At 59.2% G+C, this 57,671-nt stretch carries 53 protein-coding genes and 2 pseudogenes (1 of these 55 only partly in view); 25 read left to right on the top strand and 30 right to left on the bottom strand.

All coding sequences use genetic code 11. From position 1 onward, the window contains the following. The 11 genes and pseudogenes from C816_RS15525 to C816_RS15475 form a co-directional block, all read left to right on the top strand. Positions 1-567, top strand: partial view of an iron-containing alcohol dehydrogenase gene (locus C816_RS15525; RefSeq protein ID WP_016323350.1) — the 3' portion only. 591 nt of this gene lie to the left of the window's left edge; 567 of the gene's 1,158 nt are visible here — the last part of the coding sequence; its start codon lies off the left edge, out of view; the stop codon is at positions 565-567. Between the two features lie 20 nt (positions 568-587). Then, positions 588-764 carry a hypothetical protein gene (locus tag C816_RS23860; RefSeq protein WP_016323349.1) on the top strand — a complete coding sequence of 59 codons (177 nt, stop codon included), beginning with the start codon at positions 588-590 and terminating at the stop codon, positions 762-764. Between the two features lie 175 nt (positions 765-939). Next, positions 940-1,999: pseudogene (locus tag C816_RS15520) on the top strand (aldo/keto reductase). Between the two features lie 20 nt (positions 2,000-2,019). Continuing rightward, positions 2,020-3,171: an alpha/beta hydrolase gene (locus C816_RS15515; RefSeq protein ID WP_016323347.1), complete on the top strand. Its 1,152-nt coding sequence runs from the start codon at positions 2,020-2,022 to the stop codon at positions 3,169-3,171. Positions 3,172-3,199: 28 nt separating this feature from the next. Continuing rightward, entirely contained in the window at positions 3,200-4,414 is a 1,215-nt protein-coding gene (locus tag C816_RS25080) for a flavodoxin (protein ID WP_016323346.1), read from the top strand. 17 nt (positions 4,415-4,431) lie between these two features. Next, a complete protein-coding gene (locus tag C816_RS15505) occupies positions 4,432-5,253 on the top strand; it encodes a prolyl oligopeptidase family serine peptidase (protein ID WP_016323345.1) in 822 nt (273 codons plus the stop codon). A 17-nt stretch (positions 5,254-5,270) separates the two neighbouring features. Continuing rightward, positions 5,271-6,974 (top strand): flavodoxin, encoded by a 1,704-nt coding sequence (locus tag C816_RS25715; RefSeq protein ID WP_016323344.1) that lies wholly within the window; start codon positions 5,271-5,273, stop codon positions 6,972-6,974. Between the two features lie 91 nt (positions 6,975-7,065). Next, positions 7,066-7,701: a flavodoxin family protein gene (locus C816_RS15490; protein WP_016323343.1), complete on the top strand. Its 636-nt coding sequence runs from the start codon at positions 7,066-7,068 to the stop codon at positions 7,699-7,701. 229 nt (positions 7,702-7,930) lie between these two features. Then, a pseudogene (locus tag C816_RS15485) lies at positions 7,931-8,798 on the top strand (radical SAM protein). 15 nt (positions 8,799-8,813) lie between these two features. After that, positions 8,814-9,164 (top strand): arsenate reductase family protein, encoded by a 351-nt coding sequence (locus C816_RS15480; protein ID WP_016323341.1) that lies wholly within the window; start codon positions 8,814-8,816, stop codon positions 9,162-9,164. Further along, complete coding sequence (locus C816_RS15475) at positions 9,161-10,120, top strand: tRNA dihydrouridine synthase (RefSeq protein WP_016323340.1); 960 nt, start codon at positions 9,161-9,163, stop codon at positions 10,118-10,120. The genes C816_RS15480 and C816_RS15475 overlap by 4 nt, the downstream gene beginning before the upstream one ends. 44 nt (positions 10,121-10,164) lie before the next feature. Here C816_RS15475 and C816_RS15470 read toward each other — a convergent pair whose 3' ends face one another. The 7 genes from C816_RS15470 to C816_RS15440 all read right to left on the bottom strand — a co-directional run bounded on the left by C816_RS15470 (position 10,165) and on the right by C816_RS15440 (position 15,504). Beyond that, the gene (locus C816_RS15470) at positions 10,165-10,950 is read right to left on the bottom strand and encodes a suppressor of fused domain protein (RefSeq protein WP_016323339.1); all 786 of its coding nucleotides are present in this window, start codon (positions 10,948-10,950) and stop codon (positions 10,165-10,167) included. A gap of 66 nt (positions 10,951-11,016) precedes the next feature. Then, a complete protein-coding gene (proC, locus tag C816_RS15465; protein ID WP_016323338.1) occupies positions 11,017-11,841 on the bottom strand; it encodes a pyrroline-5-carboxylate reductase in 825 nt (274 codons plus the stop codon). A 158-nt stretch (positions 11,842-11,999) separates the two neighbouring features. Further along, positions 12,000-13,247 (bottom strand): glutamate-5-semialdehyde dehydrogenase, encoded by a 1,248-nt coding sequence (locus C816_RS15460; protein WP_016323337.1) that lies wholly within the window; start codon positions 13,245-13,247, stop codon positions 12,000-12,002. 13 nt (positions 13,248-13,260) lie between these two features. Next, positions 13,261-13,599, bottom strand: coding sequence for a hypothetical protein (locus C816_RS15455; RefSeq protein ID WP_040655721.1), 339 nt, complete (start codon positions 13,597-13,599; stop codon positions 13,261-13,263). A gap of 20 nt (positions 13,600-13,619) precedes the next feature. Beyond that, on the bottom strand, positions 13,620-14,471 hold the full coding sequence (gene proB / locus C816_RS15450; RefSeq protein ID WP_051147106.1) for a glutamate 5-kinase: 852 nt from the start codon (positions 14,469-14,471) through the stop codon (positions 13,620-13,622). A gap of 53 nt (positions 14,472-14,524) precedes the next feature. Then, positions 14,525-15,187, bottom strand: coding sequence for a hypothetical protein (locus C816_RS22000; RefSeq protein WP_016323334.1), 663 nt, complete (start codon positions 15,185-15,187; stop codon positions 14,525-14,527). A gap of 125 nt (positions 15,188-15,312) precedes the next feature. After that, a complete protein-coding gene (locus C816_RS15440) occupies positions 15,313-15,504 on the bottom strand; it encodes a hypothetical protein (protein WP_016323333.1) in 192 nt (63 codons plus the stop codon). Between the two features lie 186 nt (positions 15,505-15,690). Here C816_RS15440 and C816_RS15435 point away from each other — a divergent pair, with 186 nt between their 5' ends. Next, positions 15,691-16,398, top strand: a complete 708-nt coding sequence (locus C816_RS15435; RefSeq protein WP_016323332.1) for a ClpP family protease — start codon at positions 15,691-15,693, stop codon at positions 16,396-16,398. Between the two features lie 28 nt (positions 16,399-16,426). Here the strand turns inward: C816_RS15435 and C816_RS15430 are convergent, their stop codons facing one another. Further along, positions 16,427-17,764, bottom strand: a complete 1,338-nt coding sequence (locus tag C816_RS15430; RefSeq protein ID WP_016323331.1) for a hypothetical protein — start codon at positions 17,762-17,764, stop codon at positions 16,427-16,429. Between the two features lie 253 nt (positions 17,765-18,017). Here C816_RS15430 and C816_RS15425 point away from each other — a divergent pair, with 253 nt between their 5' ends. The 3 genes from C816_RS15425 to C816_RS15415 are packed head-to-tail and all read left to right on the top strand — an operon-like array spanning position 18,018 to position 18,957. Further along, entirely contained in the window at positions 18,018-18,182 is a 165-nt protein-coding gene (locus C816_RS15425) for a DUF6440 family protein (protein WP_016323330.1), read from the top strand. Positions 18,183-18,238: 56 nt separating this feature from the next. After that, entirely contained in the window at positions 18,239-18,766 is a 528-nt protein-coding gene (locus tag C816_RS15420; RefSeq protein ID WP_016323329.1) for a hypothetical protein, read from the top strand. After that, positions 18,763-18,957, top strand: coding sequence for a helix-turn-helix transcriptional regulator (locus C816_RS15415; RefSeq protein WP_016323328.1), 195 nt, complete (start codon positions 18,763-18,765; stop codon positions 18,955-18,957). The genes C816_RS15420 and C816_RS15415 overlap by 4 nt, the downstream gene beginning before the upstream one ends. 128 nt (positions 18,958-19,085) lie before the next feature. On the opposite strand, the gene C816_RS15410 is transcribed toward C816_RS15415, so the two are convergent. The 10 genes from C816_RS15410 to C816_RS15365 form a co-directional block, all read right to left on the bottom strand. Continuing rightward, on the bottom strand, positions 19,086-19,292 hold the full coding sequence (locus tag C816_RS15410) for a sulfurtransferase TusA family protein (protein ID WP_016323327.1): 207 nt from the start codon (positions 19,290-19,292) through the stop codon (positions 19,086-19,088). Continuing rightward, positions 19,289-20,395: a YedE family putative selenium transporter gene (gene yedE, locus C816_RS15405; RefSeq protein ID WP_016323326.1), complete on the bottom strand. Its 1,107-nt coding sequence runs from the start codon at positions 20,393-20,395 to the stop codon at positions 19,289-19,291. The genes C816_RS15410 and yedE overlap by 4 nt, the downstream gene beginning before the upstream one ends. 79 nt (positions 20,396-20,474) lie before the next feature. Further along, entirely contained in the window at positions 20,475-20,705 is a 231-nt protein-coding gene (locus C816_RS15400) for a putative Se/S carrier protein (protein ID WP_016323325.1), read from the bottom strand. A gap of 170 nt (positions 20,706-20,875) precedes the next feature. Further along, positions 20,876-22,546, bottom strand: a complete 1,671-nt coding sequence (locus C816_RS15395; protein WP_016323324.1) for a nucleoside kinase — start codon at positions 22,544-22,546, stop codon at positions 20,876-20,878. A 397-nt stretch (positions 22,547-22,943) separates the two neighbouring features. Beyond that, a complete protein-coding gene (locus C816_RS15390; RefSeq protein ID WP_016323323.1) occupies positions 22,944-24,338 on the bottom strand; it encodes an MATE family efflux transporter in 1,395 nt (464 codons plus the stop codon). 251 nt (positions 24,339-24,589) lie between these two features. Beyond that, complete coding sequence (locus tag C816_RS15385) at positions 24,590-25,864, bottom strand: aminotransferase class III-fold pyridoxal phosphate-dependent enzyme (RefSeq protein WP_242832214.1); 1,275 nt, start codon at positions 25,862-25,864, stop codon at positions 24,590-24,592. 54 nt (positions 25,865-25,918) lie between these two features. Then, positions 25,919-26,674, bottom strand: a complete 756-nt coding sequence (locus C816_RS21995; protein WP_155979037.1) for a hypothetical protein — start codon at positions 26,672-26,674, stop codon at positions 25,919-25,921. A 447-nt stretch (positions 26,675-27,121) separates the two neighbouring features. After that, positions 27,122-28,258 carry a DUF4317 domain-containing protein gene (locus tag C816_RS15375; protein WP_016323320.1) on the bottom strand — a complete coding sequence of 379 codons (1,137 nt, stop codon included), beginning with the start codon at positions 28,256-28,258 and terminating at the stop codon, positions 27,122-27,124. A gap of 405 nt (positions 28,259-28,663) precedes the next feature. Then, positions 28,664-29,596: a glycyl-radical enzyme activating protein gene (locus C816_RS15370; protein ID WP_016323319.1), complete on the bottom strand. Its 933-nt coding sequence runs from the start codon at positions 29,594-29,596 to the stop codon at positions 28,664-28,666. Between the two features lie 9 nt (positions 29,597-29,605). Further along, the gene (locus tag C816_RS15365) at positions 29,606-31,975 is read right to left on the bottom strand and encodes a glycyl radical protein (RefSeq protein ID WP_016323318.1); all 2,370 of its coding nucleotides are present in this window, start codon (positions 31,973-31,975) and stop codon (positions 29,606-29,608) included. 266 nt (positions 31,976-32,241) lie between these two features. Here C816_RS15365 and C816_RS15360 point away from each other — a divergent pair, with 266 nt between their 5' ends. Beyond that, the gene (locus C816_RS15360) at positions 32,242-34,113 is read left to right on the top strand and encodes a helix-turn-helix domain-containing protein (RefSeq protein WP_016323317.1); all 1,872 of its coding nucleotides are present in this window, start codon (positions 32,242-32,244) and stop codon (positions 34,111-34,113) included. Positions 34,114-34,181: 68 nt separating this feature from the next. On the opposite strand, the gene C816_RS15355 is transcribed toward C816_RS15360, so the two are convergent. Further along, complete coding sequence (locus tag C816_RS15355; RefSeq protein ID WP_016323316.1) at positions 34,182-35,882, bottom strand: FAD-dependent oxidoreductase; 1,701 nt, start codon at positions 35,880-35,882, stop codon at positions 34,182-34,184. Positions 35,883-36,089: 207 nt separating this feature from the next. On the opposite strand from C816_RS15355, the gene C816_RS15350 reads away from it, so the two are divergent. Together C816_RS15350 and C816_RS15345 are read left to right on the top strand one after the other, a co-directional pair. Then, positions 36,090-36,617, top strand: coding sequence for a C-GCAxxG-C-C family protein (locus C816_RS15350; protein WP_016323315.1), 528 nt, complete (start codon positions 36,090-36,092; stop codon positions 36,615-36,617). Between the two features lie 45 nt (positions 36,618-36,662). Next, the gene (locus C816_RS15345; RefSeq protein ID WP_016323314.1) at positions 36,663-37,430 is read left to right on the top strand and encodes an SDR family NAD(P)-dependent oxidoreductase; all 768 of its coding nucleotides are present in this window, start codon (positions 36,663-36,665) and stop codon (positions 37,428-37,430) included. A 913-nt stretch (positions 37,431-38,343) separates the two neighbouring features. Here C816_RS15345 and C816_RS15335 read toward each other — a convergent pair. Then, a complete protein-coding gene (locus C816_RS15335) occupies positions 38,344-39,225 on the bottom strand; it encodes a LysR family transcriptional regulator (RefSeq protein WP_016323313.1) in 882 nt (293 codons plus the stop codon). 138 nt (positions 39,226-39,363) lie between these two features. On the opposite strand from C816_RS15335, the gene C816_RS15330 reads away from it, so the two are divergent. The 7 genes from C816_RS15330 (at position 39,364) to C816_RS24580 (ending at position 45,407) form a co-directional block, all read left to right on the top strand. Next, entirely contained in the window at positions 39,364-39,594 is a 231-nt protein-coding gene (locus C816_RS15330; protein ID WP_016323312.1) for a hypothetical protein, read from the top strand. 13 nt (positions 39,595-39,607) lie between these two features. Beyond that, the gene (locus C816_RS15325; protein WP_016323311.1) at positions 39,608-40,606 is read left to right on the top strand and encodes an alpha/beta hydrolase; all 999 of its coding nucleotides are present in this window, start codon (positions 39,608-39,610) and stop codon (positions 40,604-40,606) included. A gap of 26 nt (positions 40,607-40,632) precedes the next feature. Further along, on the top strand, positions 40,633-41,574 hold the full coding sequence (locus C816_RS15320; RefSeq protein ID WP_016323310.1) for an aldo/keto reductase: 942 nt from the start codon (positions 40,633-40,635) through the stop codon (positions 41,572-41,574). 2 nt (positions 41,575-41,576) lie between these two features. Further along, positions 41,577-42,200, top strand: a complete 624-nt coding sequence (locus C816_RS15315) for a flavodoxin family protein (protein WP_016323309.1) — start codon at positions 41,577-41,579, stop codon at positions 42,198-42,200. Positions 42,201-42,714: 514 nt separating this feature from the next. After that, a complete protein-coding gene (locus tag C816_RS22935) occupies positions 42,715-42,957 on the top strand; it encodes an acyltransferase (protein WP_196803647.1) in 243 nt (80 codons plus the stop codon). A 15-nt stretch (positions 42,958-42,972) separates the two neighbouring features. Continuing rightward, the gene (locus tag C816_RS22930; protein WP_016323307.1) at positions 42,973-45,018 is read left to right on the top strand and encodes a flavodoxin; all 2,046 of its coding nucleotides are present in this window, start codon (positions 42,973-42,975) and stop codon (positions 45,016-45,018) included. Positions 45,019-45,125: 107 nt separating this feature from the next. Further along, positions 45,126-45,407 carry a hypothetical protein gene (locus C816_RS24580; protein WP_207636942.1) on the top strand — a complete coding sequence of 94 codons (282 nt, stop codon included), beginning with the start codon at positions 45,126-45,128 and terminating at the stop codon, positions 45,405-45,407. Between the two features lie 272 nt (positions 45,408-45,679). Here C816_RS24580 and C816_RS21990 read toward each other — a convergent pair whose 3' ends face one another. From C816_RS21990 to C816_RS15255, 10 genes are all read right to left on the bottom strand, one after another. Next, a complete protein-coding gene (locus tag C816_RS21990; protein ID WP_016323306.1) occupies positions 45,680-47,236 on the bottom strand; it encodes a glycosyltransferase family 2 protein in 1,557 nt (518 codons plus the stop codon). Positions 47,237-47,304: 68 nt separating this feature from the next. Continuing rightward, positions 47,305-49,464 (bottom strand): HAD-IA family hydrolase, encoded by a 2,160-nt coding sequence (locus C816_RS15295; RefSeq protein ID WP_016323305.1) that lies wholly within the window; start codon positions 49,462-49,464, stop codon positions 47,305-47,307. Between the two features lie 2 nt (positions 49,465-49,466). Continuing rightward, the gene (locus tag C816_RS15290; RefSeq protein WP_016323304.1) at positions 49,467-50,636 is read right to left on the bottom strand and encodes a radical SAM protein; all 1,170 of its coding nucleotides are present in this window, start codon (positions 50,634-50,636) and stop codon (positions 49,467-49,469) included. Further along, a complete protein-coding gene (locus C816_RS15285) occupies positions 50,633-51,823 on the bottom strand; it encodes a radical SAM family protein (protein WP_016323303.1) in 1,191 nt (396 codons plus the stop codon). Before C816_RS15285 ends, C816_RS15290 begins: the two co-directional genes overlap by 4 nt. Before the next feature lie 17 nt (positions 51,824-51,840). Beyond that, a complete protein-coding gene (locus C816_RS15280) occupies positions 51,841-52,704 on the bottom strand; it encodes a radical SAM protein (protein WP_016323302.1) in 864 nt (287 codons plus the stop codon). 24 nt (positions 52,705-52,728) lie between these two features. Next, a complete protein-coding gene (locus tag C816_RS15275) occupies positions 52,729-54,231 on the bottom strand; it encodes an aldo/keto reductase (protein ID WP_016323301.1) in 1,503 nt (500 codons plus the stop codon). Beyond that, positions 54,228-55,043: a radical SAM family protein gene (locus tag C816_RS15270; RefSeq protein WP_016323300.1), complete on the bottom strand. Its 816-nt coding sequence runs from the start codon at positions 55,041-55,043 to the stop codon at positions 54,228-54,230. The genes C816_RS15275 and C816_RS15270 overlap by 4 nt, the downstream gene beginning before the upstream one ends. Before the next feature lie 176 nt (positions 55,044-55,219). Next, on the bottom strand, positions 55,220-56,146 hold the full coding sequence (locus C816_RS15265; RefSeq protein ID WP_016323299.1) for a glycosyltransferase family 2 protein: 927 nt from the start codon (positions 56,144-56,146) through the stop codon (positions 55,220-55,222). Next, entirely contained in the window at positions 56,143-56,934 is a 792-nt protein-coding gene (gene rfbF, locus C816_RS15260; RefSeq protein WP_016323298.1) for a glucose-1-phosphate cytidylyltransferase, read from the bottom strand. The genes C816_RS15265 and rfbF overlap by 4 nt, the downstream gene beginning before the upstream one ends. Then, a partial coding sequence (locus C816_RS15255; RefSeq protein WP_016323297.1) for a calponin homology domain-containing protein occupies positions 56,931-57,671 on the bottom strand: 741 nt, incomplete at its 5' end. The genes rfbF and C816_RS15255, both read right to left, overlap by 4 nt.

The raw sequence follows: 57,671 nt of genomic DNA, 5'->3' as shown, positions 1-57,671 counted from the left end.
GCCATGGAGACCTACTTCGGCCAGCCCCACGGCCACAACAACCTCTCCGACGACATCAGTGAGGCGGTTATGCGGAGCGTAATCGCCAACATTCGGGTCTTGCTGCGGGATCACGGCAATTATGAGGCCCGCAGTGAGCTGATGTGGGCCTCCGCCATGGCGGAGAACGGCATCCTGAAAATCGGCAAGGTGACGGACTTCCAGTGCCACCAGCTGGAGCACCAGCTGGGAGCCTATACGGACTGCAACCACGGCCAGGGCCTGGCGGTGATCCACCCGGTGCTCTACCGCCACATCTGCGGGGCCGGAGCCGAGAAGTTTGCCCGCTTCGCCCGGAACGTCTGGGGCATTGCGGACAGGGCCACGGCGGAGGAGACCGCCCAGGCGGGCGTGGAAGCCCTGGCGGACTTCATCAGGGAAGCCGGTCTGCCCGCCAGCTTCACGGAGATGGGGATTGACCCCAGCAAAGATCTCAAGGCCATCGCGGATTCCACCAATCTCACCGCCGGGTGCTGTAAGAAGCTGAGCCGGGAGGAACTGCTGGAAATCCTGCAAGAATGCGTGTGAGGCGGGGAGGCGCATACCAGATGAATGTGATTCCGGCGCTGGCGCTGTCCCTCTGCCTCCTGCTCTCCGCCTGCGGAGACGCCCCGGACTTCCGCCCCACCCTGACCTTCTTCCCCGTTCCGGAGGGAACCGACGGAAAGGGCGCTGTGCTGATCTGCCCGGGTAGGGCGTTCCAGGATGGCGGAAAGCTGAAATGAGACGTAAGATCTGCGGACATGCCGGAGCGATCCCGATCACAGAAAAACGGTGAAATGAAAGAGCTGGAGAGCCGCTCCAGCTCTTTCATTTTACCGCAGCCTGGAGGCGATCACGCAAGTATAAACCCTGCGCTTTATACCCATCAACCAATCGAGACTTCCGTTTTCACGCTTTATGGGTAAAATAAGGCTTGTAAACAGCAAGACGGCGGCGAGCCGTTTGAAAGGAGCAATCTCTATGGAACAGCGAATCCTGGGAAAAGACCTGGCCGTCTCCGCCGTGGGCCTGAGGTGCATGGGCTTCTCCCACGCCTACGGTGCGCCCACAAACCGTATCGAGGCCATGCGGACCATTCTGCGGGCGGCGGACCTGGGCTACACGTTTTTTGACACCGCCGAGGTCTACGGCACGCCGGAGGACCCCCACCACAACGAAGAGCTGGTGGGCGCGGCGCTGAAGGGCCGCCATGACGTATGCATTGCCACCAAGTTCGGCATCCGCTTCGATCAGACCTCCCCGGCGGTAAACAAGCCCCTGGTTCCGGACTCCCGGCCCGAGACCATCCGGGCCTCTCTGGAGGCCTCCCTGCGGCGGCTGGGACGGGACCACGTGGACCTCTACTACCAGCACCGCCCGGACCCAAAGGTCCCCGTTGAGGAGACAGCCGGGGTCATGGCGGATTTGATGAAAGAGGGCAAGATCACCCACTGGGGCCTCTCCGAGGCGACGGAGGATGTCATCCGCCGGGCCCATGCCGTCTGTCCCGTGACAGCGGTCCAGAACCGCTACTCCATGATGGCCCGGTGGCACGAGAAGCTGTTTCCTGTGCTGGAGGAGCTGAACATTGGGTTTGTGGCCTTCTCGCCCCTGGCCAACGGACTGCTCTCCGGCCGGTACGGCAAACACTCCCGCTTTGACGCAGGAACGGACTACCGCAGCGTCATGCCGCAGTTTTCCGACTCCGCCATGGACCAGAACCAGGCCCTGCTGGACCTGGTTCTGGTCCATGGCGGAGGAGAAGCGGGCCTCGCCCGCCCAGATTTCCCTGGCCTGGATGCTCCGCAAAAAGCCCTATCTCGTCCCCATTCCCGGCAGCCGGAAGCCCGAGCGCCTGGAGGAGAACGCCGGGGCGGCGGACGTGGCGCTGACCGCCGCCGAGGTCCAGGAGCTGGACGGCGCGCTGGACGCCATGGAGATGTCCCCGGTGTTCGGCGGCACAAAAGTGATTGCGTAAGAAACAGGAGGTCTTAAACTATGAAAAGCAAAAACCGTCTCACCGCACTGCTGCTGGGCGGCGCAATGGTCCTCTCCCTGCTGGCGGGCTGCGCCGGAACCCCCGTCAATGACGGTGCGCCCGCCGCCGCACCCAATGGACCGCAGGGCGAGGCCCGGCAGGAGGCCGAAGCCCAGATTCCCGAAGGTGCGCTGGTGATTGCCAAACAGGGCATTTTCTCCGCCGGAGGCATCACTGTCACCTCTGAGGGCACCTTTGATCCGGAAAACCACTTTGAGGAAACCGGCGCGGGCCAGACCGCCCACGTGGACCACGCCAACGTCCTCTATCAGATTCCCGCTGAGGAAACCGGCCTGCCCATGGTGTTCCTCCACGGCTACGGCCAGTCCCGTATGGGCTGGATGACCACTCCCGACGGCCGCCCCGGCTGGTCGGACCTGTTCCTGAGAATGGGACACAGCGTTTTTCTGATTGACGGGCCCCGCCGGGGCGAGGCGGGCGCCACCTCCGTCAGCGGAGAGATCAGCACCAAGACTTTGGACCAGCGGTGGTATACCCAATTCCGCATTGGCCGCTGGGAGAACGGAAAATCTATCCCCAATGAGGGCTCCCAGTTTCCCAACGACGACGAAAGCGTCAACCAGTTTTTCCGCCAGATGACCCCGGACACCGGGATGCGGAGCGACATGGGCGGCGACTTTGACAACGAGACGGTGGCCCGGGCAGCAGCGGCCGCCATTGACGAGGTATATGCCCGCACCGGCAGGGATTCCATTCTGGTCACCCACTCTCAGGGCGGCGGCCCCGGCTGGACGGCGGCACAGTACACAGACCACATTGCCGCCATCGTGGCCGTGGAACCCGGCGCCGCGCCCGCGGCGAATTCCCCCGATTTTCAGGCGGTGCTGGAGAAGAAGATCCCCGTCACCATGTACTTCGGCGATTACATCGACAACGGCGATCCGGCCATTATGGCGACCATGATGTGGCAGGGGATGCGGAGCGCGTGCTACGCCTTCCGGGACGCCTATAACGAGGCGGGCGGAAACTGCATGGTGGTGGATTTGCCGCAGGAGGGCATCACGGGCAACGACCACTTTATCTTCCAGGATTTGAACAACGACGTGGTTGCAGACCATGTGGAGGCCTGGATTCAGGCCGATGTCCAATAGACGATCAAATGCAAAGGAGTGCACTTTTATGAAACGAGCGTTTTCAATTTTCCTGGCCGCGGTTATGGCTTTGACTCTGGCCGCCTGCGGCAGCTCCGGCGGACGGACTTCCAGTGCGCCTCCGGCCCAGACACCAGAAGCGCCCCCGGCGGTTCAGCCCCCGGAGAAGGCGGAAGCGCCCGCCCCGGCGGGGGAGGGAAAAATTCTGGTGGCCTATTTCTCCGCCACCGGCAGCACGGAGCAGGTGGCCCAGACCATCGCGGACACCCTGGGGGCGGACCTCTTTGCAATCACCCCGGCGGAGGCCTATACCTCCGATGACCTGAACTGGAGGGATTCCTCCAGCCGGGTCAGCCTGGAGCACGAGGACCCGGCTTTGCAGGATGTGGCGCTGACGGTTTCCACGCCGGAGAACTGGGCGGAGTACGACACGGTATTTGTGGGCTATCCCATCTGGTGGCACATTGCCGCCTGGCCCGCCGGCAGCTTTGTGAAGGCCAACGATTTCACCGGCAAGACCGTGATCCCCTTCTGCACCTCTTCCTCCTCCGGCCTGGAGGACAGCGGCACGCTTCTGGCGGAGGCCGCAGGAACCGGCGAGTGGCTGGAAGGACGCCGCTTCCCCAGCCGGGCGGACGCGGCGGATGTGACGGAGTGGGCGAACAGTTTGAATCTCTCCGGCGGCGGAGGCCCCGCCGCCTCCGGAAATGTCCTGATCGCCTATTTTACCGCCGATGAAAACAGGGCGGCGGACGCCGTGACCTCCGCCAGCGTCACCACTGTGGACGGCACGGAGAAAGGACTGGTGCGGGCTGTGGCGGACATGATCCAGGCGGAGACCGGCGGGACGCTGTTCTCCATCCAGACCGCCGTCCGCTACTCCGGCGACCGAGACGAGGTGATCGAGTACGCCTCGGAGGAGCAGCGCCGGAACGACCGCCCGGAGCTGACCAGTCATATCGAAGACCTGGACGGCTATGAAACGGTGTTCATCGGCTATCCCACATGGTGGTACGATATGCCCCAGGCGCTGTACAGCTTCTTTGATGAATATGATCTCTCCGGGAAAACCATCATCCCCTTCAACGTCCACAACGGCAGCCGCTTCTCCGGAACCATTCAGACCATCCAGGAGCTGGAGCCCGGCGCCGTGGTGATCGAGGACGGCTTTACCGTCAGCGAGCAGAACGCCGCCGGGGCGGCGGCGGACGTGTCCGCCTGGCTGGACGGCCTGGGCTTTTGATGGGAGGCGGGCACTTAATGCATTTGCTTTCGTGGCTCCTGGCGGCAAATCTGCTTCTGTCCGCCTGCGGCGGCCCCGTCCAGCCATCGGAAATTCCCTCAGAGCCGCCCGCCGCTCCGGCGGAAACGCCGCAAACCGGCTGGACCCGGGGGCAGATTCTAAACGGCGAGACCGGCGAAATTCATTTCAGCTATTATCTGCCCGAGAGCTACGACGCCGGCAAGTCCTATCCCATGATGGTGGTTATGCCGGGCTATGACCGGATGTGGTTCGGGGAGGACTCCTCGGGCAGCAATCTGGACTGGAACGGCGTCCAGGTCTGGACGGAGCTGGAGGAGGAGCTGATTGTCGTCTCCGCTCAGCTTACCGACTGGCATGAGACCTCCGCCCGGCAGTCCATCGAACTGACGGAGTACATGCTGGAGCACTTTTCGGCAGACCCTGACCGGGTCTATGCCGCCGGGTACTCGGCGGGTGGGGAGACCATTTCCCGGGCGGTGGCACTGCGGCCCGGCCTCTACGCCGCCTATCTCCACGGGGCGTCCCAATGGGACGGGACGTATGCGCCCTTAGCGGAAAACCGGGTCGCCGTCTACATCTTCATGGCGGAAAACGATGAATACTACGGCTCCCAAAAGGCACGGGACGCTTACAACCGCCTCCGCGCCGCCTACCGGGAGGCGGGCATCTCCGATGAGGAAATTGACGATCTACTGAGGCTGGACATTCCGGACAACGCCTGGTTCAACCGTCAGGGCATTTACAATTATCACGGCGGCGGAAGCGTTGTATTCAGCGAAAAAAATGTGCAGGACTGGATTCTCCAGAAGAAAAAATAGAAGAAAGGGACATCACCATGAAAAAGATTCTATCCGCGATGCTCACCATCGCCATGCTGCTGGCGCTGTGCGTCGAAACGGCCTCCGCGGCGGAGTTTCCCGACGTGCCCGCCGGAAGCGCTTACGCCCAGGCGGTCCAGTGGGTCTCCCAGCAGGGCTATATCAACGGCTATAACGACGGACGCTTCGGCGCGAATGACAACGTGACCCGTGCCCAGCTTGCCGCCATCCTCTATCGGGCGGCGGGCAACCCCGCCGCCTCCGGAACTACCCGCTTCCCCGATGTGGCGTCCACGGCCTACTACGTGAACGCCGCCAGCTGGGCGGCGGCAGGCGGCCTGATTAACGGCTATCAGGACGGACGTTTCGGTGTGAACGACCCCATTACCCGCCAGCAGGTCACGGCCATCTTCTGGCGCTGGGCCGGTTCTCCCGCCGCCTCTGCCGACGATTACGCCGACGAAGCCGGTATCTCCGACTACGCAAAGACGGCAGTGGATTGGGCCAGAGCCAACAACATCGTTCCGGCGAAAGACGCAAACCGCTTTGCTCCCGCCGACAACGCCACCCGGGGCGAGATTGCCCTCATCCTCTACAACTACATGAACCGGGACAGCCAGTCCGTAACCCCCTCCGCCGGAAACAGCGCGAAGGTTCTGGTGGCCTATTTCTCCGCCACCGGCAGCACGGAGGCCGTCGCCAATACCATCGCCGGCGCCCTGAACGCCGATACCTTTGAGATCACCCCGGCGAACCCCTACAGCTCCGCCGACCTGGACTGGACCGATTCCTCCAGCCGGGTGAACGCCGAGCATGACGATGTCTCCAAGCGGAATATCGCGCTGGTCGAGGATACCGTGGACAACTGGGCGGACTACGATGTGGTATTCATCGGCTATCCCATCTGGTGGGGCATTGCCGCCTGGCCGGTGGATACCTTTGTGAAGGCCAACGACTTCACCGGCAAGACCGTGATCCCCTTCTGCACCTCCTCTTCCTCCGGCCTGGGCCAGAGCGGCCGGCTGCTGGAGGAGATGGCCCGCGGCGGCGACTGGCAGGAGGGTCAGCGGTTCTCCAGCGGCGCTTCCGCCGGCACGGTTGCCGCCTGGGTCAACGGCCTAAACCTCCCCGCCGCTCCCACCGTCACAGAAACGGCCCGGCCCTCTCAGCAGAAGGGCCGGACTCTGGTGGCGTACTTCTCCCAGCCGGAGACCACAAATCCCAACAACATGACCACTGAGGAGGCCAACAGCACTGTGGTCATCAACGGGGAAGTCCTGGGCAATACCCAGTATATGGCCCAGGTCATTCAGGAGACCGCGAACGCCGACATCTTCCGCATTGAGCCCGCCGTGCCTTATCCCACGGACCACACCACCCTGGTGGCCCAGGCACGGGAGGAGCAGGACCGGGACTTCCGCCCCGCGCTGGCAAAAAATATTGACAGTCTGAGCAGCTATGATACCATTTATATCGGCTATCCCAACTGGTGGGGCGACATGCCCATGGTGATGTACACATTCTTTGAAACCCATGATTTCGCGGGCAAGACCATCGTTCCCTTCAACACCCACGGCGGCAGCGGCTTCTCCGGAACGATTTCCGCCATCCGCTCTCTGGAGCCCCAGGCGGAGGTGCTGGACGGCCTGTCCATTTCCCGGGACCGCATCCAGGATGCCCGGCAGCAGATCGTAGACTGGGTCAATGAACTGGACCTGTAAAATGAATGATGGGATTTGACCGTTTATCGTCCTTTGCTTTGCTGCAATAATTGGGGCAGAAAGCGGAACCACTAAAAATGAGGTGCACATGATGAAAGTTTTATTGGTCAACGGCAGTCCCCACAAGGAGGGCTGCACCTACACGGCGCTGCTGGAGGCAGCCTCCGCACTGAACGAGAACGGCATAGACACGGACGTCTTCTGGATCGGCAGCAAGCCCCTCTCCGGCTGTATCGCCTGCAAAACCTGCGTCAAAAAGCATGTCTGCGTATTTGACGACAAGGTGAATGAATTCCTGGAACTGGCCGGGGATTACGACGGCTTCATCTTCGGCACCCCCGTCCACTGGGGCGGGGCCACGGGTGCCATTACCTCCTTTTTAGACCGGGCCTTTTACGCCGACTTCTGCGGCGGCGGAAACCGCTTTTTGCTGAAACCCGCAGGACTGGCCATCTCCGCCCGGCGGGCCGGGACCACGGCCACCTGGGACCAGATGAACAAATATTTCGGTCTGATGCAGATGCCGATCATCACCTCCCGGTACTGGAATATGGTCCACGGCGCCTCGCCGGATGAAGTGCGGAAGGACGCCGAGGGGATGCAGGTCATGCGGATTCTGGGAAAAAACATGGCCTGGTTCCTCAAGTGCAAGGAGGCCGGTGCCAAGGCCGGAATTCCTCTGCCGGAGCAGGAGACGATTTCGTTTACAAATTTTATCCGGGAATAACGGGGACAAACGGTTCCGCAGGTGCAAAACCCGCGCCTGCGGAACCGCCTCGTCTCCGTATGGGGACAATCAGAAGCTGTACCAATAGGCGGCGGCGCGCGTTTTGGTACAGCTTCTAACACGTCAGGGAGGCACGGACCGCCGCGCGGATCTGTGTGTCCCCATTTTTGCCTCTTGCTCCCATCTCCTTTTTTTGCTATACTTTCCCTGTTCAAGAGGAGGCGCCGCCATGCATGAGATCAGAGCAAAGTCCATCCTCTCCCCCCGCGGCGGCATCAACGTCTACCGGGGCTGCACCCACGGGTGCGTCTACTGCGACTCCCGCAGCGCCTGTTACCAGATGGACCACGCCTTCGAGGATGTGGCCGTGAAGGTCAACGCCCCGGAACTGCTGGAGGACGCCCTCCGCCGCAGACGCCGCCGCTGCATGGTCGGCACCGGTTCCATGTGCGACCCCTACCTGCCCCTGGAGCGGGAGACCCGCCTGACCCGGCGCTGCCTGGAGGTCATTGAGCGCCAAGGCTTCGGCGTGTCGGTGCTGACCAAATCCGACCTGGTCCTGCGGGACCTGGACCTCTTGAAGCGGATCAATCAAACCGCCAAGGCTGTTGTCTGCACCACCTTCACCTTCGACGAGGACCTCTGCCGCGTTCTGGAACCGGGTGTCTGCACCACCCGCCGCCGGTTCGAGATGCTGAAAGCCTGCCGCGAGGCGGGTATCGCTGCCTGCGTGTGGCTTTGCCCCATCCTCCCCTTTCTCAACGACACGGAGGAGAACCTGCGGGGAGTGCTGGGGTACTGCTTCGACGCCGGGGCAGAGGCCATGTCAACTTCGGCATGGGCGTCACGCTGCGGGAGGGGGACCGGGAGTACTTTTACGCCCAGCTGGACCGGCACTTCCCCGGCGTGAAGGAGCGTATATCCGCGCCTTCGGAAACCGCTACGAGTGCCGCAGCCCCAACGCCTCCCGCCTGACGGAGATTTTCCGGGAGGAGTGCCGGGCCCGCGGCGTCCTCTGGGAGCCGGAGGCGGCCATGGGCTGGCTCATGGAATTTGAGGACAAGCAGACCGGGCAGCAGCTGGATCTATTTTCATGACAAAGGAGAACCGCCATGTTATTTCTGCACTATCCCAAATGCACCACCTGCCAAAAGGCAAAAGCCTGGCTGGACGCCAAAGGGGTCTCTTATACGGCCCGGGACATCAAGCTGGAAAATCCCTCTGCGGAGGAGCTGCGGACCTGGTGGAAGAGGAGCGGAAGCCCTCTGAAAAAGTTCTTCAACACCAGCGGCCTCCAGTACAAAGCGCTGGGGCTGAAAGACAGGCTTCCCGCTATGGATGAGGAACAGCAGCTGGCACTGCTGGCCACCGACGGAATGCTGGTGAAACGGCCTATTCTGGTGGGAGAGGACTTTGTTCTCACGGGCTTTCGTCCGGCGGAGTGGGAGGAAATGCTGCCGTGATCGCCCGCTGTGACCTGGCTCCTCTGGACGGCATCACCAAGGCGGTGTTCCGCCGGGTGTGGGCCCAGTGGTTCGGCGGCGCGGACCGGTATTTCATTCCCTTCTTCTCCCCCACGCCTCAGCACATCCTCACCCCCCGGGACCGCCGGGAGCTGGAGATGCTCCCCGGCCTCCATCAGGTGCCCCAGGTGATGACCTGCCGGGCGGAGGACTTCCTCTGGGCGGCGGAGACGGTACGGGACCTGGGCTATACCGAGGTAAACCTGAACCTGGGCTGTCCCTCCGGCACCGTCACCGCCAAGGGCAAGGGGGCGGGCTTTCTGGCAAGACCGGAGGAGCTGGACCGCTTCTTTGACACGGTGTTCGCCCGGGCGCCCCTCCCCGTCTCCGTAAAGACCCGGCTGGGCATCCAGTCCCCGGAGGAGTTCGGGCGGCTGCTGGAGATCTACAACCGTTACCCCATCGCCTGCCTGACCATCCACCCCCGGGTGCAGAAGGAGAAATACCGGGGCCCGGTTCACCGGGACGTATTCGCCATGGCCTTGGCGGAGAGCCGGAACCCGGTGTGCTACAACGGCGACCTGCGGACCACGGCGGAGTGCCGGGAGTTTGCGTCGGCTTTTCCCCAGGCAGAGCACGTGATGATCGGCCGGGGAGCCGCAGCGGACCCGGCCCTGCTCCGAAAGCTCCGGGGCGGCCCCGCCGCCAGCCGGGAGGAACTGCGAAGCTTCACCGCCGCTCTGTATCGGGAGTATCAGTCCTTTTACGGCCAGACGGGCCCCGCCTCCCAACGGATGAAGGAGGTCTGGTTCTACCTCATTCATCTCTTCGAGGGCGGGGAGCGGTACGGCGGCAGGATGCGCCGCTCCCGGGGCCCGGCGGAGTACGAGCGGATCGAGGCCGAGATTTTCCGGGACCTGCCCCTGCGGGATCACTCCGAGGGGGATCTGATCTAAAAAAGGGCGGCTGCGGTCACTCCGCAGCCGTCCTCCTTTTCGTCTCAGTCAAAGGTCTCCGTAAACCCCTCGCAGAGATTGGGGCGATGGATGTCCAGCACCATGGGCAATTCCCCCTCCCGGAACCGCTGGTCCAAACCCTCCATGCCGTATTTCAGCTTGTACTCAATCTCCTCCTTGTAGGCGGGGACCAAGCCGTAGAGCATCACGTCATGGCCGTCCTCTGTCTCCACATGACCCAGATCGCCGCCGCTCCAGGTCAGCACCGCGCCGCCGAAGCCCACGCCATCGCAGATGGGAGTGTAGTCCGGCCCGTTGGGAATGGTGTGGCCCCAGCCCAGCCAGGTGTGGTACTCGTGGGGAAACCGGGCCAGGAATTTCAGCATCTGGATGGGCCAGTAGCTCCCGTAAGGCAGTTCGCTGTCCAATGAGCTCCGCTCCCCCAGTTGCCAGTCCCCCGGCAAAAACAGGTACAGCTCGGCGTATTTCAGGCTCTCCCGGTCTGAGAGCTCCTCCGGCAGCGTCATAGGCCGGTCGCTCATACCGGTGGTGTAGAGGACGTAGTAATCGGCCTCCGCCGTGGGCTCCAGGATGTAGACGTCGATGTGGACCAGGTCGGAGAGAATCTCGTGGAACACAAAGCTCTTTCGCCCGGGGAAGAGCTTTTCAAAGTGCGCCGTCACCGCCTCCGCGTAGACCCCCTGCCGCTCCGGCGGGTGGTAAACAGGTGCCGGCTCCTGATAGCGGTAGATGGCGGAGCCGCCGGGAGAGACCTCCTCCTTTGGCGGTTCTGCCGGTTTCTTCTTCCGGAATTTATCTAAAATACCCATAAAAACCTCCCGTTTTCCCATCACTGGACCGAAAATCTCCGGCCGCGCCTGGCCAAGCGGAAAATATCACTTCAACTCCAGCGTCTTTTCATAGGCGGCGATGACCGCCTCCATCACGGCGCTCCGAAAACCCGCGGCCTCCAGAGCGCGGACACCCTGGATCGTGGAGCCGCCGGGGGAGCAGACGGCGTCCTTCAGCGCGCCGGGGTGCTGTTTGGACTTCAAGGCCAGTCTGGCGGAGCCCAGCAGCATCTGCGCGGCCAGCTCCATCGCCTGCGTACGGGAGAGACCGCAGGCCACGCCGCCGTCCGCCAGGGCCTCCAGAAACAGGTCCGCGAAGGCGGGGCCGCAGCCGGACACGGCGGACCCGGCGTCTATCAGCCGCTCCGGCAGGGCTGAAAACCGCCCCGCCCCGGCCATGGCCTCCAGAAAGATCCGCTCCTCCTCCCCGGTGACGCCCTCGCCGCAGGTGTAGAGGATCATCCCCTCGCCCACGGAGGCGGGCGTGTTTGGCATAATGCGGATGACGGGATAAGCTCCGCCGGCCAGCTCCTGAATCCGGTCCATGGTGAGTCCCGCCGCCATGGTCACCAGGACAAACCGGTCCTGCCGCTCCGACAGCTCCGGCTTCAACTCCTCCAGCAGCTTTGGCATCATCTGCGGCTTTACGCCCAAAAAGATATAGTCCGCCCATTTGGCGACGCCTATGCCGCCGGAGGCCCGGCAGTCCAGCTCCTCCGCCAGGGCCTTTACCCTCTCCGGCGTGCGGCCGGCGAGGCCGATACACTTCCCGGGCACGCTCCTCCGGGCCGCCCGTGCCAGAGCGCCGCCCATGTTTCCCACGCCGATAAAACCCAGCTTCACGCCGCTGTATGTGGCATCGTTCGTCATATAAACACCCCGTTGAATTAGGAATTGGGAATTGAGAAGCTGTATTCCCAGGCGGGGAATGCCGGACGGGCGCGAAAAGCCCCGTCCGGACGGCCTTCAGCGCCTGTGAATACAGCTCTCTGTCCGGCTTTGCCGGACGCGGAGACGCCGAATTTCTCTTACCTCACCTGACCTGTGCCGTAGATCACGTACTTGCAGGAGGTCAGCTCCTCCAGCCCCATGGGGCCCCGGGCGTGCATCTTCTGGGTGGAGATGCCGATCTCCGCCCCCAGGCCGAACTCTCCGCCGTCGGTGAAGCGGGTGGAGGCGTTGACGTACACCGCCGCCGCGTCTACCTCGTCCAGGAACCGCTGGGCCTTGAAGTAGTTCGCAGTGATAATGCTCTCGGAGTGATGGGTGCCGTGGGCGTTGATGAAGGCAACGGCCTCCTCCATGTCCTTCACGGCGCGGACCGCCAGAATATAGTCGTCGTACTCCGCGTCCCAGTCGCTCTCCGCCGCCGGGACGCCCCGGCCGCCCAGAACCGCCAGGGCCTTTTCATCGCACCGCAGCTCCACCCTGTTTCGGTCCAGCAGGGGCACGGCCTTTTGGAGAAACGGCTCCAGCACGTCCTCCTGAACCAGCACGCACTCCGCGGCGTTGCACACCGAGGGCCGGGAGCACTTGGCGTTGTACAGGATCTCCGCCCCCATGTCCAGGTCCGCCTCGCTGTCGATGTAGATGTGGCACACACCCTCGCCGGTGCGGATGACGGGAACGCTGGCCTCCCGCGCCACGGTACGGATCAATCCCGCCCCGCCCCGGGGGATCAGCACGTCTACATAGCCGTCCAAGTGCATCAGTTCATTGGCGGTCTCCCGGCTGGTGTCCTGCACCAGGGAGACGCAGTCCTCCGGCAGTCCCGCGGAGGCCAAGGCCTCCCGCATGAGGGCGGCGACGCAGCGGTTGGACCGGATGGCCTCCTTTCCGCCCCGGAGGATGCAGACGTTGCCGGATTTCAGGCACAGCGCCGCCGCATCCACGGTGACGTTGGGCCGGGCCTCAAAGATGATGGCGATGACCCCCAGGGGCACCCGCCGCCGGCTGATGATGAGGCCGTTGGGCCGGGTCTCCGTCTTGTCCGCCGTGCCGATGGGGTCCGGCAGGGCTATCACCTGCCGCACGCCGTCCACGATTCCGGCGATCCGCTCCGGAGTCAGGGTCAGCCGGTCCAGCATGGCATCGCGCATCCCCGCCTCCCGGGCAGCGGCCACGTCCCCGGCGTTGGCGGAGAGCCACTCTGCCTGCCGCTCCGTCAAAATATTGGCGATGGCCTCCAGGGCGGCGTTTTTCCTCGCCGTCCCGGCAGTAGCCAGGGTGTAGGACGCGGCTTTTGCCGCCGCGCCCTGCTGCTGTAAAATTGTCATAACCGCACCTCCGCTATTCAGCCGATTCATTGTCTATATCCCGGTCAGCCTGGCGGGAAATCTCCCCGTACCGGTGGAGGAAATTGTAGAGGTATTCCCGGGACAGCGGCGCAGCCTTTCTCGCGCCGTCTCCGCCGGTCCACTCCTCATAGCGCTCAACCCGGATATTTGCCTGCGCAAGCTCCCTTTCCATCTTTGGTTTTCTGCCGTCAATTCCTCCGTCGCAGGAATATACATCTTCATGGCCGGCAATTCTGCTTTTCATCTCCGAGAGGGGTATGTTGGGAAACCGCCGCCGCAGAATCCGCAGCGCCGCCGCGTCCGCCTTGGTATCCCCCAGTTTCATTCCCATTCGTCTGTCCATTTCCGCCGTCACGCGCCTCTGCTGACAGCGACAAACCGGGTTCCGATGTCCTGCCCCTCCACGATGCCGTACAGGTCCTCCGTCCGTGCGCCGTTGGTGATGACCATATCGAACCCGGCTGCCATGGCCACCCGGGCGGCGGAGAGCTTGGTCGCCATGCCGCCGGTGCCCCGCCAGGTACCCGCTCCGCCGGCCATCTCCAGTATCTCCGGCGTCAACTCCACCACCCGGTGGAGGAGCCTTGCGTCCGGGTGGGTCTTGGGGTCGGCGTCGTAGAGGCCGTCAATGTCGCTGAGGAGGACCAGCAGATCCGCCTCGCACAGCCCCGCCACAATGGCGGAGAGGGTATCGTTGTCGCCTAGAACCTTGTGGCGCCCCGTCTCGATCTCGGCGGAGGAGACGGAGTCGTTCTCATTCACCACCGGGATGACCCCCATCTCCAGCAGGGCGGAGAAAGTGCCCCGCAGGTGCTCCGCCCGGACGGGGTCCTCCACATCGTCCCCGGTCAGCAGGATCTGCGCCACGGACTGGTTGTACTCGCTGAAGAGCTTGTCGTAAATGTGCATCATCCGGCACTGACCCACCGCCGCCGCAGCCTGCTTCATCCGCAGCTCTCTGGGCCGCTCGGGAAGCCCCAGCTTCTCCGTCCCCACGGCGATGGCGCCGGAGGACACCAGGATGACCTCATGGCCCAGGCCGTGGAGGTCCGCCAGCGTACGGGCCAGCCGCTCCATACTCCGAAGGTCCAGGCCGCCGGAGTCGTGGGTGAGGGTGGAGGTGCCCACCTTCACCACTATGCGTTTCTTCTCTTTCAAAACAGCTTCCTCCCAATAAAAGCAGTCAAACGTCCCGCCGTCCATTTCAAAAGCGGCGTCTTCGGAGGCGTCCCCCGGGAAAGGCATCGGGGAGACAATCACATCTCCCACTCTGCCGCCAGCTTCTTCATACCGGCCTTTCCGCGCCAGAACTCCCTCCGGGCGGAGACCTTCTCAACAATGTACTCATAAAATCCATCCCGGTCCCGTACCAGCGGCGCAATCTCCTCCACCCACTCCCGGTAATCCTCCGTTTCATACCTCAGAGAGGAGTGTTTCACATCCTCCTCCAGCCTCCGCCCGTAGTCTGCCGCTGCGGGGCTGCGGGCCAGCCCGCAGATCATCATCCGGTCGTAAAGCTCCTGGGATTCCCGCCGGGCACACCGCGCCTCAATCCGCCGCACAGCCTGAGAGATGTCCCGAAACCCCCGGTAATCCAGCACAGTCTCCGCCGCCTGCTCCGCCAGAGAGACCACGGCCTGCTCAAATTCCCGTTCTCCTTCGCAAAAGGAGACAAATTCATGGACCCGGTACCCGTAGTCAAAGCTCAGATAGTCCTTCCCGTGCCAGAGATAGTGGATTCCGACATTTAAGTATGTTCCCCGGTCCCAGCCGCTGGGCTGAAACTCCACCAGAATCAAGAACCATCCGTTGTCGTCCACCCAGAGCCGGGATTGGCCCTTGCGAAAGAGCCCCATGGGCCTCAGCACGGACTGCGCCGCCCGGCTGATGATCTTATTATGGTTCTCTTCCACCGGCACCTCCCCCTCCTTTGATACGGTCAGTATAGCACGGGCCGGAAAAAAAGGAAAGCCCAAGTATGAACAAAAAAGAGAAACCGGCCCGCGGACTTCCGTCCCCGCGCCGGTCTGCCGTAAGAATCTGCTCAGCACGCCGCCTTCCGACTCTTCCTCCACAGCATGAAAATGGAATAGTAGAACAGCGCGCTGACAGCGGTTCTGGAAAAGACCTCTCCCACATGGAAGGTGAAAACACAGGACAAAACCATCTGCACCGCGATGATTGCCGCCATAGCCGCGGCCGCAGCCAGCACATATTTCACATTGTATTCTTTCATAGTATATTCCTCCATCTGCATTTCTTGTTCTCTTGGAACTGTCGTCAGTATAACAGAGCGGAGCCGGGGAAGCCATTGATTTGCCTTACATTACGCCTCCCTCTCTTACAATGTTGTAAGGTTTTTGCCGCCGGAGGTGTATTTTCTGAAAACCTGCGGAAAATACCGGAGAAAGCGAGGGATTTTATGACCGAACCCACAAAGACCACCGGCGCTGAAAAAGAAAACGAGCCGGAGAGCACCCAGGCCATCCTGGACTTCGGCGCCGCCCTGACCCGCACGCCCCACGGCGCCATCTACTGCCTGACCATCATCGGCCAGATCGAGGGCCATACCACCGCAGCCAGCAACGCCAAGACCACCAAGTACGAGCATGTCCTGCCGCTGCTGGCCAAGCTGGAGGAGAGCGAGGACGTGGACGGCGTGCTGTTCCTGCTGAACACCGTGGGCGGCGACGTGGAGGCGGGCCTTGCCATCGCGGAGCTCATCGCCGGCATGACCAAGCCCACGGTCTCCATCGTCCTGGGAGGCAGCCACTCCATCGGCGTACCCCTGGCGGTGGCGGCGAGGCGGAGCTTTGCCGTGCCCAGCGCGGCCATGACCATCCACCCCGTTCGCATGAGCGGCACTGTCATCGCCGCTCCCCAGACCTACCACTACTTTGAGCGGCTCCAGGAGCGGATCGTGGCTTTCGTAGCCGGGCACAGCAGCATCGCCGGGGAGGACTTTCAGGACCTGATGCTGAAAAAGGACGACATGGCCGCAGACGTCGGCAGTGTGATCTACGGCGAGGAGGCTGTGAGCCTGGGTCTCATCGACCAGGTGGGCGGCCTTTCCGACGGCCTCCGGTGCCTGTACCGGCAAATCGAGGAACAAAAGACAAACAAGACGTGAGAAAAGAGGGGGGAAATCCCCCTCTTTTTCATTCGCCTGTGACTGTCTCCAGATGTGCCTGCTCCTCCGGAGAGAAGGACGCCAGCGCCGCGGCGAAGGCCGCGCCGTCCGCCTCCCGCTGCTCCCGTACAAGCGCGGACACCGCCTCATAGTACTGGGAGGGACCGTCCCGGACCGTCAGGCAAAAGGCCATCAGATGCCGGTCCCTGGCCTGCTGCTCATCGCCGATGGCGGCGCTTTCCAGGGCCCTCAGAAAGACAGGCCACCACTCTCCCTCCAGGCCCACAGGCTCCAAGAGGCCCAAAGAGGCCCAGTTGTCCTCTCCCACGCGGCCCAGGCACTCCAGCAGCTCCATGCCGTCCAAGTCCTGCCCGGTGCAGACCCTGGTCATAATCTCCCGCAGGCGGAGGTCAGCCGCCGCCCGGGCCTCCTCCTCCCCGTCCAGTGGCCGGAGGTCCTCCGCCGCCGGCTCTATGCCGAAATAGTCGAGGATGAAGGCCGCCGCGGCCCCGGCGGGGGTCAGCAGCTTCGATTGCTCCCCATTGTCGCAGGCCGCCTGCAGCTGGGCGTAATACTCCGCGGCAGGCAGGCCGCTGTCCGGGAAGTACAGCATGGGGTTGCCCCCCTCATGCAGCCAGCGGTCCACGCACCAGATGCCCCCCTCCCCCTGCCGCACCGGCTGGGAGAGGGCCAGAACATACCAGTACTCCGCGTCGTACTCACCGTAAAAGTGGAACTGGAAATAGGCATGAGCGCCTTCCCAGGTAAAGGGTTTTCTGAAAAATTCCGCGCTGTCACAGGGCGTCAGGCCGTTGCGCTCGATCACATCCGCCATGACCGCCTCGCCCATCTGATTCAGAGTCTCCCAGGTCCTCCAGTCCTCACTCTCCATGTCGGTCCCGCCGGAGCGGTAAAACCGCACGTCGGTGGGAAAGGTCCGGGCGTAATACCGTCCCCCGTCCTGGGCAATGATCTCCATGCCAGCAGGCGCTCCAAACAAAAACTGCTCGTAGCCCGCCTGATCCATGGCGAGAATGCCGAAGAGAAAGCCCATGCCGGAGCCCTCGCCCCAGTCCGCCGCCGCGGCCTCCCAAGAGGCCCTTTCGTAGACGGAGATCAGCGGCCTCCAGCGCTCCTCCGCATCGGAAAACTCCGTGTCCACAACCAGCAGGTCCAGATGCTCCGCAGGCAGGGCAACCTCGATCTCGCCGCAGTCGTAGACGGCATAGCCCTCGTCCGGGTCCGCCGAAACCTCCGGCACAGGATCTTCCGGGGCAGGCGGCGTCTCCGGCGGGGTCTGCGTGCCGCAGGCGGCCAGGGCGCACAGAAGGCACAACGCCAAAAGAAGCGTCAAAAAACGGCGCATATTCATCATCCTCTCTTGTTGATAATTTTATTATAATGTCTTTTCACCGCAAGTAATCTCAAAAGAATAACAAATTGAAACAAAGCAGTAACAATCTATTTCCCGACATTCTATCGTTATTTTTTGATATTAAGTAAAATATACTTGACAAATAGTCGTATCAGTGCTATCCTGTATCCAGCTCGGGCAAACGACGCGCCCCGGCGGGCCGGCTGTGGGCGCAGTGGTTCCAAATCGGAAAGGAAAATGGTTGATGAAGCGTTTTGAGAAGGTATACAGTCAGGGCACCATGGATGTGGTGGAGATCTGGGTGGACACGGAGACCGGCGTGAACTATCTGTGGCGCAAATGCGCCAACTCCGGCGGTCTGACGCCGCTTCTGGATGAGAGCGGAAAGCCCGTTGTAACCCGGCATTGACGGCAGCCGGAAGGCCAGCAAACCGGGCCGGCAGAAATTGATTGGAGGTTTTTCAAATGGGAGCGGAAGAGCGCATGGGCATCGTGGCGGGCCTGACGGTGGGGCTGGCCGTAGGACTGTTGGTTGTAGCATTGCTGTTCCGGAAAAAGGTGCTGGACTGCACCTTTGACGAGCGGCAGGAGCAAGCCCGGGGCGTGGCGTTCAAATACGGCTTTTTCACCCTGATGGGGAGCATTTTTCTCTACGGGGCCTCGGAGCTGGCAGTGGGCCGGTGGTGCGACGCGCTGGCAGGCGGGTGTTTGTGCCTCGCGGCGGGAATTTTGGTGTTTGCGGTGACCTGCATCCTCAAGGACGCCTACCTGAGTCTGCTGGAGCGCCCCCGGCGGATTATAACGCTGTTTGCGCTGCTTTCTTTGAGCAACCTGGGACTGGGCGCCCTCCAGGCGGCACATGGAAAACTGGTGGAGGGCGGAATCCTGACGTTCCGGGCGGTCAACCTGGTGGTGGGGATCATGACTTTTGTGATTCTGATGGTCTACGTCGTCAACTTCCTGCTGCGGGACCGGGAAACGGAGGTGGAATGAAAAATCTCCGCCTGAAATCCGCCCGGGCCGCCATGGACATGAGTCAGCAGCAGCTGGCGGACGCCGTTGGTGTCTCCCGGCAGACCATCAACGCCATTGAGAAGGGGGACTACAATCCCACCATCAAGCTCTGCGTCGCCATCTGCCGCACCTTGGGCAAGACACTGGACGAGCTGTTCTGGGATGCGTAAAAGTTTTTGCGCAAGCTTTTTTCAAAAAGCTTGTGGGGTGCAGGGGCAAAGCCCCTGCAAAATCCCGCCGCGAGAGCGGCGGAAAAAGCCCCGGGAAGACGGTGTCTTCCCGGGGCTTTTTCCTGTCTTCATCCCTTTGTAAGTACCAACTTAAAGTCCAATCCCTCGGCCGTCTCCGCCACCTGGTAGCCCATGGACCGGGCCAGCCGGGTGACGTTTTCCACTGCCACACGGGCGTCTGCCAGAACCTCCAGAGACGCCGGCGCGTCCTTTTGCAGTGCCTCCCGGACCATGAGCACCGGGGTGGGACATCCAAATCCACGGGTGTCAATCATCTTGCTCCCTCCTTCTTCGGCAGATGGGTCAGCGTCACGGCCAGCAAAACCGCAAATCCCAGCGCTACGGCAGCCATACCGGCGGTGCTGGTGCCGCCGACCTGATAGGTGCCGTCCACCACGGAATCTGCGTTCCCCGCCAGACCGAAATTGTGGGCCGCGGCGGCGCCCGCCACCATGCCCAGCACGGACACAGCGGCGTCTCCGCTGCCCTCCCCCGCCAGGATCAGCTGCCGCAGGGGACAGCCCCCCAGCAGGATGGAGCCCCAGCCCGCCAGGGCCATACCCAGGAAGGACCATAGATACTGGGAGTGGGCAATTGGCTGGCTGACGGCGGAGAGGTTGTAGTTCCCCAGAATCAGATTGCCCACGGTGACGGCAGCCCAGATGGCCAGAAAACCGGACAGCAGGCGGAAGTCACGCAGTAAAAAGGCATCCCGCAGGCCGCCGGCCATGCACAGGCGGCTCCGCTGGGCGGCGGCGCCCACCAGAGCGCCGGCGAGCAGGGAGACCAGCCAGAAGGCCCGCTGGGAGCCGGGGCCCTCCTCAGAGAAATGCAGCAGACCCGGCGCCGCCAGCAGCAGCACCATCAAAAGCACCATCACTCCGGGGAGCACTGCTCCCTCGGCGGCAGGGACGGGATATGCCCGTCCCAGGGAGAAGCCCTTTTTCAAAAAGACGATCCCCACCAGGATTCCGGCCAGAAAGCCCAGCAGGCCCGCCACGGCGGTGAGATCTCCGCCACCCAGGCGGATCACCATCCGCAAGGGGCAGCCCAGAAACACCAGCGCGCCGATCATCACAAACAGGCCGATCAGAAACCGGCTGGCGGGCGAGGACCCCGCCTTGGCCCGGAACTCCTTCGCCGCCAGAGCGGCCGCCATAGCCCCCAGTACGATGCCCACGATCTCCGGCCGCAGGTACTGAACCTTGGCGGCGCTGTGAAGGCCCAGGGCCCCGGCGATGTCCCGCTCAAAGCAGGCGATGCAAAAGCCCATGTTTTTGGGGTTGCCCAGGGCCGTCAGCGCCAGCGCCGCAGCGCCGGTAATCAGGCCCGCCAGCACAATGGGACCGTAGTCCCGCACCCAATTTTTCTCTCTCATACGCAGTTCTCCTCACTTTCTTCTCTCCGCCGCTATTCTTCTCAAAAAATAGCGATAGGCAAAAACAACGAACTGAAGCTCAGACCACCAGCTCATAGAAGCCCGCCGTCTCCACGCCGGCCTCCGCCAGACGGCTCTCCAGCGTCTCCCGCAGCTCCGGCGGCGCGGACCAGGCCATGCCGCAGTCCGAGGTCACCTGCCGGGGAACGGAGATCAGCTTTCCCTCCAGTCCCAGCCGGCGGCACAGGGCCTCCGCAGCAATGGCGGCAGAGGTCGTGTGGAATGCCACCACCAGACGAAGCTGCCGCATGATCTTCCGCCTCCCTTCGTTGTTCTTTTGAAAGTATAACATACTCAAATCCAGATTGCGAGATCTGTTTTGAGTATCACGGCGCCCCGTTCATCCGGAGCAGGCGGGGCCGCGCCGGAGAACGCGCGCCGCCCTCCGGGCAAAAGCCCGAAAAGCGGCGCGCGCTCAGGTCAAACGTGATAGCAGCCCCCGCCGATAAACTCCCGCATGAGGGAGGTCTTGGGGATGTTGTCCGCGGGGATGGGCAGGAAGTAGTTCAGAAATTTCAGCAGCCGCTTGGCCTCGATATACTCCTCGCTGTCCCGGGGAACGCCGAAGAGCAGGGGCTGCACATAGGGCTTCAGCAGGGCCGTCTCATAGATCAGCGCCGAGTTGAACACCATGTCCGCGCTGTCCTGGAAGGGGAAGATGTTGTTCTCCTCTCCCCGCCGGACGGAAGGCCACATCTTGATGGTGGCCTGGGCGCTGTATCCCCGGGTTCGGGCATCCCGCTCGATCCGCCGCAGGAGGCGGGCGTCGGTGGTGGGAATGCGGTTGTGATCATCAATATTCAGCGTGGTGAGGCAGCTGATATAGATCTTATATTTGCTCTCCTTGGGCAGAGCGTAGGTAAACTGGTCGTTGAGGCAGTGGATGCCCTCGATCACCAGCACGTCTCCCTCTCTCAGCGTGAGGAAGTTGCCGTTGTATTCCCGCTGACCCTTCTTGAAGTTGAAGGTGGGGATTTCCACCGTCTCCCCTTTCAGCAGGCGCACACAGTCCTGGTTGAACTGCTCCACGTCCATGGCTCCCAGGCCCTCAAAGTCGTAATTGCCGTTCTCGTCCCGGGGAGTGTCCTCCCGATTTTTGAAGTAGTTGTCCGTGGCGATGGGATAGGGCCGCAGGCCACAGGCTCTAAGCTGGGTGGACAGACGGTGGGAGAAGGTGGTCTTGCCAGAGGAGGAGGGCCCTGCGATCATCACAAAGCGGACGTCCTTGCGCCCCGCGATCTCCTCGGCGATGTCGCCGATCTTCTTCTCCATCATGGCCTCGTGGGCCAGAATCAGGGGCATGGCGCCTCCCTGGGAGATGGTGGTGTTCAGCTCCGCCACATTGGAGGCGTTCAGCGCCTTGGAGCGCAGCGTAGACCCATAGAGCTCACGGAAGACCTTCTTGGAGGGCAGAAAATCTCCCAGCTGATTGGGATTCTTCTGAGTGGGCAGGCGCAGGACGAAGCCATTTTCAAAAAGCTCCAGCCCGAAGCACTTGACATAGCTGGTGTCCGGCACCATGTAGCCGTAGAAGTAATCCACAAAGCCGTCCAGGGAGTAGACGTTGACCCGGGAATTGATCCGGAAGCTGAGGAGCTGGGCCTTGTGGACCAGTCCGGCGCTGCGGAACAGCTCTATGGCGTCATCGGTGCTGACGGAGCTCTTTTCAATGGGCAGGGCCTGGGCGGACAGCTCCCGCATCCGCTCCTCCACACGGTCCAGCATGGCCTGATCCAGGGTAAAATTGCCCTGCGCCAGGATGAAGAGGGCGCTGCTGAGGGAGTACTCCACGCAGACACGCTCTACATTCTCCCGGCCCGCCACGTCGTAGAATGCCTTCAGCATCAAAAGGACGGCGCTGCGCTCATAGGTCTGAATGCCTGGCTTGTCCTGGGCAGTCACCATTTTCAGGGAGCAGTCCCGGTCCAGGACCTTGTGGAGCTCACAGAGCTTTCCATCCCGGTTGACCAGCAGGATGTCCCAGGGGTAACGGTCCTGGAAATCCGCCGCGATGGCGCGGTAGGGTGTGCCGTGGGGATAGGCGTGCTCCACGCCGTCTACGGTGACCTTAATCATTCTCTTCTCTTCCATAGGATGGCCTCCTCTAATATGGGATCGTCCCGCCGGAGGGGCGGGACACCGGACTCTCTGCGCATCGTGCTGTATACTGTTGTTATCATACAATATTTGGCGAGAAAATACAAGGAGGTTTGTTCTAAATCTTAGGTCCTGTTCACGTAAGCCCAAACGCACGGCTTACCGGCAAATTTTCCATCCGAACCGCGTCGGAAAAGTCTCAAATCGACCAGCTCCGCGGGCTGTTCCTGCTCCCGCCCGGCTTTTCTAGGCCTTGTTTGATAAGTGGCGATAGATTTTTTCGCCGGTTCAGGCGATTTGACGCAGCCATACTTTGTGTATAGCAAGAAAATCAACGCGGAACGGCGGAAAAGGTCTGCGCTTGGGCGTTTTGGCATTTTTCAAACAATGTCTAGCTCTTTCCCAACGTCCGATAGGTGTATCGAATCACAGCGACGCAGATCACAAATGTCAGCAGATCGGAAACCGGCATGGAGTATAGAACTCCGTCCAGTCCAAACTGCGGGGGGAGCAGCAAAGCAAAGCCCACGCCAAACAGAATTTCCCGCACCATAGAAATGGCGGTGGAGGCAAAGGCCTTCCCCAGGGATTGCAGGTAAATGAACGTCCCCTTGTTCACTGTGGCCAGCACCGTCATGCAAAGATACACCCGAAAGCACTTGACTGCATACTCGGCGTAGTAGACGCTCTCATTGGCCGCGCCAAAAATACCGATGAGCTGCCGTGGAAACAGCTCCACGATCAGCAGAGCAACGCCGCCCACGATGGCCTCCGCGGCCAGCAGACGCGTAAAGAGGGCCTTGGCCCGCTCTTTCCGCCCCGCGCCAATGTTATAACCGACGATTGGAATGCAGCCGGCCGCCAGTCCCACCGCAATGGAAATAACAATCTGGAAAAACTTCATCACAATGCCCAGCACTGCCATGGGGATCTGGGCGTACTGCTCCTGCCCGAAAACGGGGTCCAGCGCGCCGTATTTCAGCGTCATGTTCTGAATCGCCGCCATTGCCATGACCAGAGAGATCTGAGAGAGAAAGCTGCAAAGCCCCAATGGCAGATATTTCTTTGCCAGAGTGCCATGGACACGGAAACTGGCCCGCTCCAGCCGGACCGCCTTCATGTGGCAAAGATACCATACGGCCAGCGCCGCCGTCAGAATCTGGCCCAGCACTGTGGCCACCGCCGCGCCCATCATGCCCCAGCGAAAAATGAAGATGAATATGGGGTCCAGAATGATATTGGCGCCCGCTCCCGCCAGGGTAGAGACCATGGCGAACTTCGGACTGCCGTCAGAGCGGATGATGGGATTCAACGCCTGACCAAACATATAAAAGGGGACGCCCAGAGTGATCCAAAAGAAATACTCCTTGGCATGATAAAAGGTCTCCTGATTGACCTCTCCGCCAAACAGAGTGAGAATCTGCTCTTGAAAGACCAGATAGAGCGCCACAAGAATCAGTCCGGAGAAAATGCACAGCAGGATCGCGCTGCCGATACTCTTGTGAGCGGCGTCCCTGTCCCCTCTGCCCAGGCTGATGCTCACAAAAGCGCAGCAGCCGTCGCCGATCATAACCGCGACAGCCAAAGCTACCACCGTCAGCGGAAAGACCACTGTATTGGCCGCATTTCCGTAGGACCCCAGATACTCCGCATTGGCGATGAAAATCTGATCCACGATATTGTACAACGCCGCCACCAGCAGCGAGATAACACATGGCACGGCATATTTTGCCATCAGTCTGCCCACCGGCTCAGTTTCGAGAAATGCGTTGGATTTTTTTTGCATGCTGATTACCTCCTAAACACGAGAAAACCCACGGATGGAAAAATGGACTGGTGTTCTCCGGCCGCGCGTTTTCGGCTGAAATTGGGGAACAAATAAAAAAGCAACGCGCAGCGGTCAACCGGATTTATGCGGTGACGCTACACGTTGCATATTTACTATAACACTTAAAAGTCTGAAAAGTCAATGCCCATTTTTGAAGGAGAAGCAGGGGCGGACCGCTGCCGCGGTCCGCCCCTGCTTCTCTGCGCGGTTTACTGCGGGTGGCGGTCCCGGAGCAGGGCAAACGCCTCGTCCGCCACGGCAATGGTCTGGGCGATGTCTTCATCTGACAGGGCGTAGTTCAGGAAGTGATTGTGATGTGTGGTGAAGAACACGCCCCGCTTCACACACTCGGCAATCCACTCCTGATGGAGCATCAGGCTGGGGTCGTCCGCCAGACGCAGGTAGAAAAGGCTCGGCATGCCGGATACATGGAGATCGAAGCCGTACTTCTCCCCCGCGGCCAGAAGGCCCTGGCGCAGCTTTCGGCCCTTCTCGTCCAGAACCCTCGGCAGATCCAGCCGCTTCATCTTCTCTATGCAGGCGATGCCGGCGGCGAAGGGCACGGCGGAGAGCCAGTAGCTGCCGGTGTAGCTGATACCGGAGACAGTGCCCTTCAAAAACTCCTTGCCGCAGAGGGCGGAGACGTTGTAGCCGTTGGCCAGGGCTTTACAGAAGCAGATCAGGTCCGCCTCAAAGCCAAAGAAATGGTCGCTGCCCCGGAGATCCAGCCGGAAGCCCGCCCGCACGTCGTCAATAATCAGCAGCGCCTCATTGTCGGTGCAGAGCTTGCGGACCTTCTGCCAAAAACCCTCGGCGGGCAGCTCGTTGTCCACAAAGTTGCCGTGCATGTAGGGCTGGCTGATTACGGCGGCGATCTCGCCCTTATAGCGGTCAAACAGCTCCCCCAGTGCGTCGGCGTCGTTCCAGTCCACGTAGAGGTTGTGCATCACGTCCTCTTCCAGAATGCCGGAGTAGTCCTTCTTCTGGGCCCAGGCATCCACGCCGTGGTAGTAGCCCTTGAAAAAGACGATCTTCTTCCGGCGGGTATGGGCCCGGGCGGTAAGAATGGCCAGGGTGGTCACATCGCCGCCGTTCTTGGCGAAGAAGGCCCAGTCCGCGCTGGCGACGGTGTCCACCAGCAGCTCGGCAAACTCAATCATCTTGGTGGAGGGAACCGTCACGCAGTCCTCCAGCTCCCGCTGCGCCGCGGCGGCGGCGTCCACATCCGGGTCGCCGTAGCCCAGGATATTGGGGCCGTAGCCGCACATATAGTCGATCATGCGGTTGCCGTCCAGGTCCCAGAAATAGGCCCCCTTTGCCCGCTGGGAGAACAGGGGCCAGGCCTCCACGGGGGTGTAGCAGCCCTCGGCGGGCCCCTGGTGGCCGTAAATGCCGGAGGGGATCACCCTGCAGGCCCGAAGATAGGCCTCCCGGCTCTTGGAATAATCGTTGATATTCATCCTTTGTCCTTTCTTATCCTGCATAAAACTATGTTCCGCTGCCGCCGGTGGGGCGTTTTGTCACTTTTCAAACACGGCCTAGGCGAGATAGACCGCCACCCGGTCCAGGATACGGTTGATGTTGTCGATCTGGGAGATCATGCCGCCAATGCGGACCTGTCCCAGGCCCACGGCGGCGATGGCGTTGAGTTTTCCGTCGAAGAGGTCCCGGGCCACATGCATATTCTCAAACTCCATGTACGACAGGAACTTCTCCGGCGCGGAGTGGACGGTGAGAAGCCTGTGGTTCCGGCAGCGCAGCGCCGCGCCGGGGCCGTCCTGAATGGACAGCTTCGCCGTGCCGTCCACAATGCTGGCGGCGGAGCATTGGCCGATGGGATCTTCATTTGCGATCTGGGCGGCGGCCTCGGCAATGACGTGGAACATCAGCGTAGTGGAAATCCGGAAGAACTCCGGGTCGTCCAGGGCGCCGGGGGCGGGCCGCAGAAATGTGGTCAGCCGGTCCGTCAGCTTTGTGAAGGGGCCCATGAGGAAGCCCGCCTTGGTAATCCCCTTGGTGGGGATGGGCGTCACAGTCCCGTCAATGAGGCCGTTGAACTTCCCGCAGGAGGAGAAGGGCAGCTTTACCTGGCAGCGGTCCGTGCCGGGGGCCATGCGGCACCGCCCGCCGCCGAAAAAGAGGGTGGCGGCGGGGCCGCCCTTCACGGCAAAGCCCACGGAGACGCTGGCGTTTTCTATCAGCTGAGCCGACTTTTTGTCCAGGTCGCAGAGATAGGGCAGAGCTCCCAGAATGGCGAAAAGGTTGATGTACGCCAGGGTTTTTTGGTCTTTCATGATGGATTCCTCCCCTGAATCGCCGCTTCCGGCGAAATTGAATAGGACAATCATACCATGAAACCACCTCCGGCGCAAGCATTTCCGCATCCCTGTCCCGGGGCAAACGGATATACAATTAGGCCATTTTTCAAACATGGCCTAAACTCCCGGCATTGATAAAAGCGCGGAGAGATGCGCTGTATCTATTTCTCCGCACTTTTCTAGATAATCCCAATAAAAGCTGACTGAGCGTTCGATTTTTCGTAAAGAAATACCTTCAAAATCAGTCTGCCAGGCTGTGGGAGAGATTGAAATGGATGCAGCGGGATTGGGATACCGCATACGCGAGGTCCGCAGGCAAGCGGGAATCCGCTCAGATAAATCAGCGGAGTTATGCGGTATTGTTCATATTCAAAAAATTGCATCTGCTTCAAAAATCCCCGGCCGCAGGCCGGGGATTTCACGTTATTCTTCCGCCGCGAACCGGACAGGGAGCCCGTTGATCTCCACGTCCTCCTCCACAGGGATCAGGATGTACTTTCTGCCGTCGATAACCCTGGTCTCCACCAGATAACTGCACTCCGGGTCCACGGACACCTTGGCCTGGGCAGTGCGGATCTCAAACTTTCCGGCGTCGATCAGGTTGGCGGGGCTCAAAACCGTGTCCGCGCCGAACCGCTCATCGCAGCTCTCCTTGAAGGTGCCCACCCGCTCCTCCGGGACGCCGCAGTCCCGGAGAATTCCGCCGATGTCCTTCGCCGTCACCGCCAGAGGCTCCGGGTCTTTGCTCTCCTTATGCTGGGCAATCCGCTCCGCCAGCCGCTCATGGACCGTTCGGGCCACCTCCACGCTGCACGTCTCCTCCAGAGTGGACAGCGCCTCCTGAAACGCCTCCCGCTGCTCCGCCGCGGACATGGGCGGCTCCGTGCGGAACACGGCGTCAATGAACTCCTGGTGGAGCTCGTCCGGCTTGCGGGAGTAAAAAAGGGCGTTGTAGATGTTGGCCGTCCGGTTGTCAAAGGCCGGGAAGAGGAAGCCCAGCTCCGGCGCCGACACTACCTGTCCCGCGGTGTAGTGAAACTCGTTGTCGCCGGGGAAATACCCCAGCTCCGCCCTGCCAGCCTTTACCGGGCAGACGCAGCAGACGATGTAGGTAAACACCTCGTCGGAGGCGTCTGCCTGGGTCTCGCCGTCCTTTCCCCTGCGGGGCACGTCGTAGGCGTCGCAGGCCATCAGGAGGAGATAGCTGTCGTCCCCCATGTCCAGGCTGTCGATGACCTTTTGGTAGAAGGCGCTCCGGGTCTCCCGGTCCTTCAATCCGCTGGCGCGCAGGGCGGAGAGGAGACGGTGCTCCTCGCTGTCCGCCACCTGCTGGGTGGAGAACACGATGTCGATCAGGTTCCTGCCCAAGGCGCCGGAGAGGATCTTTTTCAAAAGGCCCAGATACTCCTCCGCCTCCTCCTGGGGCATGGCGCCAAGGGACTCGTCCAGGTCGGAGACGATCTTTCTCCCGCTGTTGACAAAGCAGCCGTAGATCCGGCTGACGGCGCTTTTCTCAGGCCGCCAGCGGCGGCGCAGCTCGCTGATTTCTTTTTGGTTCATGAATTACCTCGCTGTTTTTGATTTTCGCCCTTTCAGGTGCGCAGGGACACTGCCGCGCGAAAAAGCACGCATCCCTATTGTAGCCGAGAATGGAAGAAAATGCAATCCATATCAGCGAAATCCAAACGGATGCAGGCCTTCGGAATGCAGCTCCGGATGTCCCTCTTTCCCCATTGAGAAGACACCGAATGCCTTCAGCTTCCCCTTCGGGCCCCTCTGTTGACATGCGCCAAATTGATGGGCTGACCGCCGTGCGCTTTCTGGAAAACGGGGAAAATCCGGTTTTCTCGGCCCGCCCGGCGTGGGCAAAGCCCCTCTGACCGCCGCTCAAGAAAGCCCGCCGCGGATATATCCGCGGCGGGCCTCACAGAAACAAAACTTGTGTGTTCTCCAAATCCGTGGAGACTATTTTGCAACTCCCAAGACCTCCACCTGCATCCCGGCAGTCTCGCAGAAATACCGCCGGATTTCCTCGATGCGTTCCGGCGCAGGCGGCGAAAATCTTTCAGGGGTCTCCCCGATATTGCCCGACTTGGGAACGCCAAAATCGTGGTAGGGCAGCAGCGTCAGCTGCCGGATTTGATACCGGCGGTAAAATGCGGCGGTCTGCTCAATGATGGCGGCGGTATCGTTTACCCCCTGAATTAAGGGCATCCGCATCAGCAACTTGTCATGGGTCACAGGGTCCTCTGCCAGCCGCCTCAGATTTTCCAAAATGGAGCCGTTACTGCGCCCGGTATAAGCCATGTGGACCTCGTCGTCAATGGACTTCATATCATAGAGAATATGGGTCACATTTTCCCGCCTGGCCAGACTCAAAAGTGCGCTGCCGTCCCCGTAACCGGAGGTATCCAGACAGGCGCGAATCCCCTGCTCCGCCGCCTGATCCACCAGTTTCGCCACAAATTCCGCATGGCTCAGCATCTCGCCGCCGCTGATTGTCATACCGCCGCCGGTGGCATCGTAAAAGCCCTTGTCCTGGACCACCTCGGCTAAAATTTCCTCCGCTGTCATAGGTTTTGCCACAGCCTGCAGTCCTCTGGCAAAGCAGAACTCCACACACTGCATGCATTTATCGCACTTTGCCCGGTCGATGTTAATCTTCCGCTCTTCGTCCACATAAACGGCCTTTTGCGGGCAGTGGTCCAGACAGTAGCCGCAGTGAATACAGCTGTTGGGCATCCGGATGAGCTGCTGCCCATAGTCGATCAGCTCCGGGTTGTGACACCAGCGGCAGCGGAGCGGACAGCCCTTGAGAAAAACCGTGGTGCGGATGCCGGGGCCGTCCTCAGTGGAGAATTTCTGGATGGAGCCCACCAGAGCGGTTTCACGTTTCATGGCGGCTCCTTACACCTTCTTCAAATGGGCAGTGCGGTAGATGATGCTGTCCTGCGCTTCCTTGTCCAGCTCGGTGAAGTAGGCCATGTAGCCCGCCACCCGCACCATAAGGCCGCGGTAGTCCTCCGGCTTGCGCTGCGCGGCCCGGAGAGTCTCGTCGTCCACAACGTTGATCTGGATATGCTCGCCGCCGTTGGCAAAGAAGGTCTTGATGACGCCCTCAATGGACTGGAGCCCCTTCTCCCCCGCCACACCGTGGGGGTCAAAGCGGAGGTTGAAGAGGGCGCCGTCGTGAAAGTCCGCCTGCCCCTGGGAGGCCACGGATTTGACTGTGGCGGTGGGGCCCTTCACGTCCCGGCCCATCATGGGCGAGGCGTTGTCGCACAGGGGCTCTTTTGCCAGACGGCCGTCGGGAGTAGCGCCGCACACGGCGCCGTGGGAGACATTGGTGGTCTGGGAGTGAATATTGAAGGAGTAATGGCCGCCTCTGGCGTCCTGCCACGTCTGCACATTGTCGGCGATAAAGTGCATCATCTCCCGGTAGACGCCGTCGGCGTGGGGGTCGTCGTTGCCAAATTTGGCGGGCTTGTTCAGAAGGAGCTGGCGCATCCGCTCCTCTCCCTCGAAGTTTTTGTCCAGCGCCTGGATCAGCTCATCCATGGTGAAGTCCTTATCCTCGAAGACGCACTTCTCAATAGCCACAATGGAATCCGCCAGATTGGCCGCTCCGGTGATGTAGAGTCCGGCGGTGCTGTATTGGGCGCCGCCCTCCTGAACGGATCGGCCGCTCTCCACACAGCCCTTGGTGACCATGCCGGCGAAGATGACAGGATAGCGGAGCATATGGATGCTCTGCATGATATTATATCCGGTGCGCACCAGGTTATAGTGGTGAAGAATCTGAGCCTTGAGGGCATTCTTGAACTCCTCGATGTCCTTGAAGTCCCGGGGATCGCCGGTCTGGAGGCCCATGAGCTTTCCAGTGACAGGGTCCACGCCGTTGTGCAGGACAAGCTCCAGCATCTTGCCCATATTGACATAGCCCGCGTCGGGGGAACCGTCGGTGCCGCCGCCGCCAGGACCGGGCTGGATGCAGCCTACAATGGTCCAGTCCCGGGCCTCCTCCAGGGTGCAGCCCTTGCCCATGGCCATCTTCATGGCGGTTTCGTCGTTGAAGAAGCCCGGATTGGCCTGCCCCTCCTGAATCATCTTGCAGCCCTTGCGGATCAGGGGCTCCGGCGTGCCGCTCCAGACCCGCACCGCCAGGACGGGCTGTGTGGTCTGCAATTCGTCGGCGGCGTCCAGGCAGAGGTAGGACAGCTCGTTGGTTGCGTCTGAGCCGTCCGGGGTCTGGCCGCCTACAATCAGGATCTCCCACATGGGATACCCGGCGAAGGAGCGGGCGTACCACTTGTCCCGCACCTCAAAAACCTCACAGGCCTTGAGGTAGAGGCACTCCAGCAGCTCCAGGGCCTGCTCCCGCGTGAGGGTCTTGTCGATGAGTACGTCCTTTTCGTAGAACGGCCACATGTACTGGTCAAACCGGCCGAAGCCGCAGGCGGTGGTGCAGACCTCAATGTGGAAGTACACATGGACGAACCACACCAGCTGGAGGGCCTGGTGGAACGTCTGAGGCGGATTCTCGGGGACTGTCCGGCAGTTCTCCGCAATGGTCAGCAGCTCCGCCTTCCGCCTGGGGTCAGAACAGGCATCCGCCTGACGCCGGGCCTCGTCCGCCATGCGGTGCGCATAAGTAATCAGTCCCCGGCACTGGATTATGCAGGCATTCCAGAAATCAATCTTGGCCTGGTCCTCACGGCAGGTGCCGGGGGTCTTTTCGATGTTGGCCTGACACTCCTCCATATAGCCCCGGATGCCCACACGAAGAAGTTTTTCGTGATCGCACAAAGTCTCGCCGGACACGCCGTTGCGCAGGCCCACGGTGATGATGTCGTCCTGGCAGGCCTCCCGGATGTGAGCGGGCAGAGCGGTCTTGGACAGGTCCTCCATAGACTTGCCCTCCCAGTACTTGAGGTTCTCCAGAATCAGCGCCCGGTCCTCGGGAGAAATATCGTAGGGATCTGTTCCGCGCACGGGAAATTCATCAATATCGCTGATATACCAGGAGCTGGACTGGAACTCCGGGTGGAGATTGGCGCCCCGGTAGCGGTTGGTGGGCGTGCCTACAATGAGCTCATCGTCCATGATGAGCGTCGTCATATGCTCCATGATGTAGTTGACCACCTTGGCCCGGAAAACAGGCACCGCGTCCCCGGCGAATTTCGGGTAGGCCTCCGTCTCCAGCACCAGACGTTCCGCCGTGATACAGGGGCGGGAGTTCATCAATTTGTCTTTCATTCGCTGCACTCTTGCGTTCATTTGACTGCCTCCTTGCCGCCGCAGCATGGAGATTCACCCGCGGCCGCCATATAAACTTTTTTACGGGACGCCGGTCTGACGGAACCGAAACGGCCCTCCCCCAAACAGACGTCCCACATTGATGATGAGATTATTATAAGAAAAACGCAGAGCACAAGCAATACTTAATTTGCTATAAAATTAAATTATCTTGCGAATTATCGCCCTGCCCCCATTGCGAAATCCGTCGGAACGTGATATGATGTAAAAACGAAAGGGGGATTGCCATGCTGCTGGAACGACTGACCTATGCCGATGATCTGCCAATGAACATCACGGTTGCAAACATTACAGAGGACCCGCTGCACTATCATCTGGACATTGAGATCACCTATGTGCTGCGCGGCTCCGTCCGGCTGAAAAACGGCTATCGCTGCTACACTTTGCAGGAAGGGGATATTTTTACCAACTCCGGCCACGAGGTACACAGCATCACCGCCCTGACCGAGGACAATGTAGTGGCGCAGATTCAAATCAGTACGCACTATTACTTCCAGTTCTTTCCCAATCTAAGCAAAGCCTGTTACCGCACATACAGCCGTAAGCTGGGGGATAAAAAGCACAACAGACTGCGGGAGCTGCTGCTGCAGATCCTGCTCAAGTACACTACCAGAGGGTTTAATTACAAGAGCAAATGCATCTATCTGATGGTGGATACCATCAAGCACCTGAACAAGTATTTCAATCTGTTTGCTTTCGATCAGGAGGTAGTGGTCGCCTTTGAAAAGAGCAATCCCGTGGCTGTCGAACGCATCAGCCGGATCTGCCAGTACATCTATCAGTATTATGCCGACAATATCACCTTGGAGGATCTAAGCGCTGTCGAGCATCTGAGCACCTACTATCTGTCCCATATCATCAAGAGCTTCACCGGCATGAGCTTTCGGGAGTTTCTGTGCTTCGCACGGGTAGAGTGGTCGGAGATCATGCTGCTGGACAGCGACGCAAAAATCAGCCGGATCGCCAGAGAGGTCGGGTTCTCCACCACGGCGTACTATAAGAAATACTTCAAGAAGTGGTTCAGCCTCACCCCGGAGGAGCATCGGGCCCGCTATCTGCCCCTGGTTAAAAGCGACCTGCGTCCCGCCGTTATGGAACCGCTGCCCATGAACAAAGCGGCGGCGCTGATCAGGCAGGTCTATGCCAACTACAATTTAAGGCGCGGAAACGGCGACATTGTCTCCAGCATCAATCTGGAGGTGGAAGTCGATACCGCCGCCGCGCTGGGCCGCTTCGAAAAGACGCTGACGGTAATCGTCACGCTGGACGACTACAAAGCGCTGGGGCTGCGGATGTTTGCTCTGCTGGAGTCTCTGGCGCCGCACCGGGTACTGCTGCTGCAGCGGGAAGAGGACAGCCCGGAGGATCTGGGCGCCGTTCTCAAGCTATTGCGCAGGGAGGGCCGCACGGCAAAGCAGCAGACGGAGACGGACTGTGTCCGCGGCGTATCTGCGGCGTATGACAGCATCCTCTATCCCATCTATCTCTTTCGGTGCTGCCTGAAATCGGAAAACGGCCAGATGTCCGTATTCCTGCGGGATACGGACTCGGCGGACAAGCTGCTCCAGGGACAAAGCGCGCTGGTGACCGCCAATGGAATCTGCAAGCCGTCCTATTACTTCTATCTGGCGGCGGCCCACACCCAGGGCAGCATTATCTGCCAGAGCAATCAATACTGCGTGGTCCGGGAAGAGCACGCAGATCAGACGGTCTTCAAGCTGTTCGTATACAACGCTGACAAAGAGCTGCTGGACCTGTGCCGGATGGACAGTACCCAGGAACAGGTCAAAAGCGCCGTCAACGACTTTAAGAGCGCGCTTGAGGTCAGCATGAACATACGCCTGCCGCCGGGGCAGTACGCAGTGACAAAGTACAGCCTGACCCGGGAGGGAAACATCTTTGGCTATATGGCGAATATGGGCTTTCCCGATGATGCGGCGGTCTTCTCCGGGTACTGCCCGGAGATCTACTCCGGTGCGCCTGTCTTGGAGGTATACCCGGACGATGTGCGTACCATACTGAATATTCATTTCTCCATCAAAAGCGCGGGCGCACAAATGGCCATCATCAGGCCGATCCAACAGAATGCATTCCCGTGACATATTTAAGGAGCCCGGCAGCCGCCGGGCTCCTTTGCGTGGAATCCCCGCTCCGCCCAGGGCGGAGCTCAGTCGAAGTTATAAGCTGTTACGATGGGAGCGCGGCCCTCCTGCCGGTCGGTAAAGGCCTCATACAGGCTGATGCCCAGGAAGGAGCCGTTGATGTTTATCACGTTGTCAAACCCGCGGCCCCGCAGCGCGCAGTAGGCATAGTAGGACCTCTGGCTGGAACGGCAGTGCAGATACACCGGAATATCCCGGGGAATTTTGTCCAGATTTTCCCGCAGGGAGGACAGGGGAATATTATGGGCGCCTTTGATGTGGCCCGCCTCAAATTCATCTGCCTCCCGCACGTCCACGATGTATGCGCCGTTCTCCACCAAAGAGCGCACCTCGCTCACATGTACCTGCTTCAAAGCGCCGCACAGTACATTGGAGGCCGTCAGCGCCGCCATGTGCACCACATCCTTGGCCGTGGCGAACAGCGGGGCGTAGCAATGTTCAAACTCTTTCAGATCCTCCACGGTTCCGCCCATGCCAATCAAGGCGGCCACAGCGTTGATTCGCTTATCCGCCTCTCCGCCGCCGATGGCCTGTGCGCCCAGCAGACGCCCCGTCGGCACCTCAAAGAGCAGCTTGAAGGCAAGATACCGGCAGTCCGGCATAATGCCGACCTTATCGGAGGCAAAAACGGTCACATAGTCATAGGGAATTCCCGCGGCCTTTGCGGCCCGCTCATTCAGACCGGCAGCGGCGGCATTCAGGCCAAAGACACGCAGGCAGGAGGAACCGACAAATCCCCGGAAAACCGATACGATCCCGCAGATATTGTCTGCGGCGACACGGGCCTCTTTCTGGGCCACGCCGGCCAGCGCCAGACGGCCAGGTTTTCCAGTCAGCAGATCGGTGGTCTCCGCTGCGTCGCCCACGGCGTAGATGTCGGGGTCGCCGGTCCGCATATGCCGGTCCACCTTAATTCCGCCGGAATCGCCGATCTCCAGCCCGGCCTGCCGGGCAAGCGCCGTCTCCGGAGCCACACCAATGGCCATGACCACCGCATCGGCGGGAACCGTAAAGCTCTCGCCGTTCCGCTGAGCGGTAACGCCTTGGGGCCCGATGGCAGTAACCGTGCTGCCAAGCCGCAGGTCTACGCCCCTGTCGATGATCTCCCGGTGGAACATCTGCGCCATATCGTAATCAAAGGGGGTCATCACCTGATCCAGTCCCTCCAGCAGCGTCACACGCTTGCCAGCTCTGCACAGGTTCTCGGCGACCTCGATCCCGATAAAACCGCCGCCCACCACCGTTACATTTTGTGTGCTCTCCTGATCCATGCAGGCCTTAACCCGGGCAATATCGGTGACATTGCGGACGGAAAACACCCGCTCGCCGTCGATCCCCGCAATGCTTTTGGGCATAACAGGCGAAGCGCCCGGGGCCAGCACCAGCTTGTCGTAGGCGAATTCCCTTGTCTCGCCGGTGATTACGCTCCGTGCCGTTACGCGCTTTGCCGCTCTGTCGATGGCAATGGCCTCTGTATTGACCTGTACGTCAATACGATACTGAATGCGGAAGCTCTCCGGCGTCATCATGACCAGGTCGCCCTCCTCCGCCACGATGCCGCCCAGATAGTAGGGAAGCGAGCAGTTGGAGAACGATACATGCGCGCCCCGCTCAAGGATGGTGATCTCCGCATGTTCGTCCAGCCTGCGGACACGGGCCGCCGCGGAGGCCCCTCCGGCTACGCCGCCGATTACCAGTAATCTCATTTGCGCAACACTCCTTATGATTTTTTCAGATTTGCTTTTCAAGGCAGCTGGTCCTTCCAAGGTAATCTTACCATTGTCTCGCCGTGCATTCATCGTGTTGTTTGCTAACTATATTGCGTTTATTTTGAACTATCTTGTTTTTTCGAAAGAAAGCAACTACACTGATGTCACGCGGCAAAACTATTACTTTTGAGGGGGCGGATTTGCATGAGAGATTATACTGCACTCTCCCTGGAGGAGAAAGAAACGTTGGTAAAAAAGGCGATGGATGTGGGTTTTCAGACGGAAACGGATTACGGCAACTGTATCCAAAGCTGCCTCAACGGGCTGTATAGCGCCTTTCCGGACATTGGAATTACAGAGGATATGCTGCAATGCTCTTTTGGAATTGCCGGCGGCTGCGGATGTTCTCTTCTTGGCACATGCGGCGCACTGAACGCGGCGGCCTGGGTTATCAGTCTTTTCTACGGCCGTCCCATTGACGATCTTGGCGGCGACTACGAGCAGTGTCACGTTATGATCCGGGAGATTGTGGAGACGTTCCGCCAGCGGTACGAGGGTATTCTCTGTCATGAGGTGATGACCCACAACATGGGCGGCGTATATGATTGGAATACCCCGGAAGGCGACGCGGCCTATATGGCGCACAACGGGACGTTCCACTGTGCGACCGCCGTGGCCTATTGTGCGGAGATCATTGCCCGGATGATCGTGGACGGTAAACTCAAAAAATAGCCGGGTGCGCTATTGCCATTTCAAACTACAAGGAGGATCTACAAAATGAGCTTTACTAACAAAGTGGTCGTTGTAACCGGCGCCGGCGGCGGAATGGGTACCGCAGTCATCAAAAAGTTTACGGACCAGGGTGCGAAGGCGGCTCTGCTGGATATTGACGAGTCGCTTTGCCGCCGCACTGCGGAAAAGCTGCGCCTGAATGAGGACCGCGCTTTTTGCATCAGTGCGGATGTTGCCGATGAGAAGGCGGTCAAGGACACGGTGGCAAAGATCGTAGAGCACTACGGCCGCATTGACGCCCTGGTCAACATTGCCGGTATCGCCGGCCCCAGCGCCCGCACGGAGGACTATGCCTTTTCCGAGGTGAAGAAGGTATTTGAGATCAATGTCTACGGCACATTCCTGATGATGCAGAACGTCCTGCCCATCATGCAGGCCCAGAAGAGCGGCGCGATTGTCAATCTCGGCTCCGTATCCGGAATGTTTGGCTATCCCTTTGAGATTGCCTATGGCGCCAGCAAAGCGGCGGTGATCCACATGACCAAAAACGCCGCCAACGAGAACGGCGGAAACGGCGTCCGGGTCAACGCCATCTCTCCCGGATGGGTAAACACAAATATGATGAAAAGTATTTTGGCCAGCTATAAGGACGTGGGCTTTGAAAACAGCGCCGACAATGTGACCCTGGGGCCCATGAAGCGCCCCGGCGAACCGGAGGAAATGGCCAATGCTATTGTGTTTCTCTGCTCCGAGGAGGCATCTTATATCAACGGCACCAACTTCCTGGTGGATGGCGGCATGACGCTGGGGTAAAGCGCAAAGAGATTATCCCGGGAACGCCCGGCGAAGAGCCATGCCCAGATTGTTCATGTTATAAAAGACAGTCAAAACCTCCGGCTAAACCGGAGGTTTTGGCTGTCTTTGAATGCGGTGCGCCATGGCCGGCGCAGCCGGCTCCAACTTTGCGGCCGGCGTCTGTGGAAATTTTGACGATCCCGTCAGTATTCCCCGGCTCCCGTTTCTCTTCTCCTCCTGCGGGGATGTTGGCGCCAGGCTGATGAACAGCGAGGGCGGCAAGCATATGTCCGATCTGCTGGAGAGGCCGGTTTTCCGTCAGGCGCCTGGGAATCGGCGAAATCAGCGATCATTTCATCACAACCACGCTTATGTGAAACAAGACATCGCACGAAGCAATGAATATGCAGAGGCTTATAAAATATTAGGCCATGTTTGAAAAACGGCGGAATGCCCAGCGGCGAGAGATTTTTTCGCCAATCAAGGCAAATTTTTGCAGGCGGGCTGACGCCCGGCAAGAACATTTAACGCAGAGTGGCGGATCAAGATCCACCGTTTGGGCGTTTTGACTTTTTTCAAACAGGGCCTAAAATAGAAGCAGATTTTTGGGGATTGAATGATTACCCGAGCGAGTCCGGACTCCAGGCGGCACTTTATGTAATCGTCCACACATTGACGGGGACAACTGGTTTTATCATAGAGCGTCCGCCTGCACCGCTTGTTCACACATCCCGCATAATCCCGCAGAACTCATTTCACGTCCTCAATATCTCCAGCTTTAGCTGTATGGATGTCCTATGCCGGCAACAAGAATTGGTATCGTAATACTGTATCTTCTGACAGCGACACGGACATTAAATTTGATGCGTTCAGCTGCGAAATAGCAGGACGATTCTCAGCTTTTCTCTGTAAGACGCGCAGAGTAGAATAATCAGTTTTCCCATTCGCTTCTCAATAAGCGCAAAAATTCCTTGGAAGCCTTTGAAAAAACCTGATACTTTTTCCATACAATGCAGAGCCCAGCCTCCAAAGTTGGGTAGAGCGGGCGGAAACTAAGCTCGCTGTCCCCGGTAGTGTTAATGATTTTGTCCAGCGTAATGGCGTAACCAATGCCCTTTTTTACAAAGAGAGACGCATTAAAAATCAAATCATAGGTCATGACAATATTCAGCTTGCTGACATCTTTTCTAAGCCACGCCGCCATATCGCTGCTGATGGATGTCTGGTGCGACACAATAAGGGGCTTGTCCCATAAGTCCTCGGCGCATATGACGTCCTTCTCTGCCAGCGGGCTGTCCTTTCGCATGAGAACCCCCCAAATATCGCTGATGGGAAGCCGCATGTAATCATACTTGCTCACATCCACCGGCCCCACCAAAAGCCCGAAATCAATTAGACCCTTGTCTAGCTTTTCCATTACAACCCCAGCATCGCCGCTGTGAATATGGTAGTGGATCAGCGGGTACTTCTTTTGCAGTTTTCCCGCCACTTGGGCAAACAGGGAAACGGCATCCGTTTCCCCTCCGCCGATATAGATTTCCCCATTGATATTCTCATCCGAACCGGCCAATTCCGCCTTCGTCTTTTCCAGCAAATCAATCATTTCTTCTGCGCGCTTACGGAGCAGCATCCCGTCCTCCGTAAGCGTGACTCTTTTGCTCCCGCGAATGAGCAGCTTTTTCCCAAGCTCGTCCTCCAGGTCTTTCAACTGCCGGGAAAGAGGGGGCTGTGTCATCCGCAGGGCTTCCGCCGCCCTGGTGATGCTTTCTTCCCGTGCTACCGCAAGAAAGTATTGCAAAACTCGTATATCCAAAGGAACACCTCCCTTGTTGTTTCTGCACTTGATTATAACAAGAAAACACATACCTTTCAAGTATGTGTCTTTATTCTTTATATGTATTTGATATTTCATGGTTGAGTCTATATAATCGCATCGTAAGGAGGCGGAGCGATGACAGAGAAAACAAAGCAGGAGGAGGCTGTTGTCACCAATCTTGCGGATGCCGGATGTGACAATGAACTGATCGAGCAGTTTATGGACCTTCTGAAAACCGGCAGGAAGGAAGCGGGAGTGTCTCTGCTGGCAAAACACCGCCGCTTTTTGCTGGACTGCTACCATGCGGACCAAAAAAGAATCGACTGTCTGGACTATCTGATCTACAAAATGAATCAAAATCAGTAAGGAGAATTTAGCCATGGAAAATAAGGAAACGCGCACATTCAGAATTGATCCCAGTATTGAGATGAAGCCTGTCCACTTCAAAAACCGTTTTGGAATTGAGCTGGCTGGCCACCTCTATCTGCCGGAGGGCTATGCGGCGAAGAAGAACGCCGCCATCATCGCAGCCGGCCCCTTCGGAGCGGTGAAGGAGCAGGCGGCGGGCCTCTACGCCCAGCAGTTTGCCTCTATGGGCTTCGTGTCCCTGGCCTTCGATCCGTCCTTCGGCGGAGAGAGCGGCGGTGAGGTGCGCAGCACTGCCTCCCCGGACATCTTCACCGAGGACTACAGCGCCGCCGTGGACTACGTGGGCCTGCTGGACTGCGTGGACCGGGAGCGGATCGGCGCTGTGGGTATCTGCGGGCTGTCCGGCATGGCCATCACCGCCGCCGGGACCGACACCCGGATCAAAGCGGTGGCCACCCTCTCCATGTACGATATGTCCCGCGACATGAGCCGGGGCCACATGGACTATTACACCGGGGAACAGCGCATGAAAATCAAGCAGTACCTCAGTGAGCAGCGGTGGCGGGACGCGGAGAGCGGAACCTACGCCCTGGGCAACCACGAAATCGGCTTTGATGAAGCGGGCAATCCGCTGACCGCCGCCATGGAGATCCCGGAGGAACTGCCGGAGGGCGCCGACCCCGTTTTCACCGCTTTCTTTCAGTATTACGCAAAGCGCGCCCGCCATCCCCGCGCGGTGAATTTCGTGTCCTCCTGGACAGCGACCATGCCGGTGTCCTTCTGGAATTTCCCGCTGATGACCAACATCAAGGAGGTGTCTCCCCGCCCCATTCTGCTGATCGCTGGCGAGAACGCCCATTCCCGGTACTACTCCGAGGACGCCTACGCCGCCGCCCAGGAGCCGAAGGAGCTGGTCATCGTCCCCGGCGCGGACCATGTTGACCTCTACGACAACTTTGAGAAGATTCCCTTTGACAAGCTGGAGGCCTTCTTCAAAAATCATCTGTAATCTGAACGCAGCAGGAGGAAATTCCGATGAATACTATGCCGAAAATTGCGCTGGGCGCATGGTCCTGGGGCATTGGCGCGGCTGGCGGAGATCAGGTGTTTGGAAGCCGTCTCTTTGAGGACGATCTGCGCCCGGTGTTCGATAAAGCGATGGAGTGCGGCCTGATGTTGTGGGACACCGCCGCCGTCTACGGGGAGGGGACCTCCGAGCGCATTCTGGGCAGCTTTGTCAAGGACGTATCCCGTGAACAAGTGATCCTCTCCACCAAGTTCACCCCGCAGATCGCCGGCGATTCCCCGGAGGCCATGCAGGAGATGCTGGACGGCAGCAAGGAGCGCCTCCATGCGGACGTGGTGGACATTTACTGGATTCACAACCCCATGGATGTGGAGAAGTGGACGCCAAAGCTGATCCCTCTGGCGCAGAGCGGCCAGATCAAGTCCATCGGCGTGTCCAACCACAATCTGTCGGAGATCAGGCGGGCGGGCGAGATTTTGGGAGCCGCCGGACTGAAAGTTTCCGCCGTTCAGAACCACTTCTCCCTGCTGCACCGTTCCTCCGAGCGTGCCGGGATTCTGGACTACTGCAAGGAAAACGGCATTACCTTCTACGCCTACATGGTGCTGGAGCAGGGTGCGCTGTCCGGCAAGTACGATACCGCCCGCCCCTTTCCGGAGGGCAGCGACCGGGCCAGATGCTATGGCCCCGTCATGCCGCAGTTGGAAAAGCTGATGGGATCCATGGGGCGGATCGGCGGAAAATACAACGCCTCTCCCGCGCAGATCGCCACCGCCTGGGCCATCGCCAAGGGAACTCTGCCCATCATCGGCGTAACGAAGGCGGAGCAGGTGGAAGCCGCCGCGAAAGCTGCCAAGATCGTACTGACGGCGGAGGAAGTCTCTGAGCTGGAAACCCTGGGCGACGCCGCCGACATCAACACGCTGCGGGAGTGGGAGAGGGAGATGTGAGCATGAGGGTTTTGCTGTTAAACGGCAGCACCCGCAAGGACGGCTGCACGTACCTTGCCCTCTCGGAAGCGGCAAAGGCGCTGAACGCCGAAGGAGTAGAGACAGAGATCGTCCAGATGGGCGGCGGCCCTGTCCGGGACTGCATCGGCTGCAACGGCTGTGCCGGGAAAGGCCAGTGCGTCTTTGGCGATGACATGGTCAACGAGGTGATTGCCAAAGCGAAAGAGGCGGACGGCTTTGTGTTTGGCTCTCCGGTCTGCTACGCCCACCCCAGCGGGCAGATTCTGTCCCTGCTGGACCGGGTCTTTTACGCCGGTGTAGAAGGATTTCTTCACAAGCCCGCCGCCGTTGTGGTGACGGCCCGCCGGGCCGGGACCACGGCCTCCCTGGATGTGCTGAACAAGTATCTGCTGAACGCAGAAATGCCCATCGTATCCTCCACCTATTGGAACATGGTCTTTGGTCCTGCGCCAGAGTTGGTGAAACAGGACAAGGAGGGCCTCCAGACCATGCGGAACCTGGGCCGGAACATGGCGTGGCTGCTGGGATGTATTGAGGCGGGCCGTCAGCAGGGCCGCACACCGCCCCAGGCAGAGCGGGAGCACTGGACCAATTTTAACCGGTAGGAGGCGAAAACATGACGGCAGAGGATGTGATCAAGGGGTTTCGGGAGGACGCGCCCGAGGACGCGGAGCGGGCGGCTTACGCCAATGAGCTGTTCCAGGAGGCCATCCGGCTGGGGATGGAGCTGAACAATCAATACCATACCCCGGAGGAAATCCGGGAGATCATGGGACGGCTGACCGGGAAGGAGATCGCCCCCGACTTCCGGCTGTTCCCCCCGTTCTATACGGACTTCGGGAAAAACATTACCATTGGGCAGGATGTGTTCATCAACTCCGGCTGTCACTTCCAGGACCAGGGCGGGATTGAGATTGGAGATGGCGCGCTGATTGGACATAATGTAGTCCTTGCCACCATCAATCACGATCTGCCCCCCGCCAGAAACAGGAAAAACCACTATGCACCCATTAGGCCTTGTTTGAAAAATGTCAAAACGCTCAAACGGTGGATCTTTATCCGCCACTCTGCGTTAAATCTTCTTGCCGGGCGTCAGCCCGGCAAGAAAATTTGCCTTGATTGGCGAAAAAATTTCTCGCCGTTGGGCATTCCGCCATTTTTCAAACAAGGCCTAAAATCGGCGCTCATGTATGGATTGGCTCCAACGCCACGATCCTGTCCGGCGTTTCCATCGGAGAATGGTCCGTGGTCGCTGCCGGAGCGGTGGTCACAAAGGATGTGCCGCCTATGACGGTAGTGGGCGGCGTTCCCGCTCGAACGATCAAGAAAATTACACTTAAAGCTGCAAAAGAATCCGCATAAAACGGAGGACACAACATGAAAAAAAGGTTTCTTTCCTTCACTATGGCAGTCTGTATGCTGTGCCTTTTGGCGTTGACTTCCTGCTCGGCGGCGGAAGTTCCCGCCTCCGACAGAAGTTTAGAAGCGAAACCGCTTGCCGCTGATGCCACGCAAACCGCCAGCTTCTCTGACGTTCCCGCTGGCGCGTGGTATGCCGATGCGATTGCTTATTGCCAACAGCACGGCATCATGAGCGGCACTTCCACCACCACCTTTGAGCCGGAGGGAACCCTGACCCGCGCCATGCTCGCCGCCGTCCTCTACCGCATGAGCGGCAGTCCTACCGTTTCAGCCCCGCCTGCCTTTACCGATACGACTGCCGACGCATGGTACAGCGACGCGGTATCCTGGGCCGCAGGCAACAGCGTGATCTCCGGCTATGGCGGCGGTACATTTGGTGTGAACGACCCCACAACGCGGGAGCAGGCTGTTACGATCTTGTGGCGCTATGCGGGAAACCCGGAGAGCGGAACGGCTGTGGACGTTTCCGACGCTGCCTCTGTTTCCACCTGGGCGCAGGCGGCGGTCCGCTGGGCCGATGCCAACGGCATCCTGGAGGGTATGACGGAAAACCGCCAGTTTGCCCCGAAGACCAATATCAAACGAGGAGAAATTGCCTCTATGTTGTACCGCTATTTGAACAGCAGCAGCCAGCCGGAACCGGCAGCGGGCGGCAAAACCTTAGTAGCCTATTTTTCCGCCACCAACACCACCCGCCCCCTTGCGGAGTATGCGGCGGATATTTTGGATGCCGATCTCTATGAGATCGTGCCGGAAGTTCCTTACACGGACGCTGACCTCGCCTATTACACCGGGGGACGGGCCGATCAGGAACAGAACGATTCCACCGCCCGTCCCGCCATATCCGGGAGCGTGGAGAACATGGCGGACTATGACGTGATTTTCCTGGGCTATCCCATCTGGCATGGGCAGGCTCCCCGGATCATCAGCACCTTCCTGGAGAGCTATGACTTCACCGGGAAAACCATCATCCCCTTCTGTACCTCCCACTCCAGCGGCATCGGCTCCAGCGATACAAACCTCCACGCTCTCGCCAGCGGTGCAAACTGGCTTGCCGGACGCCGGTTTGCCGGAGGGACCACCAGAAGTACGGTAGAGGACTGGATCAACAAACTGGCTCTGCCTCAACCAGAAACGGCGGTGGACGCGGTGACTTCCGCCACCAGCAAGGCAGGATTCAACTTTGAGACGAAGAGCGTCACCCTCAACAGCGGCTATGAAATGCCCATCAATGGCCTGGGGACTTACAGTCTCCACGGGGAAACCTGCGTCAATTCTGTGAAGTCCGCTTTGGCCAGCGGGGTCCGGCTCATCGACACCGCCTCCGCCTACGGCAACGAGGAAGAAGTGGGGCAAGCCGTCCGGGAAGCCATGGCAGAGCTGGGCCTTCAGCGGGAGGAGATTTTCGTCATCACGAAGATCTACCCGGGCAGCGAGATGGCAAACCCGGAGCAGGCCATCCAGGCGTGCCTGGACCGGCTGGACCTTGGGTATGTGGATATGATGCTGCTGCACCACCCTGACCGGAACGACGTGAAAGCATACAGGGCGATGGAGAAGTTTGTGGAGGATGGAAGAATCCGCTCCCTGGGCCTCTCCAACTGGTATGTGGAGGAGCTGGAGGAATTTCTGCCCCAGGTGAACATCACTCCGGCGCTGGTTCAAAACGAGATCCACCCTTACTACCAGGAAAATGATGTGATTCCCTACATCCAGGATTTAGGGCTGGTGGTCCAGGGCTGGTATCCCCTGGGAGGCCGTGGCCACACGGCGGAGCTGCTGGGAGACGGGGTGATCTCCGGCATCGCACGGGCCCACGGCGTATCCTCCGCCCAGGTTATCTTGCGGTGGAATCTCCAGAAGGGCGTGGTGGTCATTCCCGGCTCCAGCAATCCCGACCATATCAAGGAAAATACCGATTTGTACGGTTTTGCGCTGACAGATGCGGAAATGGCGCAGATCAACGCTCTGGACCGGAACGAAAAACACGATTGGTATTAACAACACAAGAGCGGCATAACTAGGCCATGTTTGAAAAATGTCGGAATGCCCAACGGCGAGAGAAATTTTTGCCGGTTAAGGCGATTTGACGCCGCCATACTTTGTGTGTGGCAAGGAACATCAACGCGGAACGGCGGAAAAAGATCCGCCGTTTGGGCGTTTTGCCATTAAAACAAGATCCGCGCGGCAGGGGAAGCTATACCCTGCCGCGCGAAATTCAACTGTCTTCCGCCAAATTCATGGCTTCGGCCATGTTTGAAAAATGTCGGAATGCCCAACGGCGAGAGATGTTTTCGCCAATCAAGGCAGATTTTTGCAGGCGGGCTGACGCCCGGCAAGAACATTTAACGCAGAGTGGCGGATCAAGATCCACCGTTTGGGCGTTTTGACTTTTTTCAAACATGGCCTGGGCGGCAGGAGGCATTATGACAATCAAACAGGTACCATATATTCCGGAAACCGCGTTGCAGCAAAATATCTTCAACGCGGCCAAAGCAGCGGAGCCCGCCTGATGGGAACTGCCGAAAAGCACCTGCGGTCTCCCAAATGCCGCTGCCCTCATATCTGCATCAGAATGGGTCATCCTCTCCAATCTAGTAAGCGCTATGGTAAGATGCTCTCTGCCCATTTTATCACGCTTTCCCGCTTTGGGGAGATCTGATCAGCGGTTCCCTAACATATGACGCAGGCGCTTGATGTCCTCATGATCTGACAGCCCCATTTCCGCAAATTCGTCTACAATACTTTGGCATTCCTGCAGACGATTTTGCCGAAAATACAGCTGTGCCAGCCGGCATTTTCCAAAGATAAATGCCGAAGCCTGCTCCAAAGACGCACTCAAGCAAATATAGAGCTGTAAAAATGTCTCCCGCCCGCCGCTGACTTGATCTTCCAGAAGCAAACCAGTCATCTGATCCAAAGCGTCCAGGGTCTCCCCTCTCCAGATCATTCGGTAGAGGTCGCCATATTTCCGCAGGAAAACGGCATCGCCGATTTGACACAAAAAGGGGTGGTTCACAGCCAAAGCTTGGATCGTCTCCGCCAGCGCGTATTTTTTAACGCTCTGGTTCTTCTCCAGCCGGGATAGCAGGTCTTCCACAAGGTCGTCCGGGGCGTCCCGATACAGGGCGTCCAGCAGTTTGGGCTCCTCCAAAAACAGCGCCGTGTTGGCCTTGCTGACAGCCTGTCCGCAGCGGGGGAGGAGCATCTGCGCCACGGCCCGGAGGTCCTCATCGCCCTGCTTTTCCAAAGCGGCCCCTGCCTCCAGCGCTCTTTGAAGCAGCAGGGTCCTGCTGCTCTGCGCGCTCTTGTCCGTACACTCCCGATAGGCGGTCTGGGTGATGGGATCTGCGGCAATGGCGCGGTATTCCCGCAGTTTGTCCGCCGGGGAGAGGGCGGAGCTCCGGATGACGCCGGTGGTGTCAATCACTGCGTTAGAGTAGACGCATTGCAGGAAATTCCGGTTCTGAGAGCTGACCGGACCAAAGGCAGAGAGGAAGTCAATGGCATCGCTGTAGAGAAGAACATCCGTCTGAAACCGTTTGCGGTCATACCGGTAAGAGAGGGATTTCTCAAAAATGCGGTAATGATGCAGAACCGATTTGTCGATGCCCATCCGGCCGGCATGGCGCAATGTCTTGAAGCTCCAAAGGGTATCCATGCCATAGGGCAGAGCCGGAACAGCGTCAAAGGACTCTGCGCGGAGGCATTCCATGCGAATCAGCTTGCCCCACAGGGGGCGAAAGAACACATGGTACCATGGCAGAGCATCTGCAAAAGCCGCTCTGGACAATATAAGCGGTTCCTCCAACTTGCGCAGGCTTTTCGTCCCGCTTTTGACATGGTGCATCACGGTTCCCGTACAGGCAATCTCCAGCCGGTTCTCCTCCGCAAACCAAAGCATATGCTCTAAAAAGTCCGGCTCCCACCAATCATCGGAATCCAAGGTTGTATAATAGCGGCCCACGCCATACTCATGGGGAACGCGGGAGCCGGGCGCTGGTAAAGAGTTCTTCTCGTGGCGGATCAGCTTGATCCGATTATCCTTTGCAGCATACTCCTCCAGAATTTCCTTGCAGCCGTCCACAGAACCATTGTCAATCAGATAATACTCAAAATAGGGATAAGTCTGGTTTAATACGCTCTCCACACATTGCCGAATATAGGGCCTTGTGTTATAGACCAGGGTGCATATCGTAATCATAATCGGTTCTTTCACTATGCTCCGCCTCCTTCTGCCGGCTGATTTGAGCACGTCTTTCAATCGCAGCCGACGGTTCCCCTGCCCTACCGGACAGGCAGGATCGGTTTGCCCTTCTCCGAGCCAAGCTCCCACGTATCATCGTGGATGAACGCGCTTGCAACCGGCTGAACGATCCGGCACCCCTGGCCGAACAGGGCGATTAAATGTCTGTTGGCGGCGTCCAGCGAAATCGGCTCTCTTCCAAACAATGCCAGGTACTCCGCTGCAAACGACAGCGCGAACGCCTGGATTTGCAGCGGCTGTTCATAGGAGATCCCCTCATCCTCCCGGAAGACGGCCCTGCCGCTCTCGTCAAAGAACAGGAGCGCCCGGTCACCGTCTACCAGAAGGGGCTCCAGCGCCAGCCAAAAACCTGCCAGGGCATTCGAGAGATCCCGGTGATAGGCAGGATAGGCAGAGCCGCAGGCGGACAGGATCTGGGGACTCTCAATCAGGTCATGCTGGGTAAGGCGTCTGGAACAGTACAGCCCGAGCATCGGTTTTCGCAGACGCTTCTCCAAGTAATATTGGACGGTTCCCCAGGCGCAGAAATCAAAAACAGCCGTTCTCCGGCCATGATATAAATCCAAGGATTCCAAATATCTCTGATAGTTCGTCCGCTCCCAGGCGGATCTTTTTTTGATTTGCGGGAGATAGCGGTTCAGATACCGCAGGGTTGGCGCTTTCTCTGCGGCGCTGTCCAAGCGTTCCGGATCAGAGGACTCCGGCTTGACCCGAAAATACTTTTCCAGCAATTCTCCCTTCGTGAGATAGCAGGTGATCCCCTCCGCTGCCGCCGCCAAATCCTCCTCCGTTTCAATCGAGGCGCCCTGCAGCGCACTGCGGGAGGCCTTGAGATACTTCAAGGCGGTCTCCGGCATATAGCCGTATTCCCGCATCAGCTGTCCCATGTGGAAAAACAGAAACCCGTCCCGGGATGGAAACAGGAATTCCTCGATTTTATGGTGTTTTACCTGTACAGAGGCCCATTGCATGAAGCTCAGAGCCCAGGGGCCTATAAAACCATATCCAATCTGTTCCGCCTGAGACAAAACGACCCTGCCCTTTGTTTCATGTAGCGCAAAGGGGTCCTCAAACAGCTTAGCGCACATCATCCCCAGCGCCAGCCGGTCTCCCAGCCCTTTGGGCGGCTCTGCCAGCAGCGACCGTATGCTGGAGACCGCCAGCAAGTCATACCCGCTGTAAATCCGCCAGGCATCCAGCCCTGCCTTCCGCGCCATTTCACCATCACGGAAAGCATCATCGCCAATGTGCAGGACGGAGCCTCCGCCGCTCCTCTCCAACAGCCTGGCAAACAGCGTACCGTCGCGTTTTTCGGCGCTCTCCCGACTGGAGATCAGCAGTCCGTCCCATCCGGTGATACCGCAGTGTTCCAGCAGCATCCGCATGTCGTTTTCGGACAGGTACATATCCGATGTGAGAAAAACGTGTTTGCCCAGAGCTTTTGCGTATTGCAGGGCCTCCACCATTTTCCTTCGGGGGAAAACCGCAGCCCTCTCCCAACTCAATTCCCGGCTCCGCCAATCCCGGCAGTCCTCCTCTGAAACTCCCATCTGATGGAGACACGTATAGATGTCATCCAGCGACGCCCCATAGCCGCAGGCCTTTTCCGCCTCTGCGCGCAGCTTTGCATAGGGCTCCCGGCGTCCAATGGCGGCAAGATCCCGCTCCACCAGGGAGAATATGTCCTTTGGCTGCAGGACGCGGCGTCCCAGGAGCGTATCGAAAACATCGAAGGAGACGACATTGTGGGCCGCAATGGCCGCTTTCAGGTCGTCATAGGAGCGCTTCCAATACTCCAATCCAGAGGTGTCGTAAGTATCCCCGGCCTCCTCCTGCCGCTGGCCGGCGTAATTGTAAACGGTGATACCGTGGTTTTCCGCAAAGCCCTTGATTCTCTGATAGATCAGGGGAACAAATGCAGACCTGGCGATGATGATAACCCTCTTGGATACTGCCGCCGCTTCCTCCAGAGACAGCACCCTTTTTCCATAGTATGTCTTCCCGACATTCTCAGGGTCCTGGTCCAGCAGGCCCGCAAAGGTGAAGCCCTCCGTCAGACTCAGCACCGCCGGGGTATTTCTTCCGATTCCATACAGCACCAGAGGCTCCTGCCGGAAGGGCGCCAAGCCCTTTTGAAAGGCATCCGCAACCATGCGCTGTTCACGATCCCAGTTGTCCATGTTTACGGCCTCCCCTGTTGTCCCGCCGGAAGCTGCTCCGCCACCGGAACCATCCGCTGGTTGGCGGGGCCGCAGCCCCCGCAATGCCGGCAATAGGAGACATATCCCTTTGGAAGGCAGGCCAGGTCATAGGCAAGCAGCTCCTCCTTGCGCCCTTCCTCCGAACCGGAGAGATCGAAGCTGTCTCCCGGCTCCTCCGGATAGAGACCGCCTAAAGCGGCGCTGGCATTCAGATGACAGAAGTAGTATTTTTGACCGTGAATCCCGCGGAAAGGCTCCCGGCAGTTCCGGCGAACTGCGGTCAGCTGTTCTGCCTTCCAGGAGGAGCGGTCCTCCGGCGGGTGGTTGAAATCCAGCCATGCGCTGGATGCAGGGGCGGCGTAAGCGATTCCCCGCCGCTCCAGTTCTTCAATAAAGCGGTCCACTTTCGGCCGAATTGCCGGTACGCCCGCCCGGTAGTCGCCCAGGTCCACCTTGATTTGGTACCGTACCATCAAATCCAAAAGCCCCTCCTCCGGCAAGACGGTTCCATTGGAGAAGAATACCAGGTCATTGATTCTGGAGCGGTACCGCTCCGTGATGGTCTTTGTAATCTTTTGGACATCGGGGTGCAGGAAGGGTTCTCCGCCTAAGATATTGAACTGGTCCACATGGTCCACCCAGCGGAAATAGGCGTCCACATCGGACAAAAGATCCTCCGCCGGATAATGGCCGCACTGTCTGTAATAGGGCATCAGCATATTGCAGTGTCGGCAGCGGAGGGTGCAGCGGGAGGTAATGGACAGGTCCACTCGAAAGAGATACAGCTCCTGTGCATCAAGACAGCGGTGCATTCCTGTAAAGTACCAGCTGCCGCAAAAGTCCAGGTGTTCAGCCAGCCCGCGGCGTTCAAGCTGCCAGCTGATCTCGCCGTATGCCAGGGAGGCGACAATACACCGTCCGTCTCCCCGTTTCAGAAAAAATTCCTCCGGGGAGAGAACAGGACGGCCTTGAAACAGCGTCCCCCATGCTTTCTCATCATTGTCAACAAAGGCGGTAATGTTCAACCGGCCGTCAAACAGGGAGCACAGCTTCAGGGCAGAGGCGGATGTGCCCCACACATAGTAGGGTGCATCCTTTGGCCAGCGGCCGGCGAACTCCTGGATGAAGTTGTGTATATCCGTTTTACTCATGTGATGTCCCTCTCCTCAGTTTCAGGGTTTCCCGCCATGCCGGCAGGCAGCTGCTCTCCCGCGGGAACGGCATGCTGGTTTGTACCGCGCCAGCCTCCGCAATGCCGGCAATAAGCCACATAGCCTTTGGGAGCGCAGTCGAGGTCGAATGCGAGCAATTTTCCTTTATCCTGATGTTCTGATGCAGACAAGTCAAAATAGTCTCCCGGCTCTTCCGCACAGTATTCCGATAGGGACGCGCCAAGACCCATATAGCAATAGTACAGTTTTTCATCATACAGTGTCTGACAGCGCACTCCGCAGTTCCTGCAGACCTCAGACATCTTCTCCGGCCCCCAATTTGTTCTGTCCTCCGCCACATAGGTTAAGTCCACCCAATCATTTGCAGGTAAACTGTAATCAATCCCATGGCTCTCCAATACCTGGAGAAACAGGCCGACCTGAGATCGAATGCCAGGTACGCATTTTCTGTAATCACCTAAATCCACTTTGATCCGGTACTGTTTCATGATTTCAAGCATCCGGTTACTGGGCGTGATCGTTCCGTTAGAAAACAGTGATAATTGGCTAATTCTTTCACTGTATCGCTCTGCAATTTGTCCTGTGATCTCTTCAATATTGGGATGCAGAAACGGCTCGCCGCCCAAAATATCAAACCGCTCAACATAATCCACCCAGCGAAAGTAAGAATCAACGGTGGAAAGCACAGCCTCTGCGGAGTCGTGCCGATGCCGCTTGAAATATGGGATTTTCATGCTGCAATGCCGGCAGCGGAGTGTGCAGTATGAGGTGATAAACAGATTCGCTCTAAGAAGGTGCAGCTTCCGGCAGGCCATATATCGGTGAATCCCCAGAAATCTCCAGCTGACGCACATATCAGCCCCATTGACAAATCCGCGGCGTTCCAAATTGAAAATAATCTCCCCGTATGCAATGGAGGCGATGATACATTGCGTTCTTCCCCGCTTTGCGAAAAACTCCTCCGGCGAGAGAATAGGGCGGTCAAAAAGCCGCGTTCCCCATTTTCCGGCATCGCTGTCCACAAACCCCAAAATGTTCAGACGGCCTTGGAACAGGGAACAAAGTTCCTCCGCAGTATGCGATGTACCCCAGATGTAGTAGGCCGCGTCCATTGGCCAGCGTCGGACAAACTCCTGGAAGCGGCTTTGATGGTCCTGATACTCCATAGGTCCCTGCTCCTTTCTCAGCCAATATCCGCGTAAAATCTGGCGCCGGAGCGGACCTGCGCCAGCTCCGCCTCGTTCAGCTGCTCAGCCGGGCGGAAGCGCCGGGAATCCTCGCACATTCCGTCACAGTATGCGCAGGCGGCAAGATGGGTCTTGGCATAAATCCTCTCGATTTTCTCCCGCTGCCGCTCCGGTGCAAGGGTGTCGTCGAACAGGTCAATGTACTCGCTGTAATCGTTCGCAATCCCCAATTCCTTGCAGCGGCGGCAGGGGCCGCAGGGGTACATCACACCGCCGATCAGATCAAAGGAGAAGTGATATTTTTGGGGGTATGCGCACTTTGCAAACTGCTGCCGGGCCTCCGCCTCTGTCTGCGCCCGCCTGACGCTGAGATCACCAAAATCGATGAAGCCGCCGCAGTGCGGGTCCGTCTCTGTGTAGTTGCGCACAACATGGTCAATCCCTCGGGCAGACAGCAAAGCATCTATTTCCTCCGCCTTTGCGGAGAGAGCCTGTCCGTAATTGTCAATCAGGAAGTGAAAATGGCAGCCGAACCCCTCCACTGCCGCCAGCAGCTTCTCATTGGGAACGATGGTCCCGTTGGTGATAATCCCGAAAGTGCCAATTTGGTCCCGGTACTTCCGCAGTTCCAGCACAAGCTCATCAAGCGCCGGGTGAAGCAGCGGCTCGCCGCCGGAGACCATCAGCTTGCGGATGTGAGGCACGACTGTGAAATACCGCCTCATCATCTCCTTTAGAAAGTCTATGGAATAAAGTTCCGGCCTGTCATAATAAGGCGCATAATTGCTGCAAAGCCTGCATTTCAGGTTGCAGGCCATGGTCAGAACGATTCCTGTCTGGTACATTTCCAGCTGTTCCATCGGCGATCCTCCTTGTCTGCCAGGTTAAAATATCCAGGGAACTTCTCCATTCCGGTGGAGCCTTTCCACCCGGAGACCTTGTCTTTCATAGGGGCGGAGCATTTCGGCAATGTCGTCTTCATAGCGGTAGCTGCAAATCAGCATCATATCCGGGCGAAGCTCCGGGATTTCATCGGGATGGTGGATGGGCAGGCCCTCCTCCAGCGTCCCCCGCACCGTTCGGTCGCTGTTGAACAGCATCCACTCAAATGCCGCAGCGCCAAAGTGCGTTTGATATAAGTCCATAATTTTCTTGGAAAAATTGCTGTTGGGGTACAGCCCCACCCGCCGGTACCCCTTTTCGTACAGCAGCTCCCGCAGCCGCTCCCGGCGGGCCTTCTCCGTATAGCCAGTCTCCTCTGCCCGCCGGTAGACATCCGCCACACCCTGGATGATCTCCAGCCTCTGGGTACAAACAGCCTCGCACTTTCCGCACCCAATGCAGGGGTTTTCCCCGGAATCAGGCGTCCAGCCGTCGTCGTAATACAGCTTGCGGAAGATCTGCAGGTTATACAAAAGCTCCTCAGGTCCCTGTCGGTTGTAAGCGGCGGCGGGGTCAAACAGCAGCGCGTTGCGGGCCTGCATCAACGCATAGGTGGGAATGCCTTGTGGGCATCCGGCGCAGTATTTGCATCCGGTGCAAAAGCCCTTGAGGTCAGAGACCTTCGCCATGACCCGCTCCATGCGGGCCTGCGGCGTCTCCGGGTCCGGAGCGGAGAGTACGCCAAGGCTGTCCTCCAGCTCCTCCAAACTGCTGACACCGCCCAGCACGATGTCTGCCGCCGGATGGGCCCTCGCAAACCGAAGGGCGGCGTGAACGGTGTTCCCGCCGTCCTCCCTTCCGCAGGCAAAGGAGAAGTAATTCCGGTTCTGCGCAATCAGCCCGCCGCCCAGGGGATTCATCACCGCCACGCCAATCCCCCGGCGGGCCGCCGCGTCCAGAACCGGGCGCATTTGGACGGCGTTCAGCAGGGAATAGGACACGGTAACGCCCTCGAATGCACCGCTCTCAATGATTCGCACCATATCCGCAGGAGGCGCGTGAAGGGAAGCGCAGATGTGCTCGATGATGCCGTCGTCCCTCAGGCGAAGCGCGCCCTCATAGATGCCGCCCGGCGCCATGATATGTCGGAAGTCCTCGCAGCTGCCAATGCTCCAGCAAATGAAAAATTGCGCCTTCAAAAGCCCCATAGCGCTTAAATGCTGCCTTACCCGCTTCACTGCATCGTCTGCCGTGCGGTCCTCGCCGTATTGAACCTTTACTGTAACGGAAAAAGGACGCGTTGTCCGCCGAAACGCATCTTTCAAAATACGGGAGGCCATACCGGCAGAGTAGCTGTGACCTGTGTCAATATAGTTGACGCCGGATTCCAATGCCCGTAAAACCAGGTCTACGGACCGCTTCAATCCAACATCATCCTCCGGGCCGCTGACCGGAAACCGGGCAGTCCCAAGGCCCAGCGGGAAGCAGCCTTCATATACGCTCATATGACATCCTCTTGCAGCTGTTCCGCCGCCGGATGCCGGGGCAGAATGGGCTCGTATTTGAACCTGCAGTACCGGCAGGAGCGCCGGGCGCGGGTATAGAACTCCCGGATGATCTCCCGTTTTTCCTCCCGGCTTTTGCTCGCATCCCGCAGGTCCACAAAGTCCCCGTCCTTAGGCGGGAACAGGCCCATCTCCAGCATAAAGCAGGAGTTGGAACAACGGTGCAGCTTCCCGTTGAAGCAGTGCATATTCCGGCAAAGGGCCTGGGGACAGTTTTTTGCATTGACCTCCAGCACATCCCCCGGCTCTTTCAGGTCATGGGGGTTATTGTTGTCGATCCAGCCATCGTAATATTGGTCTTCCCCATAGTATTTTTTCAGGCGCAGATCAACGCCGTTCTGCTCCGAAAAGGCTATGAACCGCTCTCTGGCCCGAGACAGTTTGCCGTAGTCGCTGACCATTATGGTCACGTCCCCGCCGTAGGCCAGGATCGCCGCCTGTCCGTCCTCATTTGGGAAGACCGTTCCGTTGGTCTCGATAATCAGCCGGTCAAACCGCTCCCGGTATTTCCGGACGTAGTCCAGCAGCCGGGGAAAGTCCCGGTAGACAAATACCTCGCCGCCCACAAACTGCAGCCACTCCACACGGTCAAAGAGCGCGAAGCAGGCGTCAATGTCCCGGCACACGTCCTCCAAAGGGATGTCCCGCCGCTTCACCGGACCGTTGAGAAAGTCACAGCAGAGCCGGCATTTCAAAGAACAGTTTGTTGTTGGCACAATGGCCAGGCGGCGGGCTACCAATTTTTCTTCCACGAGTTTTCCTCCCGATTCGTTTTCTGCCGTTCTGGTTCCCGGCGCAAAAGCCGCATCCAACTGCTCCTCCGGAATAAACCGAGACTGTTCCAGCAAAGGCCGTCACAGTAAACGCAGGGATGCCGGCGCGTTCCGCGCAGAGCCTGCGCCGCAGCGCCGCCGGGATGCAGAACCGCTCAATTGCCAGTCGTTGCAATGTGTCTGGTAATATACTTCTCCATCCATTTCCGTTCAAACTCCAAAAGCTCCGGTGCGTTCAAAAACGCCTCCTGGCACACCCGCAGCTCGCCCTCCATGTCCTCCAGCTGCCGTTCGCATCCCGAAATTCCCAGCCGATGGATCTTCTCCACCATGGAGATCATAAACGACCACTCAAAGTACCGCCAGACCGAAGCGCTCTTCGGAAACAGCCCGCTGAGCCACTCCGTCCGGGTCCGATAGGCCCGCAGATACTCCTCCAGCGTCTCCGGTGTCAGCAGCTGGTGGTTTGTCGTCCAAGCGGAGTTATTTCCCTCGTGGCGGTAGAAGGTGTATTTTGGCAGTCCATGATAGGCCACCCGCTCCGCCCCTGCCAGGAGCCGGTACATCAGAGCAATATCATCATAGGCCCCCTCCTCCGGGAAGCGCAGGTGCTCCGCCAGATCCCGGCGAAACATCTTCGTGGGAAACGCCATGTTGTACTTCTTGCGCCACATCAGCTCAATGAGGGCCTCCTCCGCATTCATGACCCTCCTCTCATCAAAGACCTTGTCTGCCGCGCCGCAGATGGCCACATCGGCGTTCTGTTCCGTCAGCAGCTCCAGCAGAAATGCCAGAAAATCCGGCTCTGCCCAATCGTCGTCGTCGATGAAGGCGATATACTCACCGCCTGCCGCGTCCAAGGCAGTATTGCGGCCTGCGCCGATGTTGCCTCGTTCCCGGTGAATCACCCGGATACGGGCGTCGCGCGCGGCATATGTATCGGCAATCCAGCCGCTTCGATCTGTAGAGCCGTTGTCTACGATGATAAACTCAAAGTCGTGATACGTCTGATTCAGAATGCTCTCAATGGCACGGGGGACCAGGGACTCACGATTGTAGGTCAGCATGAGGACTGAGATCATACGGCTTCCTCCCAAATTTTCCAGGGCGCGCGCTCGCCGGCCCACAGGCTTTCCAGCAATCCCTTGTCCCTCTGGGTGTCCATGCACTGCCAGAAGCCGCCGTGCTTGTAAATGCCAAGCTTTCCCTCTCGCGCCAGGGTCTCAAAGGGGGCACGCTCCAAAACGCACGCCTCCTCGGCGCCGAGATAGTCAAATACGCCCGGCTCCATGACCATAAAACCGGCGTTGATCCAACCGCCGTCCTCTCTGGCCTTCTCCCGGAAGCCGGATACGGTGGTTCCCCCCTCGTCCAGATCCAGCACGCCGAACCGCCCGCCGGGCTGGATGCCTGTCAGCGTCACAGTTTTGCCGGAGGTTTGGTGCTGCGCCAGCAGGGCGCGCAGGTCCACATCGCTGACTCCGTCGCCGTAGGTCAGCATAAAGGTCTCATCTCCTATGTACCGCTTGACCCGTTTGACCCGGGCGCCGGTCTGGGTGTTTAATCCCGTGTCCACCAGCGTCACTCGCCAGGGCTCCGCCACATTGGCATGGACGGTCATTCGGTTTTCTGCCGAAAAATCAAAGGTCACGTCGGAGCGGTAGAGATAGTAATCCGCGAAGTACTCTTTGATGATATGGCCCTTATAGCCGCAGCAGATCACGAAATCGTGGAAGCCGAAGGAGGAGTAGTACTTCATGATATGCCACAGGATCGGTTGACCGCCGATTTCAATCATGGGCTTGGGCCTGAGATGACTCTCCTCGCTGATGCGGGTACCTAGGCCTCCGGCCAGAATCACGACCTTCATATTTCATCCCTCTCAATCAGATGGGCCACCTTCCGATATGCTGGGCTGGCCTTCAGCGCCGTCACCGCCGGATCATCCGCCGGACAGGCCGCCAGAACCGTCCGGACCTTCTCCGCCAGGGCCAGTAACTCCGGACTGGGCGGCGGGGTTTGAAGCTCCGGCGTATTCTTAGTCAAAAACTCCACCATGGGCATCATAGCCGCACAGGAGGCAAGACCCGTCCGCAGAAGCTGCGCATAGGACGGCGCGTCTCCGCTGTCCAGGGCGTCAAATGCCTGGACGCAATACCAGCCGAATCGGTGCATGGGCGGAAGGACAAAGATCCGCTCCTCCCGCAGAACCTCCCCGGCGTAGCACAGCGGCAAAAAAACTCGCTCCACCTCCACAAATCGGCGGGCCAGCGCCATCTTCTGCTCGACATCTTCCCACTCCTGCATCGCCGCAAACACCAGCCCGCGGCTCCAGCAGAGCTCCTGCGTATTTTCTGCTGACACGGCCCCGGTTAAGGAGATCAGTTCAAAAATATCTCCGCATCCGGCCAGCCCCGCGGCCAGCAGATCCATGATCTCGATATTCAGCATTCTGCCCTTTAGCGGGAAGCGGACGCCGCGCCTGATGGCATGATCCAGGGCCTCCGGGGGAAACACGGTCCAATCCTCCACGGTGGCGAGCAGCTGCTCTAAACGGGAGACGTCCTCCGTCTCCAGAATTGCGGCGGCAGTTCCAAGCTCACATTT

The sequence above is a fragment of the Oscillibacter sp. 1-3 genome (assembly GCF_000403435.2).
In the GTDB taxonomy this organism is placed as follows: Bacteria; Bacillota; Clostridia; order Oscillospirales; family Oscillospiraceae; genus Oscillibacter.
The sequence above is the reverse complement of the archived record's forward strand: the minus strand, read 5'-3'. Positions and strand labels throughout refer to the sequence as shown.

Coding starts and splice junctions, on each gene's coding strand:
- C816_RS23860 (WP_016323349.1), top strand. CDS start 588: ATGAATGTGATTCCGGCGCTGGCGCTGTCCCTCTGCCTCCTGCTCTCC.
- C816_RS15515 (WP_016323347.1), top strand. CDS start 2,020: ATGAAAAGCAAAAACCGTCTCACCGCACTGCTGCTGGGCGGCGCAATG.
- C816_RS25080 (WP_016323346.1), top strand. CDS start 3,200: ATGAAACGAGCGTTTTCAATTTTCCTGGCCGCGGTTATGGCTTTGACT.
- C816_RS15505 (WP_016323345.1), top strand. CDS start 4,432: ATGCATTTGCTTTCGTGGCTCCTGGCGGCAAATCTGCTTCTGTCCGCC.
- C816_RS25715 (WP_016323344.1), top strand. CDS start 5,271: ATGAAAAAGATTCTATCCGCGATGCTCACCATCGCCATGCTGCTGGCG.
- C816_RS15490 (WP_016323343.1), top strand. CDS start 7,066: ATGAAAGTTTTATTGGTCAACGGCAGTCCCCACAAGGAGGGCTGCACC.
- C816_RS15480 (WP_016323341.1), top strand. CDS start 8,814: ATGTTATTTCTGCACTATCCCAAATGCACCACCTGCCAAAAGGCAAAA.
- C816_RS15470 (WP_016323339.1), bottom strand. CDS start 10,950: ATGGGTATTTTAGATAAATTCCGGAAGAAGAAACCGGCAGAACCGCCA.
- proC (WP_016323338.1), bottom strand. CDS start 11,841: ATGACGAACGATGCCACATACAGCGGCGTGAAGCTGGGTTTTATCGGC.
- C816_RS15460 (WP_016323337.1), bottom strand. CDS start 13,247: ATGACAATTTTACAGCAGCAGGGCGCGGCGGCAAAAGCCGCGTCCTAC.
- C816_RS15455 (WP_040655721.1), bottom strand. CDS start 13,599: ATGGGAATGAAACTGGGGGATACCAAGGCGGACGCGGCGGCGCTGCGG.
- proB (WP_051147106.1), bottom strand. CDS start 14,471: ATGGACGGCGGGACGTTTGACTGCTTTTATTGGGAGGAAGCTGTTTTG.
- C816_RS15440 (WP_016323333.1), bottom strand. CDS start 15,504: ATGAAAGAATACAATGTGAAATATGTGCTGGCTGCGGCCGCGGCTATG.
- C816_RS15435 (WP_016323332.1), top strand. CDS start 15,691: ATGACCGAACCCACAAAGACCACCGGCGCTGAAAAAGAAAACGAGCCG.
- C816_RS15430 (WP_016323331.1), bottom strand. CDS start 17,764: ATGCGCCGTTTTTTGACGCTTCTTTTGGCGTTGTGCCTTCTGTGCGCC.
- C816_RS15425 (WP_016323330.1), top strand. CDS start 18,018: ATGAAGCGTTTTGAGAAGGTATACAGTCAGGGCACCATGGATGTGGTG.
- C816_RS15420 (WP_016323329.1), top strand. CDS start 18,239: ATGGGAGCGGAAGAGCGCATGGGCATCGTGGCGGGCCTGACGGTGGGG.
- C816_RS15415 (WP_016323328.1), top strand. CDS start 18,763: ATGAAAAATCTCCGCCTGAAATCCGCCCGGGCCGCCATGGACATGAGT.
- C816_RS15410 (WP_016323327.1), bottom strand. CDS start 19,292: ATGATTGACACCCGTGGATTTGGATGTCCCACCCCGGTGCTCATGGTC.
- yedE (WP_016323326.1), bottom strand. CDS start 20,395: ATGAGAGAGAAAAATTGGGTGCGGGACTACGGTCCCATTGTGCTGGCG.
- C816_RS15400 (WP_016323325.1), bottom strand. CDS start 20,705: ATGCGGCAGCTTCGTCTGGTGGTGGCATTCCACACGACCTCTGCCGCC.
- C816_RS15395 (WP_016323324.1), bottom strand. CDS start 22,546: ATGGAAGAGAAGAGAATGATTAAGGTCACCGTAGACGGCGTGGAGCAC.
- C816_RS15390 (WP_016323323.1), bottom strand. CDS start 24,338: ATGCAAAAAAAATCCAACGCATTTCTCGAAACTGAGCCGGTGGGCAGA.
- C816_RS15385 (WP_242832214.1), bottom strand. CDS start 25,864: ATGCAGGATAAGAAAGGACAAAGGATGAATATCAACGATTATTCCAAG.
- C816_RS21995 (WP_155979037.1), bottom strand. CDS start 26,674: ATGAAAGACCAAAAAACCCTGGCGTACATCAACCTTTTCGCCATTCTG.
- C816_RS15375 (WP_016323320.1), bottom strand. CDS start 28,258: ATGAACCAAAAAGAAATCAGCGAGCTGCGCCGCCGCTGGCGGCCTGAG.
- C816_RS15370 (WP_016323319.1), bottom strand. CDS start 29,596: ATGAAACGTGAAACCGCTCTGGTGGGCTCCATCCAGAAATTCTCCACT.
- C816_RS15365 (WP_016323318.1), bottom strand. CDS start 31,975: ATGAACGCAAGAGTGCAGCGAATGAAAGACAAATTGATGAACTCCCGC.
- C816_RS15360 (WP_016323317.1), top strand. CDS start 32,242: ATGCTGCTGGAACGACTGACCTATGCCGATGATCTGCCAATGAACATC.
- C816_RS15355 (WP_016323316.1), bottom strand. CDS start 35,882: ATGAGATTACTGGTAATCGGCGGCGTAGCCGGAGGGGCCTCCGCGGCG.
- C816_RS15350 (WP_016323315.1), top strand. CDS start 36,090: ATGAGAGATTATACTGCACTCTCCCTGGAGGAGAAAGAAACGTTGGTA.
- C816_RS15345 (WP_016323314.1), top strand. CDS start 36,663: ATGAGCTTTACTAACAAAGTGGTCGTTGTAACCGGCGCCGGCGGCGGA.
- C816_RS15330 (WP_016323312.1), top strand. CDS start 39,364: ATGACAGAGAAAACAAAGCAGGAGGAGGCTGTTGTCACCAATCTTGCG.
- C816_RS15325 (WP_016323311.1), top strand. CDS start 39,608: ATGGAAAATAAGGAAACGCGCACATTCAGAATTGATCCCAGTATTGAG.
- C816_RS15320 (WP_016323310.1), top strand. CDS start 40,633: ATGAATACTATGCCGAAAATTGCGCTGGGCGCATGGTCCTGGGGCATT.
- C816_RS15315 (WP_016323309.1), top strand. CDS start 41,577: ATGAGGGTTTTGCTGTTAAACGGCAGCACCCGCAAGGACGGCTGCACG.
- C816_RS22930 (WP_016323307.1), top strand. CDS start 42,973: ATGAAAAAAAGGTTTCTTTCCTTCACTATGGCAGTCTGTATGCTGTGC.
- C816_RS15295 (WP_016323305.1), bottom strand. CDS start 49,464: ATGGACAACTGGGATCGTGAACAGCGCATGGTTGCGGATGCCTTTCAA.
- C816_RS15290 (WP_016323304.1), bottom strand. CDS start 50,636: ATGAGTAAAACGGATATACACAACTTCATCCAGGAGTTCGCCGGCCGC.
- C816_RS15285 (WP_016323303.1), bottom strand. CDS start 51,823: ATGGAGTATCAGGACCATCAAAGCCGCTTCCAGGAGTTTGTCCGACGC.
- C816_RS15280 (WP_016323302.1), bottom strand. CDS start 52,704: ATGGAACAGCTGGAAATGTACCAGACAGGAATCGTTCTGACCATGGCC.
- C816_RS15275 (WP_016323301.1), bottom strand. CDS start 54,231: ATGAGCGTATATGAAGGCTGCTTCCCGCTGGGCCTTGGGACTGCCCGG.
- C816_RS15265 (WP_016323299.1), bottom strand. CDS start 56,146: ATGATCTCAGTCCTCATGCTGACCTACAATCGTGAGTCCCTGGTCCCC.
- rfbF (WP_016323298.1), bottom strand. CDS start 56,934: ATGAAGGTCGTGATTCTGGCCGGAGGCCTAGGTACCCGCATCAGCGAG.